Annotated in this window: 49 protein-coding genes and 2 pseudogenes (1 of these 51 cut by a window edge); 23 read left to right on the forward strand and 28 right to left on the reverse strand. The window is 58.5% G+C overall.

The genetic code is table 11. The features are described from left to right. The 3 genes from BMS17_RS10105 to pmbA all read right to left on the reverse strand — a co-directional run. A protein-coding gene (locus BMS17_RS10105) for an aspartate ammonia-lyase (RefSeq protein WP_046026828.1) crosses the window boundary here: on the reverse strand, positions 1-96 show its 5' end (the start). The gene continues 1281 nt to the left of window position 1, outside the view; 96 of the gene's 1377 nt are visible here — the first part of the coding sequence; the start codon lies at positions 94-96; the stop codon falls past the left edge of the window. After that, positions 77-484, reverse strand: coding sequence for a hypothetical protein (locus BMS17_RS10110; RefSeq protein ID WP_046026829.1), 408 nt, complete (start codon positions 482-484; stop codon positions 77-79). Before BMS17_RS10110 ends, BMS17_RS10105 begins: the two co-directional genes overlap by 20 nt. 135 nt (positions 485-619) lie before the next feature. Further along, on the reverse strand, positions 620-1966 hold the full coding sequence (gene pmbA, locus BMS17_RS10115; RefSeq protein ID WP_046026830.1) for a metalloprotease PmbA: 1347 nt from the start codon (positions 1964-1966) through the stop codon (positions 620-622). A gap of 107 nt (positions 1967-2073) precedes the next feature. On the opposite strand from pmbA, the gene yjgA reads away from it, so the two are divergent. Further along, a complete protein-coding gene (gene yjgA, locus BMS17_RS10120) occupies positions 2074-2598 on the forward strand; it encodes a ribosome biogenesis factor YjgA (RefSeq protein ID WP_008026892.1) in 525 nt (174 codons plus the stop codon). Positions 2599-2659: 61 nt separating this feature from the next. On the opposite strand, the gene tldD is transcribed toward yjgA, so the two are convergent. From tldD to mreB, 8 genes are all read right to left on the reverse strand, one after another. Then, positions 2660-4102 (reverse strand): metalloprotease TldD, encoded by a 1443-nt coding sequence (gene tldD, locus BMS17_RS10125; RefSeq protein ID WP_046026831.1) that lies wholly within the window; start codon positions 4100-4102, stop codon positions 2660-2662. A gap of 18 nt (positions 4103-4120) precedes the next feature. Beyond that, positions 4121-4969 (reverse strand): carbon-nitrogen hydrolase family protein, encoded by an 849-nt coding sequence (locus BMS17_RS10130; RefSeq protein WP_046026832.1) that lies wholly within the window; start codon positions 4967-4969, stop codon positions 4121-4123. A gap of 242 nt (positions 4970-5211) precedes the next feature. Further along, positions 5212-9015 carry a YhdP family protein gene (locus BMS17_RS10135; RefSeq protein WP_046026833.1) on the reverse strand — a complete coding sequence of 1268 codons (3804 nt, stop codon included), beginning with the start codon at positions 9013-9015 and terminating at the stop codon, positions 5212-5214. Positions 9016-9090: 75 nt separating this feature from the next. Next, a complete protein-coding gene (gene rng / locus BMS17_RS10140) occupies positions 9091-10548 on the reverse strand; it encodes a ribonuclease G (protein WP_046026834.1) in 1458 nt (485 codons plus the stop codon). Between the two features lie 57 nt (positions 10549-10605). Then, positions 10606-11202, reverse strand: a complete 597-nt coding sequence (locus tag BMS17_RS10145) for a nucleoside triphosphate pyrophosphatase (protein ID WP_046026835.1) — start codon at positions 11200-11202, stop codon at positions 10606-10608. 202 nt (positions 11203-11404) lie between these two features. Beyond that, positions 11405-11896: a rod shape-determining protein MreD gene (gene mreD, locus BMS17_RS10150; RefSeq protein ID WP_046026836.1), complete on the reverse strand. Its 492-nt coding sequence runs from the start codon at positions 11894-11896 to the stop codon at positions 11405-11407. Continuing rightward, complete coding sequence (mreC, locus tag BMS17_RS10155; RefSeq protein WP_077430876.1) at positions 11896-13029, reverse strand: rod shape-determining protein MreC; 1134 nt, start codon at positions 13027-13029, stop codon at positions 11896-11898. Before mreC ends, mreD begins: the two co-directional genes overlap by 1 nt. Before the next feature lie 142 nt (positions 13030-13171). Then, complete coding sequence (mreB, locus tag BMS17_RS10160; RefSeq protein WP_002555108.1) at positions 13172-14209, reverse strand: rod shape-determining protein MreB; 1038 nt, start codon at positions 14207-14209, stop codon at positions 13172-13174. Between the two features lie 211 nt (positions 14210-14420). Here mreB and gatC point away from each other — a divergent pair, with 211 nt between their 5' ends. From gatC to BMS17_RS10190, 6 genes are all read left to right on the forward strand, one after another. Then, positions 14421-14708 (forward strand): Asp-tRNA(Asn)/Glu-tRNA(Gln) amidotransferase subunit GatC, encoded by a 288-nt coding sequence (gatC, locus tag BMS17_RS10165; RefSeq protein ID WP_046026838.1) that lies wholly within the window; start codon positions 14421-14423, stop codon positions 14706-14708. A gap of 16 nt (positions 14709-14724) precedes the next feature. Further along, the gene (gene gatA / locus BMS17_RS10170; RefSeq protein WP_046026839.1) at positions 14725-16176 is read left to right on the forward strand and encodes an Asp-tRNA(Asn)/Glu-tRNA(Gln) amidotransferase subunit GatA; all 1452 of its coding nucleotides are present in this window, start codon (positions 14725-14727) and stop codon (positions 16174-16176) included. Positions 16177-16186: 10 nt separating this feature from the next. Next, positions 16187-17632: an Asp-tRNA(Asn)/Glu-tRNA(Gln) amidotransferase subunit GatB gene (gene gatB, locus BMS17_RS10175; RefSeq protein ID WP_046026840.1), complete on the forward strand. Its 1446-nt coding sequence runs from the start codon at positions 16187-16189 to the stop codon at positions 17630-17632. 163 nt (positions 17633-17795) lie between these two features. Beyond that, positions 17796-18170 carry a septal ring lytic transglycosylase RlpA family protein gene (locus tag BMS17_RS10180; RefSeq protein WP_046026841.1) on the forward strand — a complete coding sequence of 125 codons (375 nt, stop codon included), beginning with the start codon at positions 17796-17798 and terminating at the stop codon, positions 18168-18170. Between the two features lie 50 nt (positions 18171-18220). After that, a complete protein-coding gene (locus tag BMS17_RS10185) occupies positions 18221-19282 on the forward strand; it encodes a calcium/sodium antiporter (protein WP_077430877.1) in 1062 nt (353 codons plus the stop codon). After that, positions 19279-19659: a carboxymuconolactone decarboxylase family protein gene (locus tag BMS17_RS10190; RefSeq protein ID WP_046026843.1), complete on the forward strand. Its 381-nt coding sequence runs from the start codon at positions 19279-19281 to the stop codon at positions 19657-19659. Before BMS17_RS10185 ends, BMS17_RS10190 begins: the two co-directional genes overlap by 4 nt. A 130-nt stretch (positions 19660-19789) precedes the next feature. Here the strand turns inward: BMS17_RS10190 and BMS17_RS10195 are convergent, their stop codons facing one another. The 5 genes from BMS17_RS10195 to kdgD all read right to left on the reverse strand — a co-directional run bounded on the left by BMS17_RS10195 (position 19790) and on the right by kdgD (position 26448). Then, positions 19790-20731 carry an AEC family transporter gene (locus tag BMS17_RS10195; RefSeq protein ID WP_046026844.1) on the reverse strand — a complete coding sequence of 314 codons (942 nt, stop codon included), beginning with the start codon at positions 20729-20731 and terminating at the stop codon, positions 19790-19792. 181 nt (positions 20732-20912) lie between these two features. Beyond that, positions 20913-22466, reverse strand: a complete 1554-nt coding sequence (gene garD / locus BMS17_RS10200; protein ID WP_046026845.1) for a galactarate dehydratase — start codon at positions 22464-22466, stop codon at positions 20913-20915. A gap of 11 nt (positions 22467-22477) precedes the next feature. Continuing rightward, positions 22478-23857, reverse strand: coding sequence for an MFS transporter (locus tag BMS17_RS10205; RefSeq protein ID WP_046026846.1), 1380 nt, complete (start codon positions 23855-23857; stop codon positions 22478-22480). A 172-nt stretch (positions 23858-24029) separates the two neighbouring features. After that, positions 24030-25475: an aldehyde dehydrogenase family protein gene (locus tag BMS17_RS10210; protein WP_046026847.1), complete on the reverse strand. Its 1446-nt coding sequence runs from the start codon at positions 25473-25475 to the stop codon at positions 24030-24032. Between the two features lie 61 nt (positions 25476-25536). Then, a complete protein-coding gene (gene kdgD, locus BMS17_RS10215) occupies positions 25537-26448 on the reverse strand; it encodes a 5-dehydro-4-deoxyglucarate dehydratase (RefSeq protein WP_046026848.1) in 912 nt (303 codons plus the stop codon). A gap of 241 nt (positions 26449-26689) precedes the next feature. Here kdgD and BMS17_RS10220 point away from each other — a divergent pair, with 241 nt between their 5' ends. Together BMS17_RS10220 and BMS17_RS10225 are read left to right on the forward strand one after the other, a co-directional pair. Further along, positions 26690-27991, forward strand: a complete 1302-nt coding sequence (locus BMS17_RS10220) for a hypothetical protein (protein WP_046026849.1) — start codon at positions 26690-26692, stop codon at positions 27989-27991. A 14-nt stretch (positions 27992-28005) separates the two neighbouring features. Beyond that, on the forward strand, positions 28006-28197 hold the full coding sequence (locus BMS17_RS10225; protein WP_046026850.1) for a hypothetical protein: 192 nt from the start codon (positions 28006-28008) through the stop codon (positions 28195-28197). A gap of 156 nt (positions 28198-28353) precedes the next feature. On the opposite strand, the gene BMS17_RS10230 is transcribed toward BMS17_RS10225, so the two are convergent. The 4 genes from BMS17_RS10230 to BMS17_RS10245 form a co-directional block, all read right to left on the reverse strand. Beyond that, a complete protein-coding gene (locus BMS17_RS10230; RefSeq protein ID WP_175648959.1) occupies positions 28354-29103 on the reverse strand; it encodes a FadR/GntR family transcriptional regulator in 750 nt (249 codons plus the stop codon). 188 nt (positions 29104-29291) lie between these two features. After that, the gene (locus BMS17_RS10235; RefSeq protein WP_046026851.1) at positions 29292-31019 is read right to left on the reverse strand and encodes an ABC transporter ATP-binding protein/permease; all 1728 of its coding nucleotides are present in this window, start codon (positions 31017-31019) and stop codon (positions 29292-29294) included. A 98-nt stretch (positions 31020-31117) separates the two neighbouring features. After that, positions 31118-31678 carry a response regulator transcription factor gene (locus tag BMS17_RS10240; RefSeq protein WP_046026852.1) on the reverse strand — a complete coding sequence of 187 codons (561 nt, stop codon included), beginning with the start codon at positions 31676-31678 and terminating at the stop codon, positions 31118-31120. Then, a complete protein-coding gene (locus BMS17_RS10245; protein ID WP_046026853.1) occupies positions 31671-32933 on the reverse strand; it encodes an ATP-binding protein in 1263 nt (420 codons plus the stop codon). Before BMS17_RS10245 ends, BMS17_RS10240 begins: the two co-directional genes overlap by 8 nt. Before the next feature lie 242 nt (positions 32934-33175). On the opposite strand from BMS17_RS10245, the gene BMS17_RS10250 reads away from it, so the two are divergent. Then, complete coding sequence (locus BMS17_RS10250; RefSeq protein ID WP_077430878.1) at positions 33176-33892, forward strand: SIMPL domain-containing protein; 717 nt, start codon at positions 33176-33178, stop codon at positions 33890-33892. A 107-nt stretch (positions 33893-33999) separates the two neighbouring features. On the opposite strand, the gene BMS17_RS10255 is transcribed toward BMS17_RS10250, so the two are convergent. From BMS17_RS10255 to BMS17_RS30905, 3 genes and pseudogenes are all read right to left on the reverse strand, one after another. After that, positions 34000-34368 carry a DUF6124 family protein gene (locus tag BMS17_RS10255; RefSeq protein ID WP_077430879.1) on the reverse strand — a complete coding sequence of 123 codons (369 nt, stop codon included), beginning with the start codon at positions 34366-34368 and terminating at the stop codon, positions 34000-34002. 483 nt (positions 34369-34851) lie between these two features. After that, positions 34852-35043, reverse strand: a pseudogene (locus BMS17_RS10260) (integrase core domain-containing protein); the annotation flags it as partial. Continuing rightward, a complete protein-coding gene (locus tag BMS17_RS30905; RefSeq protein WP_077430881.1) occupies positions 34965-35216 on the reverse strand; it encodes a transposase in 252 nt (83 codons plus the stop codon). The pseudogene BMS17_RS10260 and the gene BMS17_RS30905, both read right to left, overlap by 79 nt. Positions 35217-36200: 984 nt before the next feature. Here BMS17_RS30905 and BMS17_RS10270 point away from each other — a divergent pair. The 8 genes and pseudogenes from BMS17_RS10270 to BMS17_RS10305 all read left to right on the forward strand — a co-directional run bounded on the left by BMS17_RS10270 (position 36201) and on the right by BMS17_RS10305 (position 46352). After that, a complete protein-coding gene (locus BMS17_RS10270) occupies positions 36201-37826 on the forward strand; it encodes an ABC transporter substrate-binding protein (RefSeq protein WP_046026856.1) in 1626 nt (541 codons plus the stop codon). 306 nt (positions 37827-38132) lie between these two features. Further along, positions 38133-39734 carry an ABC transporter substrate-binding protein gene (locus BMS17_RS10275; protein WP_077430882.1) on the forward strand — a complete coding sequence of 534 codons (1602 nt, stop codon included), beginning with the start codon at positions 38133-38135 and terminating at the stop codon, positions 39732-39734. Positions 39735-39906: 172 nt separating this feature from the next. Continuing rightward, entirely contained in the window at positions 39907-41319 is a 1413-nt protein-coding gene (locus BMS17_RS10280; RefSeq protein ID WP_046026858.1) for an OprD family porin, read from the forward strand. Positions 41320-41397: 78 nt separating this feature from the next. Next, the gene (locus tag BMS17_RS10285) at positions 41398-42993 is read left to right on the forward strand and encodes an ABC transporter substrate-binding protein (protein WP_077430883.1); all 1596 of its coding nucleotides are present in this window, start codon (positions 41398-41400) and stop codon (positions 42991-42993) included. 74 nt (positions 42994-43067) lie between these two features. Then, positions 43068-43319, forward strand: a pseudogene (locus tag BMS17_RS30645) (peptide ABC transporter permease); the annotation flags it as partial. A 144-nt stretch (positions 43320-43463) separates the two neighbouring features. Continuing rightward, positions 43464-44393, forward strand: coding sequence for an ABC transporter permease subunit (locus BMS17_RS10295; protein ID WP_371916696.1), 930 nt, complete (start codon positions 43464-43466; stop codon positions 44391-44393). Between the two features lie 10 nt (positions 44394-44403). Further along, on the forward strand, positions 44404-45372 hold the full coding sequence (locus BMS17_RS10300) for an ABC transporter ATP-binding protein (RefSeq protein ID WP_027924492.1): 969 nt from the start codon (positions 44404-44406) through the stop codon (positions 45370-45372). Next, complete coding sequence (locus BMS17_RS10305; RefSeq protein WP_077430884.1) at positions 45372-46352, forward strand: peptide ABC transporter ATP-binding protein; 981 nt, start codon at positions 45372-45374, stop codon at positions 46350-46352. The genes BMS17_RS10300 and BMS17_RS10305 overlap by 1 nt, the downstream gene beginning before the upstream one ends. A 131-nt stretch (positions 46353-46483) precedes the next feature. Here the strand turns inward: BMS17_RS10305 and BMS17_RS10310 are convergent, their stop codons facing one another. From BMS17_RS10310 to BMS17_RS10330, 5 genes are all read right to left on the reverse strand, one after another. After that, positions 46484-46738 carry a hypothetical protein gene (locus BMS17_RS10310; RefSeq protein ID WP_077430885.1) on the reverse strand — a complete coding sequence of 85 codons (255 nt, stop codon included), beginning with the start codon at positions 46736-46738 and terminating at the stop codon, positions 46484-46486. Positions 46739-46888: 150 nt separating this feature from the next. After that, positions 46889-48121, reverse strand: a complete 1233-nt coding sequence (locus BMS17_RS10315; RefSeq protein ID WP_046031955.1) for an MFS transporter — start codon at positions 48119-48121, stop codon at positions 46889-46891. Further along, positions 48114-48935 (reverse strand): hypothetical protein, encoded by an 822-nt coding sequence (locus tag BMS17_RS10320; protein ID WP_256577164.1) that lies wholly within the window; start codon positions 48933-48935, stop codon positions 48114-48116. The genes BMS17_RS10315 and BMS17_RS10320 overlap by 8 nt, the downstream gene beginning before the upstream one ends. 220 nt (positions 48936-49155) lie before the next feature. Beyond that, positions 49156-50547, reverse strand: a complete 1392-nt coding sequence (locus BMS17_RS10325) for a DUF6002 family protein (protein WP_046031954.1) — start codon at positions 50545-50547, stop codon at positions 49156-49158. A 407-nt stretch (positions 50548-50954) separates the two neighbouring features. Further along, entirely contained in the window at positions 50955-52538 is a 1584-nt protein-coding gene (locus BMS17_RS10330) for a peptide chain release factor 3 (protein WP_046031953.1), read from the reverse strand. A gap of 490 nt (positions 52539-53028) precedes the next feature. Between BMS17_RS10330 and BMS17_RS10335 the strand changes: the two genes are divergently transcribed. From BMS17_RS10335 to BMS17_RS10355, 5 genes are all read left to right on the forward strand, one after another. Next, positions 53029-53745, forward strand: coding sequence for an ABC transporter permease (locus BMS17_RS10335; RefSeq protein ID WP_046031952.1), 717 nt, complete (start codon positions 53029-53031; stop codon positions 53743-53745). 20 nt (positions 53746-53765) lie between these two features. Next, positions 53766-54659, forward strand: a complete 894-nt coding sequence (locus tag BMS17_RS10340) for a glycine betaine ABC transporter substrate-binding protein (RefSeq protein WP_046031951.1) — start codon at positions 53766-53768, stop codon at positions 54657-54659. 12 nt (positions 54660-54671) lie between these two features. Continuing rightward, positions 54672-55325, forward strand: coding sequence for an ABC transporter permease (locus tag BMS17_RS10345; protein WP_046031950.1), 654 nt, complete (start codon positions 54672-54674; stop codon positions 55323-55325). After that, positions 55322-56479 (forward strand): betaine/proline/choline family ABC transporter ATP-binding protein, encoded by a 1158-nt coding sequence (locus BMS17_RS10350; protein WP_046031949.1) that lies wholly within the window; start codon positions 55322-55324, stop codon positions 56477-56479. The genes BMS17_RS10345 and BMS17_RS10350 overlap by 4 nt, the downstream gene beginning before the upstream one ends. 156 nt (positions 56480-56635) lie before the next feature. Further along, positions 56636-57391, forward strand: a complete 756-nt coding sequence (locus BMS17_RS10355) for a hypothetical protein (protein ID WP_046031948.1) — start codon at positions 56636-56638, stop codon at positions 57389-57391. The last annotated feature ends 280 nt before the right edge of the window (positions 57392-57671 follow it).

A 57671-nucleotide genomic window follows, 5' to 3' on the forward strand; every position in this document is an offset into this window, starting at 1 on the left:
GTTATCCACCGCCCGTTGGGTCTGCGCGCCATAGAGCGCATCCACCGGGACCTGAAGCTCGCCCATGCTGTCGCGTTCAATGCGTGTCTTGGTCATCAGAAAATCCTTGCACCAGTTCTATGAGAGGAATCGAGGGCTGCAACTCGCAGGTCGCCAGTTGCCAGGTGTAGCGTTGCCAGCGCGTGAGGCGGCACTTGCACAGAGAGAGGCGTTCGAGTTCACGCAGCGGGCGCCAGGCCTGGTCGAGGCAGTAAGTGCGCCAGTGCCAGGGCAGCGCGACATCGGCGGCAGTGTCGAGTAACAAACGGAAGGAAGTTTCGGCGATGGTCCAGGGAGACGTTGCCGTGCAACAGGCCAAATACCGGCCTTCAGCCAGGTAATGGGCGATCAGGCGTGGTTCGTCAGGGTCCATGGCGCAACGGATCTGGCGACTCATCCAGCGCCAGCTTTCGAGGTAAGGCTGCTCGTGCAAGGCAGAACTCATGATCCGGGCTCATTCGGTAATGAGATTAATTATTATATGATAATGAGAACCAAAACAACCCCGATAAAATCGAGGCACAAAAAAGGCGCGTTTCCCGCACCCGGGTAACGCGCCTTTTTGCGTAACGGTTAAGCGTTAGCTACCCGCGACCGTCATGCGTTCGATCAGCACCGAACCTGTGCGAATGTTGCTGCGCAATTCCAGATCATTACCGACCGCAACGATCTGCTTGAACATGTCACGCATGTTGCCGGCGATGGTCACTTCCTGCACGGCAAACTGGATTTCGCCGTTCTCGACCCAGTAACCCGCTGCGCCACGGGAGTAATCGCCGGTGACCATGTTCAGGCCCTGCCCCATCAGCTCTGTGACCAGCAGGCCACGGCCCATGCGACGCAGCAACGCGGCCTGATCTTCATCGCCATGGGTGACAAACAAGTTGTGCACACCGCCGGCGTTGGCAGTACTCGGCATCCCGAGCTTGCGCCCGGAGTACGTGCCGAGGATGTAGGACACCAACTCACCTTTTTCGACGAACGGCTTGGCGTAAGTCGCCAGGCCATCGCCATCGAACGCGGAACTGCCCATGGCGCGCATCAAATGCGGACGCTCATCGATGGTCAACCACTCAGGAAACAACTTCTGCCCCAGTGTGCCTTCAAGGAACGACGACTTGCGGTACAGACTGCCGCCGGAAATGGCCGAGAGAAAGCTGCCGAACAAACCACCGGCCAGTTCAGCGGAAAACAACACCGGCACTTCGCAGGTCGGTACGGGACGCGCGCCCAGACGGCTCGCCGCCCGCTGCGCGGCACGCTGACCGATGATCGCCGGATCGGTCAGCAAGTTGCCCTGGCGGTTTACGTCGTACCAGTAATCGCGCTGCATCTGGCCATCGGCCTCGGCAATCATCACGCAACTCAAGCTGTGTCGGGTCGACGCGTAGCCGCCGATAAACCCATGACTGTTGCCGTACACGCGGCAGCCCTGATGGGTGCTGAGCGTGGTGCCGTCGGCATTCTTGATCCGGCTATCGGTGGCAAACGCCGCGGCTTCGCAAGCCAGCGCTTGCTCGATGGCTTGTTCCGGAGTGATGTCCCATTGGTGGAACAGGTCGAAATCCTGCAGGTCGCGGGCCATCAACGCAGCATCGGCCAGGCCCGAGGCTTCGTCTTCGGACGTGTGCTTGGCGATGGCGAGCGCCGCCGCGACGGTTTCCCGAATGGCGTCAGGGCCGCTGGCCGAGGTGCTGGCCGAGCCCTTGCGCTGACCGACATACAAGGTGATGCCAAAGCCCTGATCGCGGTTGAACTCGACAGTTTCGACCTCGCGCTGGCGCACCGACGTCGACAGGCCCTGTTCCAGGGACACGGCGACTTCGCAGGCACTGGCGCCCTGACGCTTGGCTTCAGCAATGATCTGCTCGACTTGTTCTTGCAGTGCCGGCAACGCTTGTGGGCCGACGCTTTCAACTGCACTCATGCTGTTCTCCACTCAAATTCTGCTTTCGGTATGGCCTTCGAGCGACCGGGCCGGACAAGCGGCCCCCGACTGGTTATCATGGCGGCGTTTCTTTGCGGACGGCCACCATGGTTGATTCTTACGACGACTCCCTCGATACGGGAGAAAAAAGCAAATCCCAGGTTAAACGTGAGCTTCATGCTCTGGTTGACCTTGGCGAGCGCCTTACAACACTCAAGCCTGACTTGCTGGCAAAACTGCCGTTGACCGACGCTTTGCGCCGGGCTCTGGGCGATGCGCCCAAGCACACCGCGAATATCGCGCGTAAACGGCACCTCATGTTCATCGGTAAACTGATGCGCGATCAGGACACTGACGCCATTCTGACCTTGCTCGATCAACTCGATGCCTCCACTCGGCAGTACAACGAACGTTTCCATGGCCTGGAACGCTGGCGCGATCGCTTGATCGCGGGCGACGATGCAGTCCTGGAGAAGTTCGTGCTCGACTACCCGGAAGCTGATCGTCAGCAATTGCGCTCCCTGATCCGTCAGGCCCAGCACGAACTGGCGACCAACAAGCCACCGGCATCGAGCCGTAAAATCTTCAAGTACATCCGTGAGCTGGACGAGACTCAACGCGGCCTGCGTTAAGTCCCTTCTCGGGTGAGTCGCCAAGCGGCTCACCCGAAGCTTCTCTTTTCTCAAAAGCCACTTATGCGCCTGTGCCACCCACAGTGATCGCATCGATTTTCAGCGTTGGCTGGCCGACACCCACCGGCACCGACTGCCCATCCTTGCCACACGTGCCCACGCCGCTGTCCAGCGCCAGATCGTTACCGACCATCGACACCTTGCTCATGGCTTCCGGCCCGTTGCCGATCAACGTCGCGCCTTTGACCGGGGCAGTAATCTTGCCGTCTTCGATCAGGTACGCCTCGCTGGTCGAGAACACGAATTTGCCGCTGGTGATGTCCACCTGTCCGCCGCCGAGATTGGCGCAGTAGATGCCGCGCTTCACCGAGGCGATGATTTCTGCCGGATCACTTTCGCCCGCCAGCATGTAGGTGTTAGTCATGCGCGGCATCGGCAGGTGCGCATAAGATTCGCGACGACCGTTGCCGGTACGAGCCACGCCCATCAGGCGCGCATTGAGCTTGTCCTGCATATAGCCTTTGAGTACGCCGTTTTCGATCAGCGTGGTGCACTCGGTCGGGGTGCCTTCGTCGTCGACGTTCAGGGAACCTCGACGGCCCGCCAACGTACCGTCATCAACGATGGTGCACAGTTTGGACGCAACCATTTCGCCCATGCGCCCGCTGTAGGCAGAGCTGCCCTTGCGGTTGAAGTCACCTTCCAGACCATGGCCGACCGCTTCGTGCAGCAGCACGCCAGACCAGCCGGAACCCAGCACCACCGGCAACGTACCGGCCGGCGCCGGAATGGCTTCAAGGTTGACCAGTGCCTGACGCAATGCTTCACGGGCGTAACCCATGGCGCGGTCATCGCTGAGGAAATAACGGTAATCGGTACGACCACCGCCACCATGACCGCCACGCTCGCGGCGACCGTTCTGTTCGACGATCACACTGACATTGAAGCGCACCAATGGCCGTACATCCGCTGCCAGGCCGCCGTCAGTAGAGGCCACCAGAATCCGCTCCCAGACACCGGCCATGCTCACAGTGACTTGCTGGATACGCGGATCGAGAGCACGAGTAGCCGCATCGATGCGTTTAAGGAGTTCGACTTTTTCGGCGCGGCTGATCACTTCCAGCGGGTTGTCCGGCCCATACAACTGGGCGACGTCCTGGGTCGTGAAAGCCTGCACCGTGCCGTTCTGCCCGGCGCGGGAGATTGAGCGCGCAGCACGGGCCGCGGCACCGAGGGCTTCCAGGGTGATGGCATTGCTGTAGGCAAAACCGGTCTTTTCACCCGATTGCGCGCGTACGCCGACGCCCTGGTCGAGGTTGAAGCTGCCTTCCTTGACGATCCCGTCTTCCAGCGCCCAGGACTCGGAAATCTGCCCCTGGAAATACAGGTCGGCAGCATCGATACCCGGGCCAGCCAGGTCGCCGAGCACGCCTTGCAGGCTCTCGATCGTTACGCCACCGGGCGCCAGGAGGTGTTCACTGACTGAGGACAACAACTCGCTCATATGCTTTACGCCTTCAATTCATCGTTCTGAGGCAGGTCGCTGAGCGCCCTGCGAGAAAAAGCGCCGGTGACTGGACACCGGCATCCGCGCCCGGATGGACGCCTGTTCGCTGCTATCTCGTTCGGCCAGCAGCACGGCCTCGCCTTGATCCTGTTGCGCCAGTATCCGGCCCCAAGGGTCGACGATGGCGGCATGCCCCCAGGTTTCTCGCGGCCCCGGATGAGTCCCACCCTGCGCGGCCGCCAGCACATAACATTGAGTCTCGATGGCCCGGGCGCGAATCAGCACATCCCAATGCGCCGCGCCGGTCACCGCCGTAAACGCCGACGGCGCGGTAATCAATTCCGCCCCGGCAGCCCGTAATTCGCTGTACAACTCCGGGAAGCGCAGGTCGTAACACACCGTCAGGCCGACTCGACCGACCGGCGTATCCGCCACGACCACCCCACTGCCATAAGCATAGTCATCGGACTCGCGATAACGTCCGCGATTGTCCGCCACGTCCACATCGAACAAATGCAGCTTGTCGTAGCGCGCCACTGTCTCGCCATGGTCATTCACCAACAGCGAACAGGCATGCACCTTCGCCGTCGGTTGATCCACCGGCGGCAACGGCAATGTGCCGGCGACTATCCATAACTTGAGGTCGAGGGCGGTCTGTTTCAACCATGGCAGGATCGGCCCGTCGCCCAACGCCTCGGCGCGGCCGATATCGGCGATGTCGCGACGGCCCATCGCGGCGAAGTTTTCCGGCAGCACGGCCAGTTGCGCGCCACCGGCCGCCGCTTGCTCAAGCAGGCGGCGAGCCTGGGCCAGATTGGCCAGCACATCGCTCTGGCTGACCATTTGAATCACCGCTACAGACATGGCCTTTCCTTACTTGAGAAGTGTCCGCCAACCTGTAGCGGCTGGCGAAGCCTGCGTCCGGCTGCGCAGCAGTCGTAACACCGGATTGCACGGTTTACCTGCAAGACCATGTTGACCGGGTTCACGACTGCTGCGCAGCCGGACGCAGGCTTCGCCAGCTGCTACAGGATCTGCGTCGCTGATTGAAATGTGTTCGGCCATGCTACTCCATCGCCTTGGCGAGTGCCTTTTCGAAAAGCGACTCAAAAAGGTTTGTCGAAGGTGATTTTCGGCTCTTTCCACGGGCCTTTGACGGTGTATTTCACACTGGCAAACCGCGCCATGCGATCACCAATCAGTTTGTCGATCAGGAACAGCGCGCCGCCAACGGCCGGCGCGCCAACGATCAACGCGGCAATCGGCAAATTGTTGGTAACCGGTAACGTCACCAGCAATTTGGCGTCGATCTGATCACCCACCAGATTGAGCGTGCCATCGAGTTCAACATTGCTGGACGGACCGGTCATCCGGATCGGTTCACGGGTGACGTAGACGCCATTGGTACCGACCAGCAAACCTTTGACCCGGTCATAACTCAACCCTTTGCCGAACAGGTCGGAAAAGTCCAGGCGCAAACGGCGACCGATGGAATTGAAGTTAAGCAAGCCGAAGACTCTCAGCGCCTGGGCACTGCCGTCGACTTCAACAAACTGGCCCTTGGTAAGGGAAGCATCAAGGGTGCCGGAGAACCGTTTGCTGGCCAGCCACGCCGGCGAACCGGGCCAGCGACCGTCAACATCCATATGGAACTCTTCGCTGGTGACACTCGGTGCAAACCCCCAGCCCTTGAGCACATCGGCTAGATTCTTGCCGCTGATTCGCCCCTTGTACCAACTGCTGGAGCTCCCTGGCGCACCTTCCCAACCGCCACTGCCCTGCAACAGAATGCCTTTGAGCCCCATGTCCAGGTTATTGAATGCAATGCCCCGCGGCGTCGGACGGACTTTCAGCGACCAGCCACCCACCAGATCCTGACCCAGGAACAGCTGATTGATGGTGATGTCCAGTGCCGGAATTTTTGTCGGGTCAACCGTGGCCAGAGGGTCGGGCGCATTATCGTCGGTCAGTGCCTTGGGATCCGGCGCGGGTAGCCGCACGTATTGCAGATTGACCGTGATCGGCGCGCCTTTCGCGTCAGGCACACCGACCGTGCCTTTGACCTGCTGGCTGTCGAGTTGCAAAGCCCAGGCGGCGGGCTTTCGGTTTATCTGCACCGATGCCTTGTCGAGGGTACTGCCCAGTGCACTGAGCTTGCCAATCTGGAAGTCTGCACCGCTGAAGAACTGCTTGGCATTACCACCCGGATCCTGGCCAGCGTACTTGTCCACCAAATCCTTCCAGGGGCCGACATCCAGTTCCGACAGTACGCCACGCACGCGCAGGCCTTTGGTACCGGGCAACACGGCATTGCCACCACCGAGGAACAGCTCACCACGACCTTCGGCAAAATTGCCGTTCGGGGCTGCAAACGTGAAGTTTGCCAACTCACCATAATTGACCCAATAACGACGCTCCGCACCTTGCAAGGTCATGCGAAATGTCGTGTCGCGCCCCGCATCGGCCGCCATGCCGAACGGAGCCGGCAGATCAACCGTCACGCCTCTGAGGTTTGAATTGACCATCAACTGGCTGTCGGCGCCATCCAGGGTCAGTTGCAATTGATACGGGATCACCCCGGACACCGGCAACGGCTGAGTCACGTTCAACCACTGAGTGAGTTTTTTGACTTCGACATGACCGGAAGCCGTAACGCGAGTCTTGAGATTGCTGGCGTTGCCATCAGCGAAAATCTGCGCGGTGACCGGTTTATCAAAGGCGCGGGCGCTGATGTTCTGCCCGCTCAGCCCCTTGGTGCTGTCGAAGCGGAAATCGCCCTTGAGCTGAGTCAGCTCCAGCGGTGGCTCGGGAAGTTTCAGGCGCGCCCTGGCCGTCTTGAAGTCGACCAGTATTTTCGGCTTCTCGCCTTGGGCCAGCGGGATATCCAGTTTCAGTTTGCCTTGCAGCTCACCCTCACCTTCCCATTTGGCGAAGGTTTCAGCCGTGCCGATGGGCGCCTCCTGGAGAATCTTCAACCCATCGCCCAAACCACCGGCAAACTCGCCGTCAAGAAACAGGTGGACACTTTTTCCATCCGGCACATGGGGAATATTGACGTAGATGTCCTTGACCTGAGTGTCGAGCAACTGGCCCTTGCTGGCCAGAATCCGCACACCACTGTCTTCGACAAACACATCACCCGTGACTTTGCTGACATGCGGCCAGCCTGGCTGGAACGCCAGCTCGGCATCGTGCACCTTGAAGAACAGGCTGATGCTGCGGGCGGTATCAGCGACGCCATGGTTCAGCGACCCCTGATACTGGAAGAAACCTTCATCCACCGCGCCTTTGAGAATGGCCGTACGCAACCATTCGTCGAGTGCGGGGCTGAGGACGGTCGGCAGGTACTTGGCGGTGTAGCGCCCATCGCCTTCCACCATACCCACCCGCAGGTCCATGTAATCTTCCTTGGCGGGATCAAAATACAGGCGAATCAGAAAATCGCCGGCAATCTTGCCCTCTTCGCCAAGCACCTTGAGGTAGGGCGCGATCAGGGTGAAGCCTTCTTTATCGAGTTTCCAGGTCAACGTGGCGTTGGCCTGGATGTACTGCCATGGCTTGGCGAAAATGGGGTCCAGGTGCAGGACAAAGTCCTTGCTGTCCATGCGCAGCTCACCCTTGCCGAGGTCACCGCTGATGCTGCCGCTTACATTTCGCGCCGCCGGGGCGCCGGCATAGGCATCAAAACCTACCTGGTCAAGGTTCGCGGCGAAGCTGAACTTGCTGTCGTCAGTGGCATTGGGCCGCATGTCGATCAGCACATTACGCAGCCCACCGGTCACTTTGAGTTTCTCGACTGCCGTGGCGACACCTTTGGGCAGTGGGCCCAAGGCGTTCAGCAGCGGCGTGAGCGGGGTGAGGTCGAGTCGATCGGCTTGCAGGTGCCAGAGTTCTTCGACCTTGTCAGTGGCCGACGTCTGTTTGAGTTGCAGATGCGACTCCCAGCGCGTCTCGCCGAAGCTCATGGCCAGCGAATCGAGGGTCACCACGACGCCTTCAGCACTGCGCTGGAAATAACCATTGAGTGCCAGGTTATTGATCTGGATCGGCTTGCGCTCGGCATACGCCCCTTTGAGTTGCGGCGCGTTGAGGCGAATCGCCGCGCTTTGCAATGTGCGCTGGCCCCAATTGATCCAGAGCTCGCCGCCGGCCTTGATCTCGGAAAAATTCCATTGCTGGGTCAGGCGCTCGGGCAGCCATTTTGACCAATCGCTTTGCGGCAGGCTCAGGTAGGCCTCGGCCTCCCCATCCTGCCACTGGCTGGCGCGGATACGGGTACGCAGGCTCATGGCCACTGGCTGACCATCAGGCAAGGTCATTCGGGCATCGAGACGCTGCCGCGAAGCTCCGGTTTTCAGCGTGAAGCCGACGTAGGTCAAGGTCAGCGCCGGTTGATCCAGTGGTTGCAAGGTCACCTGACTGTCGATCACCGACAACTGCTGGACGATCTGCAGGCGATTAAGCAGTTGCTCGGGATCCAGCGGCTGATCCTTCTGCACCGGCAACCCTTCCAGCGCCCACTGCCCGTCGGTGCCTTCCTTGAGGCTGATCTTCAGGCCATTGAGCTCCAGGTGAGCGATGCGCAACTGACGAGCCAACAGGCTGCCCCAAAGGTCAGGCACCGCACGCACCTGATCCAGACGCAAGGCATTGGCACCTTCGCCGACCGTTACGTCATGGGCGAACAGGATCGGCGCAAAACCACTCCAGCTGCCTTCAAGCGCGCCGATTTGCAATGGCACGCCGAAGGCCTCACGGGCTTTGGTTTCGACCTCGGCCCGGTATTCAGCCACCAGTGGCGTCAGCTCCCGGCCGAGGCTGACGTACAACGCCATCAACACCAATGCCAACGCGCACAGGCCCAGCCCCCAGCGGGTGAGTGCGACCAAAATGCGTGTCAGACGCTCCATGTCAGTTGGCTCCCATGGCAAAAATGCTGCAAAAAGCTGAGGCCAGCCGTTCTAGTAAGGTTGGAACACCGCGATTCAGAGCAACACCACGTCGTATTGTTCCTGGGAATACATGGTTTCCACCTGGAATCGAATGGTGCGTCCGATAAATCCTTCCAGCTCGGCAACGTTACCTGACTCTTCGTCGAGCAAGCGGTCGACAACTTTCTGGTTCGCCAATACACGATAGCCCTCCGCCTGATAGGCGCGAGCCTCGCGAAGAATTTCTCGAAAAATTTCGTAGCAGACCGTTTCCGGGGTCTTCAGCTTGCCACGCCCCTGACAGCTGCTGCACGGCTCGCACAGTACCTGTTCGAGACTCTCGCGGGTGCGCTTGCGGGTCATCTGCACCAGGCCCAACTCAGTGATGCCGATGATGTTGGTTTTGGCGTGATCGCGTTCCAGTTGTTTCTCAAGCGTGCGCAATACCTGGCGCTGGTGTTCTTCGTCTTCCATGTCGATGAAGTCGATGATGATGATCCCGCCCAGATTGCGCAGGCGCAGCTGACGGGCAATCGCGGTGGCGGCTTCGAGGTTGGTCTTGAAGATGGTTTCTTCAAGGTTGCGATGGCCGACGAAGGCCCCGGTGTTGACGTCGATGGTGCTCATGGCTTCCGCCGGATCGACCACCAGGTAACCGCCGGACTTGAGCGGGACTTTGCGCTCCAGGGCTTTCTGGATTTCGTCTTCCACGCCGTACAAGTCGAAAATGGGCCGCTCGCCTGGGTAGTGTTCAAGACGATCAGCGATTTCCGGCATCAGTTCGGCGACGAACTGCGTGGTTTTCTGAAAGGTTTCCCGGGAGTCGATGCGAATCTTCTCGATCTTCGGGCTCACCAGGTCACGCAAGGTCCGCAACGCCAGGCCGAGGTCTTCGTAGATCACACTCGGCGCACTGATGGTTTTGATCTGCTCGTTGATCTGATCCCAGAGCCTGCGCAAGTAGCGGATGTCCATGAGGATCTCATCGGCGCCCGCCCCTTCGGCGGCGGTGCGCAAAATGAAACCGCCAGCCTCCTTGATGCCTTCTTTGGCCACGCAATCGGTGACCACTTGCTTGAGGCGCTCGCGCTCGGCCTCGTCTTCGATCTTCAGCGAAATACCGACGTGGGCGGTACGCGGCATGTACACCAGATAGCGTGATGGAATCGACAACTGAGTCGTCAGGCGTGCGCCTTTGGAGCCGATCGGGTCCTTGGTGACCTGGACCACCAGGCTCTGGCCTTCATGGACCAGAGCGCTGATGCTCTCGACCACCGGGCCTTCACGCAGGGAGATTTCCGAGGCATGGATGAACGCGGCACGGTCCAGGCCGATGTCGACGAACGCTGCCTGCATGCCGGGTAGAACCCGCACAACCTTGCCTTTATAGATGTTGCCGACGATCCCGCGCTTTTGCGTACGCTCGACGTGGACCTCTTGCAGAACACCGTTTTCGACCACCGCCACGCGCGATTCCATCGGCGTGATGTTGATCAGAATCTCTTCACTCATGGCAGGGTCTCGTTCGGGCATGTTCACGATAGTGGCTGCATCTTGTCAGTACGACGCTTAGCGCGCGTTAAGTGTTTGCCAACAGGGTATGCCGAAATGGCCGAGCAGTTCCGCGGTTTCGCACAGCGGCAACCCGACCACCGCCGAGTAACTGCCATCGAGCCCGGCAACAAATACCGCACCCAGCCCCTGAATTCCGTAGCCACCCGCCTTGTCACGAGGCTCACCGCTGGCCCAGTAGGCTGCCGCTTCTTCGCGACTGAAGTTGCGAAACCGCACCAGACTGCGCACCACCAGCGACTCGCAGCGCTCGGCGTCGAGTACGGCGATGGCGGTCAGCACCTCATGCTCACGACCGGCCAACAGCATAAGCATGGCGCACGCATCGGCTTCGTCCACCGGTTTGCCCAGAATTTTGCCGTCCAGCACCACGGCGGTGTCAGCACCCAGCACGCAAAAATCGACGTCGGAAACGACAGTTCCGCACCCGACTTCGGCCTTGCCGCGCGCCAGGCGCTCGACATAGGCCGACGGGGATTCTTGAGGCAAAGGGGTTTCATCGATGTCCGCGCTGATGGCGGAGAATGGCACGCCGATCTGCGTGAGCAGTTCACGCCGACGCGGCGAGCCTGAGGCGAGGTATAGCTTTTTCATCAAGACGTCTCCCTGTCCAGTGCCCTGTCTCACAAATACTGTTCCTTTTTGGCGGCGTCTGTTGTTGCCATACTGCGTTGCCGCTTCTCGCCATAGCGAGCTATGACTTGGCGCGGCGCCTTGTCTGGCAACAACAGCCACTCGCCAAAAAAGGAACGTATTTGCGAGACAGGGCACCGGCGCGGGCAAATGCCTGACCGAATTAATTGATTTTGTAGCGTCGACGCAGACCACGCAAACCGTAGCTGACCCAAGGCCAGAGCAACGCACTGACCAGTGCCGGCAGCACCAGCGCCAGGGTTGGCTGGCGATTGCCGGTCAAGGCGCTCAGCCACAGCTGAACCAGCTGCGCGAGGCCGAAGATCACCAGGATCACCAGGCTCTGTTGCCACATCGGGAACATGCGCAAGCGCTGTTGTAGTGACAACACCAGAAAAGTGATCAACGTCAGGATCAGCGCATTCTGGCCAAGCAACGTGCCGTAAAGCACGTCTTCAGCCAAGCCCAGGCACCATGCGGTGACCATGCCGACCTTTTGCGGCAGGGTCAGCGCCCAGAACGCGAGCAGCAACGCCAGCCACAGCGGGCGAAGGATTTCCATGAATTGCGGCAGGGGCGAGATACTGAGCAACAGGCCGATAGCGAACGTCAGCCAGACAATCCAGCTATTTCGGGAAGCTTTGACGCCGACCATTATTCTTCTCTCCCAGTAGAAGCCGGCGCGGGGACAGGCGGTTTGGCGGCAGGCTTCACGGCCGGTTTAGCGGCGGCAGGTTGCGGCGCGTGCGGTTTGGCGGCAGCGGGTTTGGCCGGGGTTGCCGCCGGTGCCGGTGCGGCCGGTGCAGCTGGCGGCGCGACAGGCGTGGCAGGCGCTGCGTTGGCGGCGGGCACCACCGTGGTCGCCGGCACTGGTTTGGGTACGGTGGCCGGAATGATCGGCCCGCCACCATGCTGGTCCAGTGCTTCCTGAGCCTGGGCCGCTTCGTTGGCACGCTCTTCGGCAGTACGGCCGTCGCTGAACACCAACAGCAAGTAGCGACTGCGGTTCAAGGCAGCGGTCGGCACGGCGCGAACAATGGCAAACGGCTGGCCGGAGTCGTGAATCACTTCCTTGACGGTCGCCACCGGGTAACCAGCCGGGAACCGCTGACCGAGGCCGGAGCTGACCAGCAGGTCGCCTTCCTTGATGTCTGCAGTATCGGCAACGTGACGCAGTTCCAGGCGCTCCGGGTTGCCGGTGCCGCTGGCAATCGCCCGAAGACCGTTGCGGTTCACCTGCACCGGAATGCTGTGGGTGGTGTCGGTCAGCAGTAATACACGGGAGGTGTAGGGCATCAATTCGACCACCTGCCCCATCAGGCCGCGGGCATCGAGCACCGGCTGACCGAGGATCACCCCGTCGCGCTCACCTTTATTGATGATGATGCGATGGGTGAAGGGGTTCGGGTCCATGCCGATCAACTCGGCCACTTCGACCTTTTCGTTGACCAGCGCGGAAGAATTGAGCAACTCGCGCAGCCGAACGTTCTGCTCGGTCAGGGAGGCAAGCTTTTGCATGCGCCCCTGCAACAGCAGGTTTTCGCTTTTGAGTTTTTCGTTTTCGGCGACGAGCTCGGTACGGCTGCCAAATTGGCTGGCCACACCCTGCCATAGCCGCTGCGGCAGGTCGGTGATCCAGTAAGACTGCATCAGCACCAGCGACATTTGGCTACGCACTGGCTTGAGCAGTGTGAAGCGGGCATCGACCACCATCAGCGCGACCGATAGCACGACCAGCACCAATAAGCGCACGCCCAGTGAAGGCCCTTTGGTGAAAAGCGGTTTAATAAGCCGCTCCTCCCAGGCAAATGTTCTCTTTATTCATACGGCATCAAACCGGCCTGGATGCAGACTGACAGAAGATAAACGCCAACAGGCAGCACTGCAAAGTGCTGCCTGCGCGCCAACAGCATAGATGCAACCGGCGAGATCACTCGCTGGATAGCAGGTCCATGGTGTGTTTATCCATCATTTCCAATGCACGGCCACCGCCGCGAGCAACGCAGGTCAGCGGGTCTTCGGCGACGATCACCGGCAGACCTGTTTCCTGGGCCAGCAACTTGTCGAGGTCGCGCAGCAAGGCGCCACCACCGGTCAGAACCAGGCCACGCTCGGCGATATCGGACGCCAGCTCCGGAGGCGATTGCTCCAGTGCGCTTTTCACAGCCTGAACGATGGTGGCCAGGGACTCTTGCAGAGCTTCCAGCACTTCATTGGAGTTCAGGGTGAATGCGCGTGGAACGCCTTCGGCCAGGTTACGGCCACGAACGTCGACTTCGCGAACTTCGCCGCCCGGGTAGGCTGTACCGATTTCCTGTTTGATGCGCTCGGCGGTGGATTCGCCGATCAGGCTGCCGTAGTTGCGACGCACGTAGGTAATGATCGCTTCGTCGAAGCGGTCGCCGCCAACCCGTACGGACTCGGCGTAAACCACACCGTTCAGGGAGATCAGGGCGATTTCGGTAGTACCACCACCGATATCGACCACCATCGAACCGCGTGCTTCTTCAACCGGCAGGCCGGCACCAATCGCAGCAGCCATTGGCTCTTCGATCAGGAACACTTCACGAGCACCGGCACCAAGGGCCGATTCACGGATGGCACGACGCTCAACTTGAGTCGATTTGCACGGAACGCAGATCAGCACACGAGGGCTAGGCTGCAGGAAGCTGTTTTCGTGAACCTTGTTGATAAAGTATTGCAGCATCTTTTCGCAGACGCTGAAGTCGGCAATCACGCCGTCCTTCATCGGACGAATGGCAGCAATGTTGCCCGGCGTTCGGCCGAGCATGCGCTTCGCCTCGGTGCCGACAGCAACGACACTTTTCTGGTTACCGTGTGTCCGAATAGCCACAACCGATGGCTCATTCAGGACGATACCGCGCTCGCGCACGTAAATAAGGGTGTTGGCAGTGCCCAGGTCAATGGAGAGATCGCTGGAAAACATGCCACGCAGTTTCTTGAACATGGGAAAGGGACCCTAGGCAACGCGTGGGTAAAAAAGTGCGGCAAACTCTAACAACGACAGGGATTTTGGGCAAGGCGCCAATATGTTAAATTGACCGCTTTTCTGTGCACCAACCCCCACAATCGCGGCCTTATGACCGTAGAAATGCGGTAGTGTTCCGACAATCTAACACACGGACGCCGTCCGTTCTGTTTTCCACTGGAGAATCGCAATGGCGCTTGAACGCTCCGACGTGGAAAAAATCGCTCATTTGGCCTGCCTGGGCCTCAATGATGCCGATCTTCCACAAATCACCTCGGCCCTGAATAGCATTCTGGGTCTGGTCGACGAAATGCAGGCGGTCAATACCGACGGTATCGAGCCGCTGGCCCACCCACTGGAAGCCAGCCAGCGCCTGCGCGCAGACGTCGTGACCGAGACCAATCATCGCGAGGCCTATCAGTCCATCGCACCAGCGGTCGAAAACGGCCTGTACCTGGTTCCGAAAGTCATCGACTAAAGGGAAAGAGCCTGCAATGCATCAATTGACTCTGGCCGAGATCGCCCGCGGACTCGCCGATAAAAAGTTTTCTTCCGAAGAGCTGACCAAAACCCTGCTGGCGCGTATCGCCCTGCTCGATCCTCAGCTCAACAGTTTCATCAGCCTCACCGAAGACCTGGCGCTCCAGCAGGCGAAAGCCGCTGACGCACGCCGGGCCAATGGTGAGAGCGGCGCCCTGCTCGGCGCGCCGATTGCGCACAAAGACCTGTTCTGCACCCAGGGCATCCGCACCAGCTGCGGCTCTAAAATGCTCGACAACTTTAAAGCACCGTACGATGCCACCGTAGTCGCCAAACTGGCCGCTGCCGGGACCGTGACCCTGGGCAAGACCAACATGGACGAATTCGCCATGGGTTCGGCCAACGAGTCGAGCTACTACGGCGCGGTGAAAAACCCGTGGAACCTGGAACACGTTCCGGGTGGTTCATCCGGCGGTTCAGCGGCTGCAGTTGCCGCGCGCCTGCTGCCTGCGGCCACGGGCACCGATACCGGCGGCTCGATCCGTCAGCCAGCGGCCCTGACCAACCTCACCGGCCTGAAACCGACGTACGGTCGTGTTTCGCGCTGGGGCATGATTGCCTACGCGTCCAGCCTCGATCAGGGCGGCCCGATGGCACGCACCGCCGAAGACTGCGCGATTTTGTTGCAAGGTATGGCCGGCTTCGATCCGAACGACTCCACCAGCATCGATGAACCCGTGCCGGACTACAGCGCCAACCTCAACGGTTCGCTGCAAGGCCTGCGCATCGGCGTGCCGAAAGAGTATTTCAGCGCCGGTCTCGACCCGCGCATCGCCGAGCTGATCCACAACAGTGTCAAGGAGCTGGAAAAGCTCGGCGCCGTGATCAAGGAAATCAGCCTGCCGAACATGCAGCACGCGATTCCTGCGTATTACGTGATCGCGCCGGCAGAAGCCTCTTCCAACCTGTCGCGTTTCGACGGCGTGCGTTTCGGCCATCGCTGCGAGCACCCGAAAGACCTGATCGACCTGTACAAGCGTTCCCGTGGCGAAGGTTTTGGCCCGGAAGTGCAGCGCCGGATCATGGTCGGTGCCTACGCGCTGTCGGCCGGTTACTACGACGCCTACTACCTGAAGGCCCAGAAGATTCGCCGCTTGATCAAGAACGACTTCATGGCAGCCTTTAATGAGGTCGACATCATCCTCGGCCCAACCACGCCGAACCCGGCCTGGAAGCTTGGCGCCAAGAACAGCGACCCGGTCGCTGCTTACCTGGAAGACGTCTACACCATCACCGCCAACCTCGCTGGCCTGCCGGGCTTGTCCATGCCTGCCGGTTTCGTCGATGGCCTGCCGGTGGGCGTGCAACTGCTCGCGCCGTATTTCCAGGAAGGTCGCCTGTTGAACGTTGCCCACCAGTATCAGCTCAACACTGACTGGCACACCCGCACCCCAACCGGCTTCTGAGGAGACACACATGCAATGGGAAGTCGTGATCGGGCTGGAGATTCATACCCAGCTCACCACCCGGTCGAAAATCTTTTCCGGTAGTTCCACCACCTTCGGTTCCGAGCCGAACACCCAGGCCAGCCTTGTAGACCTGGGCATGCCCGGCGTGCTGCCGGTGTTGAACCAGGAAGCGGTGCGCATGGCGGTGATGTTCGGTCTGGCGATTGACGCCGAGATCGGTCAGCACAACGTGTTCGCCCGTAAAAACTATTTCTACCCGGACTTGCCGAAGGGCTACCAGATCAGCCAGATGGAATTGCCGATCGTCGGCAAAGGCCACCTGGACATCGCCATGGAAGACGGCACGATCAAACGTGTCGGCGTGACACGTGCCCACCTGGAAGAAGACGCCGGTAAAAGCCTGCACGAAGAGTTCAACGGCGCCACCGGCATCGACCTGAACCGTGCCGGCACGCCGCTGCTGGAAATCGTTTCCGAGCCGGACATGCGCAGCGCCAAGGAGGCCGTGGCATACGTCAAGACCATCCACGCGCTGGTACGTTACCTGGGCATCTGCGACGGCAACATGGCCGAAGGCTCGCTGCGCTGCGACTGCAACGTGTCGATCCGTCCGAAAGGTCAGGTTGAGTTCGGTACTCGCTGCGAGATCAAAAACGTCAACTCGTTCCGTTTCATCGAGAAGGCGATCAACAGCGAAGTGCAGCGCCAGATCGAGCTGATCGAAGACGGCGGCAAGGTGATCCAGCAAACGCGCCTGTACGACCCGAACAAGGACGAAACGCGTCCGATGCGCAGCAAAGAGGAAGCCAACGACTACCGTTACTTCCCCGATCCGGACCTGCTGCCAGTGGTCATCGAAGACTCGTTCCTCGACGACGTGCGGGCCACCCTGCCGGAACTGCCACCGCAAAAACGCGAGCGTTTCCAGGAGCAATTCGGTCTGTCGGTCTACGACGCCAGCGTGCTGGCCACCAGCCGCGAACAAGCCGATTACTTCGAGAAAGTCGCGAGCATCGGCGGCGACGCCAAGCTGGCGGCGAACTGGGTGATGGTCGAGTTGGGCAGCCTGCTCAACAAGCAAGGCCTGGATATCGAAGACTCGCCGGTGTCCGCAGAGCTTCTGGGCGGCATGCTGCTGCGCATCAAGGACAACACCATCTCCGGCAAGATTGCCAAGGTGGTGTTTGAAGCCATGGCGAACGGCGAAGGCAGCGCGGACGAGATCATCGACAAGCGCGGCCTCAAGCAAGTGACCGACACTGGCGCGATCTCGGCGGTGCTGGACGAAATGCTCGCCGCCAATGCCGAACAGGTTGAACAGTACCGCGCGGCAGACGAAGCCAAACGCGGCAAGATGTTCGGCTTCTTCGTCGGCCAGGCCATGAAAGCCTCCAAAGGCAAGGCCAACCCGCAACAGGTCAACGAATTGCTCAAAAGCAAGCTCGAAGGCTGATGACAATGGAGCCAGTTTCAAAGCCTGGCTCAAATCCCTGTGGGAGCGGGCTTGCTCCGGGCGGCGTTCCGACGATAGCGGTCCGGCACTCAACACCATGTTGACTGTCAGAATGCCAATCGCGAGCAAGCTCGCTCCCACATTTGTTTCGGGAAACCTTTAAATGAAGCGTCTACTCGGCGCCTGCGCCCTGCTCTCTCTGCTGGCCGGTTGCGCCAGCAACGATATCGTCGATCCACACGGCTACGACAAGACCGGCACGGCGTCCTTTTACGGCGCCAAACACCAAGGTAAACGCACCGCCAGTGGCGAGCGTTTCGACAAGAATTCCATGACCGCCGCCCATCGCCAGCTACCCTTTGGCACGCGGGTGAAAGTCACCAATCTGAACAACGACAAGTCCTGCGTGGTCCGCATTAACGACCGCGGGCCACATACCCGTGGACGTCTGATCGACCTGTCCCATGCAGCCGCGGAGCGCTTGGGCATGGTCAAGAGCGGCACCGCCAAGGTTCGCGTGCAAGCCCTCGACGACTGACAGACGGAGCACCCACCATTTTCGGACTTGCCGATATACCCCTGATCAGTGTGATTGAACTGCTCAGTGGCCTGCTTTTACTGATCGCAGGCGCCGAACTGATGGTGCGTGCCGCCGTGCGCCTGGCGGCGCGGTTGCACGTGCGGCCGCTGATTATCGGCCTGACCATCGTCGCCCTTGGCAGCAGTGCGCCGCAGATGGCGATCAGCCTGCAAGCCACCCTGGCGGACAATGCCGACATCGCCGTCGGCAGCGTGATCGGCAGCAGCATCTTCAACATCCTCGTCACCCTCGGGCTTTCGGCACTGATCATTCCGCTGCGTGTCTCGCGGCAACTGGTGCGCCTGGATATTCCGTTGATGATCGGCGCCAGCCTGCTGGTGTTTGTCCTGGCGTGGAATGAAGAACTGACCCGAACCGATGGCGTGATACTGCTGGCAGCATTGGCCCTGTATCTGGGCCTGTTGCTACGCCAGTCCCGGCACTCGGCCCGTCCACCATCGAGCGACCCGCACAGTCACACCGCGCCCTGGATCAGCAGCCTGTTGATGATCGTCGCCGGGCTGGCGATGTTGATCTACGCCGGGCACTTGCTGCTGGGGGCGGCGGTTGTCGTGGCGACCGACCTTGGCCTGTCGGAACGAATCATCGGCCTGACCATCGTCGCCATCAGCACATCCCTGCCGGAGTTGGCCACCTCATTGATCGCCGCCCTGCGCGGTCAGCGGGACATTGCCGTGGGCAACGTGATCGGCAGCAACTTGTTCAACCTTCTGGGTGTGCTAGGCGTGACAGCGCTGTTCGCGCCGTCGCCGTTGTCGGTGTCACCCAATGCCCTGGATTTCGACTTGCCGGTGATGCTCGGCGTTGCGGTGTTCTGTCTGCCGTTGTTCTACACCGGCTATCGGGTAACCCGGGCCGAAGGTTTGTTGTGCCTGGCTTTGTACCTGGCTTACGGGCTGCACGTGGTGTCATTCACCACCGGCATGCCACTGGCCGGCAAGCTTGAACACCTGATGCTGTTTTTCGTTCTGCCGGCGCTCGTGGCGTTTCTGCTGTTCTCGTCGCTGCGCGCCTGGCATCGCCAACACCACAAGAGGGATGTGTCATGACCGATAATAAAAAATCTGGCGTTGAAGTCCGCCGCCAAGTGATGGGCGACGCCTTCGTCGACCGCGCACTGGGCAATGCCACCGAGTTCACCCAGCCGCTGCAGGATTTCGTCAATGAACACGCCTGGGGCGGTGTGTGGAATCGCGAAGGCCTGCCGCTGAAAACCCGCAGCCTGATCACCCTTGCCGCCCTGACTGCACTGAAGTGCCCGCAAGAATTGAAAGGCCACGTACGCGGCGCCCTGAACAACGGCTGCACCGTGGAAGAGATTCGTGAAACGTTGCTGCATTGCGCGGTGTACGCCGGCGCGCCCGCGGCGATTGATGCGTTTCGGGCGGCGCAGGAAGTGATTGAGAGCTATCAGAAGCCGGAGTAAATCTTCGGTATTTGCGGCGGCAGGACTACCGCCATCGCGGGCAAGCCCGCTCCCACAGTTTGGAATGCATTCCCCTGTGGGAGCGGGCTTGCCCGCGATGAGGCCCTATAAAACACTACAAATCCCTGGGCTAAATCCACCCGCCCCACTGCAATAAAAAGATCCCGATATTGGTCGTGATTGCCGCCATCAACGTGGTAATCACAATAATCGCCGCCGCCAGTTCATGATTGCCCTCGGCCTGGCGAGCCATGACAAAACTGGCGGCCGCGGTCGGGCTGCCGAAGTACAAAAACAGAATCCCCAACTCCGCCCCACGAAAGCCCCAGAGCCAGGCCCCAAGGGTCGCCAGCACCGGCAGGCCGATCATCTTCACCAGGCTGGAGCTGAGCGCAATGTTGCCGCTCTTGCGCAACGCAGCCAGCGACAACGTGCCGCCAATACAGATCAACGCCAGTGGCAACGTGGTCTGCGCCAGGTACTGCCCGGATGTCTCGAGCCAACCTGGCAAGGCGATCTTGAAATAGGCAAACGGCGCCGCCGCAAACACACTCATGATAAGCGGATTGACCATGACGCTTTTGCAGATGCTCCACGGATCGGACTTGATCACCGGGCTGTAGACTGCCAGCACAATGGTCGAGAGCGTGTTGTAAAACAGGATCACCAGCGCCGCGAGAATCGCCCCGAGGGAAATCCCGTAAGCGCCGTACATGCTCGCCGCCAGTGCCAGGCCGATTACCCCGTTGTTGCCGCGAAAGGCGCCCTGGGTGTAAATCCCCCGGTCTTCACGCGGGCACTTCCAGATCGCCCAGCCCCAGGCAATGGCGAAACTTGCCAGGGTCGCAATCGAAAAGTAGATCAGCAGCGCCGGTTGCAACGCGGCGTTCAGGTCGGCATGCAGGATGCCCAGAAACAACAACGCCGGCATGGTGACGTTGAACACCAGGGCCGACGCGGTGTGGATGAAGTTGTCGTTGATCCAGTTGATGCGCTTGAGCAACACCCCCAAAAACAGCATGGCAAACACCGGCGCGGTGATGTTCAGGGTTTCGAGGAAGATTGCCAGCATGCCGGGGATAACCTTGGGTGAGCGTCGTTAGGGGGCTAATGATAAGCCACCCAGAGCATCGGCGTCTGGTAGACCGCTATCGCGGGCAAGCCGTGCTCCTACAGGTCGGCGTCGTACGCAATGGCGTGAACGACATAAAACCGTAGGAGCAAGGCTTGCCCGCGATGCAGGCGACTCGGTCTCAGGTGATTGGCGCCGGGTTAAACAACGTGATGTCGTTATGCAGCTTGTGCTGCTCGGCCCACGTCTGTTTTTTGCCGCTGGCCACGTCCAGGTAGTAGTGGAACAACTCCCAGCCAAGCTCTTCGATCGATGCCCGCCCGGTGGCAATCCGCCCGGCATCGATGTCGATCAGGTCCGGCCAGCGTTGCGCCAGTTCCGTGCGGGTCGAGACCTTCACCACCGGTGCCATCGCCAAGCCATACGGCGTGCCACGCCCAGTGGTGAACACATGCAAGTTCATCCCCGCTGCCAACTGCAACGTCCCGCAGACAAAGTCACTGGCCGGGGTCGCGCAGAAGATCAGCCCTTTGCGTTTGAAGCGCTCGCCAGGGCCAAGCACCCCGTTGATCGCACTGCTGCCGGACTTGACGATCGAGCCCAGGGACTTCTCGACAATGTTCGACAACCCACCTTTTTTGTTACCCGGTGTGGTGTTGGCGCTGCGATCCGCTTCGCCCTTGGCCAGGTAGCGGTCGTACCAATCCATTTCCCGCACCAGTTCCTGGGCAACTTCCTCGGTTTCGGCACGGGAGGTCAGCAAGTAAATCGCATCGCGCACTTCAGTGACTTCGGAAAACATCACCGTCGCACCGGCACGCAGCAACAGGTCCGAGGCATACCCCAAGGCCGGGTTGGCGGTGATGCCGGAAAACGCATCGCTGCCACCGCACTGCATGCCCAGAATCAGCTCGGACGCCGGCACGGTTTCCCGGCGACGCTGATCGAGCTTTTTCAAACGGGTTTCGGCCAGCGCCATGATCTGCTCGATCATCTCGGTAAAACCGTGACTCGAGTCCTGCAAGCGATACAACCACGGCTCACTCAAATCCACGGAACTGTCGTTGTCGTGCATGACCTGTCCGGCCTGCAATTTCTCGCAGCCCAGGCTGATCACCAAGGCTTCGCCACCCAGGTTCGGGTTGCGCGCCAGGTTGCGCACGGTGCGGATCGGGATGTACGCGTCCGCCGCCGTAATCGCCACACCACAGCCATAACTGTGGGTCAGCGCCACCACGTCATCGACGTTCGGGTACTTGGGCAGCAACTCGTCCTTGATGCGCTTGACCGCATGGTCCAGCACGCCCGTGACGCACTGAACAGTCGTGGTGATACCAAGAATGTTGCGCGTGCCGACGGTGCCGTCGGCGTTGCGATAACCCTCGAACGTGAAGCCTTCCAGCGGTGCCTGCGCAGCGGGCACTTCGGTGGACAGCGGCAAGCTGTCCAGCGGTGGCGCGGTGGGCATGCGCAGTTGATCTTCCTTGACCCAGCTGCCGCGCGGAATCGGCTGCAACGCGTAGCCAATGGTCTGGCCGTAACGAATCACCTGCCCGCCTTCTGGAATATCTTCCAGCGTGACTTTGTGGCTCTGTGGCACGAAGTCCACGGTCACCAGGCCATCGGAAAACTCGGTGCCGGCTGGCACGCCCTGGTCATTGACCACGATCACTACGTTGTCCCGCTCGTGCAGGCGGATGTAGCGCGGCGAGTCGGAATGTTCAATCAACTGCATGACGCCGCTCCTCAGGAATGCGCTTGTGACAATTTGTTATTTGTTTCAGGACCGCTGACTGGCGGCTCTTTGAGCACCACACGCTTGATCGGACCCACGATCACCAGGTAGCTGAACACCGCAACCAGTGCGTTGCAACCGACAAACACCAACGCCCATTTGAACGAGCCGGTGGAGCTGATGATGTAGCCGATCACGATTGGGGTGGTGATCGACGCGATGTTGCCGAACATGTTGAACAGGCCGCCACTCAAACCGGCGATCTGTTTTGGCGAAGTGTCGGACACCACCGCCCAGCCCAGTGCGCCCACGCCTTTGCCGAAGAATGCCAGCGCCATGAAGCCCACGACCATCCATTCGATGTCGACATAGTTGCAAGCCACGATGCTGCTAGACACCAGCAGACCTGCGATGATCGGCGCCTTGCGGGCGAAGGTCAGTGAGTGGCCTTTGCGCAGCAGGTAGTCGGAAATCACACCGCCCAACACACCACCGATAAAACCGCAAATGGCCGGCAACGAGGCAATGAAACCAGCCTTGAGGATGGTCATGCCGCGTTCCTGCACCAGGTACACCGGAAACCAGGTCAGGAAGAAGTAGGTGATGGCGTTGATGCAGTACTGGCTCAAATACACGCCGAGCATCATGCGGTTGGTCAGCAACTGACGCACGTAATCCCATTTCGGGCCTTCAACACGCTTGCCGGCTTCCTGGCCTTTGGTTTTGTCCTGGTCCATGTCGACCATGCCGCCATTGTCAGCAATGTGCTTGAACTCGGCGTCATTGATCATCGGGTGCTGGCGCGGGCTGTGGATGACTTTCAGCCAGATCAGCGAGAACACGATGCCGATGCTGCCCATCACCACAAACACGTGCTGCCAGCCAAACGTGAAGACGATCCAGCCCATCAGCGGAGCAAACAACACGGTGGCAAAGTATTGCGCCGAGTTGAAGATCGCCGAAGCCGTGCCACGTTCAGCGGTCGGGAACCAGGCCGCGACAATGCGTGCGTTACCCGGGAAGGATGGCGCTTCGGCCAGGCCCACCAGGAAGCGCAGCATGAACAGCGCAACCACCGCCGTGGACATGCCGAACTCACCGACATAGCCCTGCAACACGGTGAACAGCGACCAGGTGAAGATGCTGAGCGCGTAGATTTTTTTCGAGCCGAAACGGTCCAGCAACCAGCCACCGGGAATTTGCCCGGCCACGTAGGCCCAACCGAATGCAGAGAAGATATAACCGAGGGTGACCGCGTCAATGCCGAGGTCTTTTTGCAGGCTGGAGCCCGCGATGGCGATAGTGGCCCGGTCGGCATAGTTGATCGTGGTCACCAGGAAAAGCATGAGCAAAATCAAATAGCGGACGTGAGTCGGCTTGGTCGCTTGCATGTAGATGTACTCCCACTGATTATTTTTATGCGCGGGTGAAACTGTTTATCCCTGTAGGAGCTGTCGAGCGAAACGAGGCTGCGATCTTTTGATCTTTAAAAGCAAAGATCGCAGCCTCGTTTCACTCGACAGCTCCTACAGGGAGTGCGGTATCCGGGGATACCGCGATGTGTCAGGAGCCGATGTAGCTAGTCTTCACGACCGTGTAGAACTCTTGCGCGTAGCGACCTTGCTCGCGAGATCCATAGGATGAACCTTTACGCCCACCGAATGGAACGTGGTAATCCACGCCAGCGGTCGGCAGGTTGACCATCACCATCCCGGCCTGGGAGTGGCGCTTGAAGTGGTTGGCGTACTTCAACGACGTGGTGGCGATGCCCGCCGACAGACCGAACTCGGTGTCGTTGGCCATGGCCAGTGCCGCTTCGTAATCCGCGACGCGAACCACGTTGGCCACCGGGCCGAAGATCTCTTCGCGGCTGATGCGCATCGCGGCTTCGCTGTCGGCAAACAGGGTTGGCGCGAGGAAGTAGCCTTCGGTGTCGCAGGTCACCAGACCACCGCCGCTGACCAGACGCGCACCTTCGGACTGGCCGATGTCGATGTACTTCATGTCCTGTTCAAGCTGCGCTTGCGAAACGACCGGGCCAATGTCGGTGCCGGCTTTCAACGCGTGGCCGACCTTGATCGACTTCATGCGCTCGGCCACGGCTTCGACGAACTTGTCGTGGATGCCGGCGGTGACGATGAAACGGCTCGAAGCAGTGCAACGCTGGCCGGTGGAGTAGAACGCGCTCTGCACCGACAGCTCGACCGCTTGCTTGAGGTCGGCGTCGTCGAGAATGATCTGCGGGTTCTTGCCACCCATTTCCAGCTGAACCTTGGCCTGACGCGACACACAGCTGATCGCGATCTGACGACCGACACCGACGGAACCGGTGAAGCTGATGCCGTCGACTTTCGGGCTCTGCACCATCGCATCGCCAACCACACGACCACTGCCCATCACCAGGTTGAACACACCGGCCGGGAAGCCTGCGCGGGAGATGATTTCGGCCAGGGCCCAGGCGCAACCCGGCACCAGATCGGCCGGCTTGAGCACCACGCAGTTGCCGTAGGCCAGGGCCGGGGCGATTTTCCATGCCGGGATAGCGATCGGGAAGTTCCACGGCGTGATCAGGCCAACCACGCCGAGCGCTTCGCGGGTCACTTCAACGTTCACACCCGGGCGTACCGACGGCAGGTAGTCGCCGGACAGACGCAGGCATTCACCGGCGAAAAACTTGAAAATATTACCGGCGCGGGTCACTTCACCAATGGCTTCAGGCAGGGTCTTGCCCTCCTCCCGAGCCAGCAAGTTGCCGAGTTCTTCACGACGGGCGAGGATTTCAGTACCTACTTTATCCAGCGAATCGTGACGTGCCTGGATGCCCGAAACGGACCAGGCCGGGAACGCAGCGCGAGCGGCGTCGATCGCGGCGTGAACCTGAGCCAGATCGGCCTTGGCGTAATTGCCAATGGTGTCGGTCAGTTCAGACGGGTTGATATTGGCGCAGTACTCACTGCCCGCTACCCACTCACCATTGATGTAGTTATCAAAACGCTTTGCATCTGCCACGAGATGTTCTCCTCACGCAAAAGGCCGCTGACGAGTCAGCGGCCTTGCTTAATCGAAAGTGTTACTGCGCGCCCTGCTTGTCGATCAGTGCGGCGAGCATTTCGTACTCTTCGCGGGTCAGATCGGTCAGCGGTGCACGCACAGGACCTGCGTCATAGCCGGCAATTTTTGCCCCGGCCTTGACGATGCTCACGGCATAACCGGCCTTGCGGTTACGGATGTCCAGGTACGGCAGGAAGAAGTCGTCGATGATCTTGCCGACGGTGGCGTGATCTTCACGAGCGATCGCGTGGTAGAAGTCCATCGCGGTTTTCGGGATGAAGTTGAACACCGCCGAGGAGTAAACCGGCACGCCCAACGCCTTGTAGGCAGCGGCGTAGACTTCAGCGGTCGGCAAGCCGCCCAGGTAGCTGAAACGGTCACCGAGACGGCGACGGATCGACACCATCAGCTCGATATCGCCCAGGCCATCCTTGTAGCCGATCAGGTTCGGGCAGCGCTCGGCCAGACGTTCCAGCAGCGGCGCGGTCAGGCGGCAGACGTTACGGTTGTAAACCACCACGCCGATTTTTACCGATTTGCACACGGCCTCAACGTGGGCGGCAACGCCGTCCTGGCTGGCTTCGGTCAGGTAGTGCGGCAGCAGCAACAAGCCTTTGGCGCCCAGACGCTCGGCTTCCTGTGCGTATTCGATGGCTTGACGGGTCGAACCGCCCACACCGGCCAGGATCGGCACGCTGGTTTCGCAGGTGTCGACGGCCGTCTTGATGATTTCCGAATATTCGCTGGCCGCCAGAGAGAAGAACTCACCGGTACCGCCTGCGGCGAACAACGCCGTGGCGCCGTATGGGGCCAGCCATTCGAGACGCTTGATGTAGCCCGCGCGATGGAAATCGCCCTGAGCATTGAAATCGGTAACCGGGAAAGACAGCAGACCGGAAGAGAGGATGGACTTCAGTTCTTGTGGATTCATTATTCGAACACCCTGGGTAGCAACGTATATGTGTGTGTGAGAAAACCGTTCAGCCTGCGCCGAAGTTGTAGGTCATCGTACAACTTAAATAACAACCGTCAACTGCATTTCATCGCCGGCTGCATTTTTATGTAGGAGAGGCTCCTTCCTTGACGTAGGAAATTTCTCGGCTAAGATCGATTTAACTGTATATGCATACAGTTATTTTGAAATCTGCCTACGACATATCAAGGAGATAGAAATGTCAGGTCTACACACAACACCTCAGGAAACACCGAAACAGGTCATTGCCAATCTGGATGATCTTTTTACTGAACGCGGCATTACCGTCAGCGCCAACGAACACGTAGTGCTGCACCTTGCCGAGCAACACATCGCGGCTCCTCAACCGCCTGCCTCAACCTCCGCGAGTGCTCTGAAAGGCAAGCCACAGCTACGTTTCGAGGGGGGTGAACACACCGCCATCGGCGACACCACGCTGCTGCGTTTCGCCAAGGATGCCCCGGCCATTCCAGCGGCCCAAGTTGAATTGCACCTGCCCAATGGCCTGGCGCTGACCTATGGCCAGGTGGTTGCGTTGGGGGGTGATTTCTATGGCATTCCCGATCAGCCCGTCAGCGAAGGCGCCACGCCTGCGAAGCGTATCCAGCGCTTTGCCAATGCCTTCAATTCACTCGCTGTGCTGCCGACCGCCAATGCCGAGGCCAAGCAGATCCTCGCCGTGATGCAGAAGGAAATCGCCGCCGTTAATCAGGCGATCCGGGAAGGCAAACAACCTCACGAGGTTTATGACGCCTTGGGAGATACGTTGTCGGAAGAGTGGAACAAGATCACCGGCGGCGGCAGTTTTGTCTCGGCCCTGTTCCCGTTGGGGCGCTATCTGAAATTGGCCGCCAACAACACCGACCATTTTGTCGAAGGGGCGCTGGCGGCCTACATCGCCGGGCATACGGCGGCGGTGCAGCAAGCGGTTCTGGCGAGAAGCAGTGGCGACGAAAAACAGCTGGAAATCGCCTACGCGATGAATGCCTTTGCTGATCATTACCTGACCGACCTGTTTTCCGCCGGCCACTTGCGCGTACCGCGCAAGCAATTGGCAGCGGTGGTCACACCCAGCGACCTGGGCTCGTTGATCACCCGTTTCATGCACGATGAAGACAGCAAATTCGGCCTCAATGTGCGCAACGGCAATGGCGACCAATGGCGGGCCTATGGCGACAAACGCTACTTTGACGCGATCGACAGCGCCAACCGCGTGCAGGTCAATCAAGCGGTTCAACTGTCTGCGGATGAGATCTTCGCGACGTACCTCAGCGGAGTCGCTCCATCGCCGAGCAACTTCAGCGCCTTGAAAAAGCTGCCGGACCTGCAAGCCGTGCTGAACCCAGCGGGTAATTTCTCGCCGCTGTTCAGGGTCGAGGGCAGCAAAGTGCTGCGACGCAAGGACGTCAACAACCTGAACGACACCGCCACTGTCGACGACTGGTGGGGGTGGAGCACGTATTTGCTACTCAAGGACTACAACCCTAAAGGCAACGTCTGATAAGGAGATCGAAGATGACTATCAAATTGGAACTGGAACTGGCTTCTGGCCAATCGCTGAAGGGTGCGCCGCTGGAGTTGTTGTCCAAGGGGTGGGTGATTGCGCGGGCGGTGGTGGATGAGCGTGGGGTTGTGGCGTTCGATGCCAAGGCTGGGGCTTTGGAGTTGGCGGTGAGGGTGGATCGGTCAATCCTGCGTACTGGCTGATTTTTTCATCAGGACTACTGGCCCAATCGCGAGCAAGCTCGGCTCCCACAGGTTTTGTGTCGCTCACAACCGTGTGAACGCACACAAGACACTGTGGGAGCCGAGCTTGCTCGCGATGGCATTCCAGCAGACAGCAGAAAACTCCGAACCAGAAAATTAACCCCGCTGCGCCTCAGCCTCTTCATGCGCATGACGCAGCCGCTCACGGCTATTGGTCAAGTGCAAACGCATCGCCGCTCGCGCCGCATCGGAATCCTGGCGAGCGATGGCGTCGTAAATCTCTTCGTGCTCACGACTCAGGCGATTCATGTAGTGCTGCTGGTCGTCATGGGCCAGGCGCGCCGAGTTCAGCCGCGTGCGCGGAATGATGCTGGTGCCCAGGTGGGTCATGATGTCGGTGAAGTAGCGGTTTCCGGTTGCCAGGGCAATTTGCAGGTGGAACTGGAAATCCGAGGCGACCGCATCGCTGGCGTGGGAAGCGCTTTCGTTCAGGGCGTCCAGTGCGGCTCTCATCAGACCCAACTGCTCAGGGCTGCGGCGTTGCGCGGCGAGGCCGGCGGATTCGACTTCGAGGCTGATGCGCAATTCCAGAATCGCCAACACGTCACGCAGGGTCACCACCGTCGCCGGGTCGATACGGAAGCCGCTCGGGCTCGGCGTATCGAGCACGAAGGTGCCGATGCCATGGCGGGTTTCCACCTGCCCGGCCGCCTGCAAGCGGGAAATCGCTTCGCGCACCACGGTGCGGCTGACGCCATGGGCGTCCATGATCGCCGACTCAGTGGGCAATTTGTCGCCGCGCTTGAGAAGACCGTCGCGGATCTGCTCGGACAGCACCGTCACCAATTCCTGTGCGAGGCTGCGGCGCTTGCGAGGGAGGCGGGGTGCGTCAATCGGGTTTTCCATGGTGAACATCTGTCTCGAAAATTCGGCTGAAACCGCATCATAGCTCAACGCGGTTGTACGATCACCGTCAGCATCCACTATCCATGTGGGAGCGAGCTTGCTCGCGATAGCGGAGTGTCAGACACCTTTGATGTTGGATGTCAGGCCGTCATCGCGAGCAAGCTCGCTCCCACAGGGATTTGTGGTGCTTATGCGGTTACTGTCTGGTCCACCAAATGGCCGTTCTCGATGCGAACATGCCGTGGATGGAAACGCTTCAGGCTGCTGCGATGCCCGACGCTGATAATGCTCAGCCCCGGCAACTCATCGATCAGCGCTTGATACAACGAAGCCTCATCCTCTTCGTCCATCGCCGACGTCGCTTCGTCCATGTACAGCCATTGCGGTGCGTACAGCAGCGCGCGGGCAAATGCCAAACGTTGTTGCTCACCCGGCGAGAGCATGCGCTGCCAGTGGTTGGCTTCATCCAGACGTCCAACAAGATGCGGCAATCGGCAGGTTTCCAGCACGTGAACGTAGCGTTCTTGCGTATAGGTATCGCCAGGCTGTGGATAACTCAGCACTTCGCGCAGGCTGCCAATCGGCAGATAAGGCTTTTGCGGCAGGAACAGGTAGCGCGCCGATGGCAGGCGAATGCTGCCGTGGCCGCGCGGCCACAAGTGCCCCATGGCTCGCAACAAGGTCGACTTGCCGCTACCGGAACGCCCGCTGAGCATGACACGCTCGCCCTCTTCCACCGCCATATCGGCGTTGGTCAGCAAGTGACGACCGTCCGCCAGATCGAGGCCCAGGTTGTGGATCTTCAGTTCCGTGCCCTGATTCTGCACGTCGATGGCCTGTTGGCGCTCTTCATTGTCGGTCATGGCCTGACGGAAGCTGAGCAGACGGTCACAGGTGGCACGCCATGAGGCGAGGTTCTGATACGCACTGATAAACCAGCTGAAGCTTTCCTGCACATTGCCGAATGCCGAGCTGATTTGCATCAGTTCACCGAGTTCGATCTTGCCGGAGAGGTAACGCGGCGAGGCAACAATGAACGGGAAAATGATGGCCGCCTGGCTGTAACCGGCGGTAAAGAATGTCAGGCGTTTGGACACTTTCATGATGTCCCAGAAGTTATGCCAGACCATTCCGAAGCGGCCGCTCAACCGACGATTTTCGTTCGGCTCTCCGTTATATAACGCAATGCTTTCGGCATTCTCGCGAATCCGTACCATGGAGAAACGCAGGTCGGCTTCGAAGCGTTGTTGTTGGTTGTTCAGACCGATCAAGCGGCGACCGATCAAATGCGTCAACCAGCTGCCTACCACTGCGTAAACCAGTACGCACCAGAACATGTAGCCGGGAATAGTGATACCGAAGACTTCAATACTGCCCGACACGCCCCACAGAATGATCGAGAACGACACCAGGCTGACGATATTGCGCAGCAGCCCGATACCCAGCTCAAGGGTGTTGGAGGTGAAGTTGTTAAGGTCTTCGGAAATCCGCTGGTCCGGGTTATCGGTGTAACCGCCCTGCTCCAGCTGGTAGTAGTTTTTGTTGCCGAGCCAACGGGCAAAGTGCTTCTCCGTCAGCCAGGCTCGCCAGCGGATGGTCAGCATCTGTGTCAGATAAAGCCGGTACACCGCACCGACAATCGCCACGGCGGCAATCACGCAGAAATACAGAATCAGCTGCCAGAACGCGGCTTCATCTTTCTTTTGCAAGGCGTTGTAGAAGTCCTTGTACCAGGTGTTGAACCACACCGAGATTCCCACGCTGATCAGCGACAGCGCAATCACTGCAATCAACAGCGTCCAGGCCTTGGTCTTCTCTTCACTTTGCCAATAGGGCGTGATAATCGCCCAGACTTTGCGGAAAAACTGCCCGCGCACGGCATCGTTGACCGCGGAATATTCAGCGTTCTGATTCATGAATAAGGCTCGATAGAGAAAAGAACACGCACGAACCGATCATAGTAGATCGGCTCGGGTTATCGCGAGGACTCTGACGATGATCGTTCAGCGTCCGTTCAGCGACGCACGGGGCGCTTCTGTAGTTTGCGCTGCAAGGTGCGGCGGTGCATGCCCAGGGCGCGAGCGGTGGCAGAGATATTGCCTTCGTGCTCGGTCAGTACGCGCTGGATGTGTTCCCACTGCAAACGGTCCACCGACATCGGGTTTTCCGGCACCAGGGAATCGAGGTCAGCGTGCTCGGACAGCAGCGCAGCCAGCACGTCGTCGGCGTCGGCCGGTTTGCACAGGTAATTGCAGGCGCCGCGCTTGATCGCCTCGACGGCGGTGGCAATGCTCGAATAACCGGTGAGGATCACCACGCGCATTTCCGGGTCCAGCTCAAGCAGTTTGGGCAGCAAGACCAAACCCGAGTCGCCGTCCATTTTCAAGTCCAGCGCGGCGTAATCCGGCAAATCGGCCTGAGCGATGGTCAGGCCTTCTTCGGCAGAGCCTGCAGTGCTGACGCGAAAACCGCGGCGGGCCATGGCGCGTGCCATCACGCGGGTGAAGGTGGCATCGTCGTCGACCAACAGCAAATGCGGCAGTTCTTCGCCTTCAACTTGGATATCGTCACTCATGTTCGTCTCCTCGGGCGACACGGGGCAGGCGCAGCTCGGTGAGCGTGCCGCCTTCCTCATGACTGTAGAGTTTCACTGAGCCGCCGGCGCGTGTCACGCTGGCCTTGCTCAAAAACAGGCCCAGGCCGAAACCTTTGCCCTTGGTGGTAAAAAACGGTTTGCCGATCTGCTCGGCGATGGCCAGCGGCACACCGGCGCCGTGGTCACGAATGCTGATGGTCAGGTTTTCAAAATCCCAGTCCAGCGTCACTTGCAGCCCTTCGGGGCAAGCATCGGCGGCGTTGTTCAGCAAATTCAGCAACGCCTGGGTCAGGTCCGGTGGCGGCGCCATGCGCGGCACGGTGCCCTGCCCCAGGCGCTGGAACCGGTAACTGGCTTCCGGGCGCATCAGGTGCCAGCGGTTCAGCGCTTCATCGAGCCAGTCGGTGACGTCCTGCATCTCCACCGCCAAGCGGCGATTGGCTTCGGCGGCACGCACCAGTTGCTGCAAGGTTTCTTTGCAGGCCTTGACCTGATCCTGCAGCACCTTCAGATCATCCTGCAACATCGGGTCTGGATGATCCTGTTGCATCTCTTTGAGCAACACGCTCATGGTCGCCAGCGGCGTGCCCAATTCGTGAGCCGCACCGGCCGCTTGCGTCGCTACGGCCAGCAGCTGCTGGTCACGCAGGCCTTCTTCGCGACGAATGGCACGCAGCTCTTCCTGACGGCGCAACTCTTCGGCCATGCGCGCAGCGAAAAAGGTAATCACCGCCGCAGCCAGCGCGAAGCTCAGCCACATGCCGTAGACCTGCAGGTTTTCCCGGGCAATCGGGAAGGTTTGCAACGGATAGAAACGCGCGAGCAGCAAGGTGTACATCGTCAATGCGATACCGGACAGGATCACCGAATAACGCCATGGCAAGGTCACAGCGGCAATGGTCAGCGGCACCAGGTAATAAGAGACGAACGGGTTGGTCGAGCCACCGGAGAAATACAACAGGGCGCTGTGGATAAACAGGTCGCAGGCCAGCTGCAGCGCGTATTCCAGCTCCGTCACCGGCCACGACGTGCGCAGGCGAACCGCCGTGAATACGCACAGCAGCGTCGAGCAGGCGAGGGTCATTGCCAGTTGCACCCACGGCAGCGGCAGCAGGTCCAGCCAGTAGGCCAACCCCACGGAACCGGCCTGAGCGGCGAGCACCAATGTGCGGATGAACGTCAGCCGCCAGAGGTTCTGGCGAGTAGCAGAAGTGATTTGAACGGGGGCGAGCATGAGCTCTCCTGATGAGCGCTCCAGGCGGATCGCACGGAGTATAACCAAGCGCGGGGGCTGGCAGGCAAAAGTGCGGCAAACCGCCACATGGCAATGGCCAACACAAACCCTTGTAGCAGCTACAGGCGATCGCGTTGATCTGTATAGAAGTTGTAACTGGGCGAACCGGATCATTAAAGCTAGAGTCTGATGGTTTCACGCAGGCTTGGACCTGACACCTGCGCACCGCCCAAGGAGTTTTCATGTACACATTTCGCCGCAGCGCCGCCCTTCTCGCCCTGAGCATTGGCACCCTCGCCAGCCTCCCGACCCTGGCCGCCGACGAGCTGCACTACAACCAGATCTCCCTGCGCGCTGAAGTCAGCCAGGAAGTGGCTCGCGACCTGATGATCGTGACCCTCTACACCGAAGAACAAAACACCGACCCGGCCAAACTCGCCGCCGACGTCAGCACCACCATGAACAAAGCGCTGGCCCAGGCCAAACAAGTCAAAGACATCACCTTGCGCCAGGGCAGCCGCAACAGCTACCCGATCTACGACACCAAGGGCCAGAAAATCACCGGCTGGCGCGAACGCGCCGAACTGCGCCTGGAAAGCTCCGACTTTGCCGCCCTGTCGAAATTGACCGGCGAACTGCTGACCGACCTGAAAATGGGCGGCATGGACTTCGCCATCGCCACGCCAACCCGCAAGGCCAGTGAAGACGCGCTGCTCAAAGATGCCGTGACGGCCTTCAAGGCCCGCGCGCAACTGGCGACCGATGCACTGGGCGGCAAGAGCTACAAAATCGTTAACCTGAACCTGAACAGCAACGGTTATCCACAACCCTACATGCGCGGGCCGATGATGATGAAAGCTGCCGCAATGGATTCGGCGCCGGTGACCCCGGATGTGGAAGCCGGCACCAGCCAGGTCAGCATGACGGCGGATGGGTCGATTGAAGTGTTGATGCCTTGATTTAATAGCTCGTACATATAAACGGCGATCACCCAGTGATCGCCGTTTTTTATTGCCCGTCGCGAACCAGTCAGATGTTGTGCCGACTGATCCACGGCTCTCGCGTTTTATGCCGGATCAACGTTATCCAACGCCCGATTCACCGCCAACTCCGCCAGCATGATGATCTGCTGAATCGCCATTGCCGTATTACGCTGCGGGCCGATCAGGTTCGTAGCGAAATCACTGGTCATGACGCTGGCAGAAGCCAATGACTCACAGGCTTGTGCCAGCAGGCTTTCGGTGTCCATGTTCGGGGCGATCATGTACATCGTGCTGGGGCGGCGGGGTTTTTCGGTGTATTGGGATGGAGGGTCGAGGTAGTAGTCGAGAGCGCGTTTTATGGCTTCGCGGTCTTTGATTAGCGACTCGGTGCGCAAAGTCTCGGCATCGGGTGCGGTGGTATCGAGGGGTGGATCGGGTACTAACTTATCCATGGGAAAACTCCTACTTACTGATGGGAGCCATCCATTGCCATTTCCACACGACAAATAGGTGGCCGCTGTACGCAGGGTGGAAATACCGGTTAGTAGGACCCGGCCAGACCGAAGTCTGCCCACGCACAGCCGCCATAACGCAGTTTGCAGACGAAAGAAGTCATCGGCAACGATTACGATGGTCCAGCTATGCGGCTACTAAGAGATCCAGGTTTCCACGCCCGGTCGCTGAAATCGCAGCGACAGCCAAAGATTAGAAGGCCCTCTTCCTACCCGGCAACCTGAAAAATGCGTGGGAAAGCACTGCGTTTTTTACACATCATTCAACACAAAGATGGAACGCGGAGCGTCCCCGGCGGCATTCCCACGCGGAGCGTGGGAACGATCAATTGATGCACACCTGTTAGAGATCGGTCGGCTGTCAGGCCGCCATCGCTGGCAAGCCTGAACTGGTCAAGTAATCTCGGACACCGATTACGGTGTTTATGCCGCTTTTTGCTCCATGGCTATTGGCGACAGGTAGTCGTTATAGCTATGGAGTCTGGTGCGGTTGTAGTACATGAAGAAGCGCACGATATCGGTTTTGGCTTCCTCGATCAGGCTGTAACCGCCACGAGGCACCCACTCTGACTTGAGCGTGCCGAAAAAGCGTTCTGTCGGCGCATTATCCCAGCACTGCCCGCTGGCTGCCCTTCACGTTCCTTACGAACCTGATCGACCCAGCGCCGTAAAGCGGTGGGCCCGATATCCAGCGATGCACAAACATCTGAAACCGGGCAGTTATCATCAAGCACCATGCTGGCAGCATGAAGCTTGAACTCGCGCGTATAGACCTTTCTTTCGTTCATGGAGCCTCCAAGTTGGCGAAATCATATCGCCCTTAAGAGGTGTCCGAAATTATTAGGCCAGTTCAGCCATGCTCCTACAGGGAATGAGTACACCGGCCGCTTCTCACCACTCATCAGGCCGAGCGTTAGCTCGCCTTCAGCTCTTGATCTTGATCCACCCGCCCCTTCGGGAGGCTGAGTGGAGGTGTTCATCCGGGGAGTGGCGCGCAGCGCCGTTCGACGCAGTCGAACACGCTGCATGTAGGTCGAAGCGAAGCCGACCGGAGGGCAGTGTCCCCGGAGGGATACCGGAGCGAAGGAACGCCGAGCCTTAGCGAGGGGCCGGACGCTCGGGGCGAGACCTTTGCTTCCTTTGGGGCGTTTGCCAAAGGGAGTCGACCGTCAGGGCGAAACCATAAGTGGCCGTTACCGCAGCAACGGATATACACACAACCCACAAAAACATGGTCGGCCCAAAGGCCGCCACGACCAAGCGGCGCCACCAAAAGAACCAACGGTTGCACCCAGTACCACCGCCAAGCAAATAGCCCACGACCCAAGAACTGTCCACCCAAAAACAGCGACCGGTCAAACTGCCCCCACACCCCCAACAAACCCGTTAAACAACAAATACCTAACACCTCACCAAGCACTCAACACCATCCCGCCCCCGACGTAAGAAAACCCCCACCCCGAAAATCAGCCATCTAGGGAATTCTGCCCCCACCGTGTGGGTATAAATAAGTAACACCACGCCCCAACGGGGTGCGCAAATCACCTGGATCGCCCCGCCCCGGTGCGCCGGTTGCACCGAAAAAATCACCCGCAAACGGTCAAATGCACCTGAATTTATACAAATGCGACATTAAGGTACGTACGTGCCACTGTTTAACGCCTATGCTCGATCAGGATCTTGCATTGGGTATGGCCCCTGCATAAGTATCCGCAGGGTCGACTCACGAGGTCGTCCTATAATTCCAAAAAAGCCACAATCATGAGGCCACCATGCTTAAACACGCGGTCATTCCGTTTTTAGTCGGCGCCAGCATGCTAGCTGCCGCACCCTTCGCCCAAGCCGCGACTAACCTGGTGTTCTGCTCCGAAGGGAGCCCGGCCGGTTTCGACCCAGGTCAATACACCACCGGGACCGACTTCGACGCCTCTGCAGAAACCATGTTCAACCGCCTCACCCAGTTCGAACGTGGCGGCACCGCTGTCATTCCTGGTCTGGCGACCAGCTGGGATATTTCCCCGGACGGCCTGACGTACACCTTCCACCTGCGCGACGGCGTCAAGTTCCACACCACCCCGTACTTCAAGCCGACTCGTGATTTCAACGCCGACGACGTGCTGTTCACCTTTAATCGCATGATTAACAAGGATGATCCGTTCCGTAAGGCGTACCCGACCGAATTCCCGTACTTCACCGACATGGGGATGGACACCAACATCACCAAGATCGATAAAGTCGACGACAAAACCGTCAAGTTCACCCTCAAGGAAGTTGATGCCGCGTTCATCCAGAACATGGCCATGAGCTTCGCCTCGCTCCAGTCCGCCGAGTACGCAGCCCAGCTGCTGAAAGAAGGCAAAGCCGCCGACATCAACCAGAAGCCGGTCGGCACTGGTCCGTTCGTGTTCAAGAGCTACCAGAAAGACTCCAACATCCGCTACACCGGGAACAAGGACTACTGGAAGCCGGACGACGTGAAGATCGATAACCTGATCTTCGCCATCACCACTGACCCGTCGGTGCGTATCCAGAAGCTGAAGAAGGGCGAGTGCCAGATCACTCTGTTCCCACGTCCGGCCGACCTGAAGGCGCTGAAAGAAGACAAGTCCCTGAAAGTGCCTGATCAGGCCGGTTTCAACCTGGGCTACATCGCCTACAACGTGATGCCTAAGGTCAAGGGTCAAACCGACGCCAACCCGCTGGCTGAACTGAAAGTGCGCCAGGCACTGGACATGGCAGTCAACAAGCAACAGATCATCGACTCCGTTTACCAGGGCGCCGGCCAACTGGCCGTCAACGCCATGCCACCGACCCAGTGGTCCTACGACACCACCATCAAAGATGCCAAGTACGATCCTGAGAAAGCCAAAGAGCTGCTCAAGGAAGCCGGCGTGAAGGAAGGCACCGAAATCGTCCTGTGGGCGATGCCGGTACAGCGTCCATACAACCCGAACGCCAAGCTGATGGCAGAAATGCTGCAGTCCGACTGGTCCAAGATCGGCCTCAAGGTCAAGATCCAGAGCTACGAGTGGGGCGAGTACATCAAGCGCTCCAAAGGTGGCGAGAACCAGGCAATGCTGATTGGCTGGAGCGGTGACAATGGTGATCCGGACAACTGGCTGAACGTGCTGTTCGGCTGCGATTCGCTGGAAGGCAACAACTTCTCCAAATGGTGCGACAAGAAGTTCGACGGCATCGTAAAAGAAGCCAAGCGCACGACCGATCAGGCCAAGCGCACCGAACTGTACAAACAAGCGCAACACGTCCTCAAAGACGCCGTTCCAATGACACCTATCGCTCACTCGACGGTGTTCCAACCTATGCGCAACGAAGTGCAGGATTTCAAGATCAGCCCGTTTGGCTTGAACTCCTTCTACGGCGTCAGCGTCAGCAAATAAGGTGTTGCAACGGCGACGTTTCTGACGTCGCCGTTGTTTTATCTGCCGAGAAAGTAGGAAAACTCTTACATCCAATTCCGCCGCGTACTACTGCGGTGGTGTCGGACGCGTTGCCATTTCCTACGAGTCTTTAGGACTCTACGCATTTACTGCCAGACCCACGGCCCCTACCGTCGGGTTCTGACCAGCTTATGTGTGGGTTCTCGGTTATTGCCGCCCGCAGGGTTTGAAATCAGTGATCCTCCACGTCCCAGGACGGGACGGCGGCTCATTGTCAAAACACTCGTCAATACAAGAGGGAGCGTCATGCGCCATACCTTGGTTTTATCCGCATTACTGGGCACCGGCCTGTTGGCCGCCACTTCCATGAGCCAGGCCGCCAATAACAGCCTGGTGTTCTGCTCCGAAGGCAGCCCCGCCGGTTTCGACACGGCGCAGTACACCACTGCGACCGATAACGACGCCGCCGAGCCGCTGTACAACCGACTGGCAGAGTTTGAAAAAGGCGCGACCAACGTCGTACCGGGCCTGGCCACGAGCTGGGATATTTCCGAGGACGGCCTTAAGTACACGTTTCACCTGCGCGAAGGGGTGAAGTTTCATGGCACCCAATACTTCACGCCGACCCGTGATTTCAACGCCGATGACGTGCTGTTCACGTTTAATCGCATGCTCGACCCACAACAACCATTCCGTAAGGCTTATCCGACCGAGTTCCCGTATTTCAACGGGATGAGCCTGAACAAGAACATCGCCAAGGTCGAAAAGACCGGGCCCTTGACCGTGGTCATGACGCTCAACAGCGTCGACGCCGCGTTCATCCAGAACATCGCCATGAGTTTCGCCGCCATCCTGTCCGCCGAGTACGCCGACAAACTGCTGGCCGAAGGCAAGCCGAGCGATATCAACCAGAAGCCGATTGGCACTGGCCCGTTCGTATTCAAGAGCTATCAGAAAGACTCCAACATCCGTTACACCGGCAACAAGCAGTACTGGGACCCCAGCCGGGTCAAGCTCGACAACCTGATTTTCGCCATCAATACCGACGCCTCGGTACGCGTGCAGAAACTCAAGGCCAACGAGTGCCAGATCACCCTGCACCCGCGCCCTGCCGATGTGGAGGCACTGAAGAGCGACACAAAACTCAAGCTGATCGAGAAGCCTGGCTTCAACCTCGGCTACATCGCCTACAACGTTCGGCACAAGCCTTTCGACCAGCTCGAAGTGCGCCAGGCGCTCGACATGGCGGTGAACAAACAAAGCATTCTCAAGGCCGTCTATCAGGGTGCCGGTCAACTGGCCGTCAACGCCATGCCACCAACGCAATGGTCCTACGACGAGACGATCAAGGACGCCGCCTATAACCCGGAAAAAGCCAAGGAACTGCTCAAGGCTGCCGGTGTGAAAGAAGGCACCGAAATCACTCTGTGGGCGATGCCCGTTCAGCGCCCTTACAACCCGAACGCCAAGTTGATGGCCGAAATGCTCCAGGCTGACTGGGCGAAAATCGGTCTCAACGTGAAGATTGTCAGCTATGAATGGGGCGAGTACATCAAGCGCACCAAGAATGGCGAGCACGACATCAGCCTCATCGGCTGGACCGGGGACAATGGAGACCCGGACAACTGGCTCGGCACGCTTTACAGCTGCGACGCCATTGGTGGCAACAACTACTCCATGTGGTGTGATCCGGCTTACGACAAGCTGATCAAGCAGGCCAAGGTCGTCACCGACCGTGACCAGCGCACCGTGCTCTACAAACAGGCGCAGCAGTACCTCAAACAGCAGGTGCCGATCACGCCAGTCGCCCACTCGACGGTTAACCAGCCGTTAAGCGCCAAAGTCGAAGGGTTCAAAGTCAGCCCCTTCGGCCGCAACGTGTTCTCGGGCGTCAGTATCGACCAATAACCGATTAGCCAGAACGCTGGGGGCGCAGTGCGCCCTCATGCAAACGTATTGCCGTAATTCGCCGATTCGGCCTACAGCAAACGTTTGCGATGCCTTATATGAGTTCTAAACCAAATAGCCGGATCACAAAAAAAAAGACCGGTATAAAAAAAGAAAGTAAGGAGCTTCACCCATGAAACTGAGCAGCACCGCGTTATTGGCCTTGGCCATCAGCAGCGTAACCGCCACGGCTTACGCAGAAACCCAGAGCCAGGAATTCACCCCGGTGACGGTCAACACCAAAAGCGCACAAGCCGACGCAACCGGCTTTGTCGAAGGCCAATCCATCAGCGGCACCACGCGCAACTGGTACGCCAACGAACAACTGCACCGCGGCGGCAAGTTCACCTACCGCAAAGACGGTGTAGCCACCCCGACAGATCGTCGTATCAACTGGGTTCAAGGCACCATCATCAAGTACAACTCCGGCTTCACTGAAGGGACCGTGGGTTTCAGCACTGAAGTGGCGGCCTACAACGCTGTCGCGCTTGAACGCGACCGTGAGAACCTGGCCTCCAACAACGGTGGCGCACCGACTTCTCGTCCAGGCGCTGGCAACAACCGTACCCTGACCAAGGAAGGCGGCGACGCTCAAGGCCAGTGGAGCAAACTGGGCCTGGCCAACGTCAAGGCGCGCGTCTCCAACACCACGCTGACTGCCGGCCGCATGAACTTCAGCAGCCCGCAGGTTGATGTGATCGGTAACCGTGCGCTGCCTTCGAGCTTCCAGGGCGTCGCAGTCCACAGCGAAGAGCTGAACAACCTGGCTTTCGACCTGGGCACCTTCGACCGCAACTCACCGCGTACCGAAGAGAGCCTGCGCAAGTTCCGTTCCGAATACGGTACCAGCAGCGCCGAAGCCGACCACGTGAACACCGGCGGTATCACCTACCAGCCATTCGCCAGCCTGACCACCAGCTTCTGGGGCACCCAGGCTGAAGACTTGTGGAACCAGTACTACTTCGGCGCCAGCCACGTATTGGGTGACAGCTCGGTACTGAGCCTGACCACCGGCCTGAACTACTACAAGACCGTCGATGAAGGTAAAAAGCTGCTGGGCGAAATCGACAACCAGGCCGGCTCCCTGTCGTTCGGCCTGACTCACCAGGCTCACACCCTGACCTTCTCGTACCAGGAAATTAACGGTAACGAGTACTTCGACTACCTGCACGAAACCAACGGCATCTACCTGGCCAACTCTCTGTTGTCGGACTTCAACGGCCCGAACGAGAAATCCTTCCAGGTTGCCTACGGTCTGAACATGGCCGAATACGGCGTGCCAGGCCTGAAGTTCAACATCTACCAAGCTCGCGGCTGGGGCATCGACGGTACTCACTACACCGGTACTGCCTACGACGTGAAGAACATGGACGGCGAAACCCACTACGAATACGGCATCGGTTCTACCTACGCCATTCAAAGCGGCCCGCTCAAGGCCACCACTGTTCGCGCGACCTACACCGCTCACCGCGCCAGTGAAAACCAGGGTGATGGCAGCATCAACGAGTTCCGTCTCGTGACCACTATTCCGTTCAATATTCTGTAATGCACCTGCCCACCGGCTGATTCAGTGACGAATCGGCCGTTGGGGTTTTGTCCTTTAACCGATTGCAGAGGGTTCTTGATGAAAATGCTTCCCCTACGTGCGGCCATCGCTGCCGCGTTGCTGAGTGTCGCTGTTGGTGTCTCGGCCAAACCCCTGGTGGTCTGCACCGAAGCCAGTCCGGAAGGCTTCGATATGGTCCAGTACACAACTGCAGTCACCGCCGATGCAGTGGCCGAAACCATCTTCAATCGCCTGGCGGACTTCAAGCCCGGCACCACCGAGGTGATTCCGGCGCTGGCCGACTCCTGGGACATCAGTGAAGACGGTCTGAGCTACACGTTCCACCTGCGCAAAGGCGTCAAGTTTCACACCACCGATTACTTCAAGCCGACCCGCGACATGAACGCCGACGACGTAGTCTGGAGCTTCCAGCGTCAACTGGACCCAAACCACCCATGGCACAAACTGTCGAGCGTGGGCTTCCCGTACTTTGAAAGCATGGGCTTTAAAGAACTGCTCAAAAGCGTAGAAAAAGTCGACGACAACACGGTCAAGTTCACCCTGACCCGTCGCGAAGCGCCATTCCTGGCTGACATTGCCATGGCCTTCTCCTCGATCTACTCCGCCGAGTACGCTGACCAGTTGCTCAAGGCCAACAAGGCCGGCGACCTGAACAACAAACCGGTCGGCACCGGCCCGTTCGTGTTCCAGCGCTATAACAAGGACGCGCAAGTTCGCTTCAAGGCTAACCCGGAGTACTTCCGTGGCAAGCCACCGGCAGACGCGTTGATTCTGGCGATTGCGACCGACAACAACGTGCGCCTGCAAAAACTCAAGGCCAACGAGTGCCAGATCGCGCTGTATCCGAAACCGGATGACATCCCGAGCATCAAGAAAGACACCAACCTCAAGGTTGATGAGCTGAACGCGATGACCGTTTCCTACATCGCGATGAACACCTCGCACAAGTACATGAGTGATGTGCGCGTGCGTAAAGCCATCGACATCGCGTTCGACAAGGCGGCCTATGTCAACGCGCTGTTCGGCAAAGGCAACGCGACTGTGGCGGTCAACCCGTACCCGGACACCCTGCTGGGCTACAACCACAAGCTGACCAACCCGCCGCGTGACTTGGACAAGGCCCGCGCCTTGCTCAAGGAAGCAGGCGTACCGGAAGGCACAACGTTTACACTGTTCACCCGTAACGGCGGCGGGCCGACCAACCCGAACCCGATGCTGGGCGCGCAGATGATGCAGGCTGACCTGGCCAAGGTCGGCATCAAGATCGACATTCGCGTCATGGAATGGGGCGAAATGCTCAAACGTGCGAAAAACGGCGAGCACGACATGGTTTCCGCCGGATGGGCGGGCGATAACGGCGACCCGGATAACTTCCTGACGCCTATGCTGAGTTGCGAAGCAGCCAAGAACGGCGAAAACTACGCGCGCTGGTGCAACGAGAAATTCCAGACGCTGATCGACGAAGCCCGAGCTAAAGTGAACCCGACGGAACGTGCAGCGCTCTACGAGCAAGCCCAGGAGGTTTTCAATCAGGACCAGCCATGGATCAGCATGGCGCACACCCGTATGTTTACTGCAATGCGCAACAACGTAGAGGGCTATCACATTAGCCCGCTTACCACGAATAACTTCGCCACCACCCAGGTGAAGTAAATAAGAAAACTCCCGGTGTCCCTGACTCCAGGGACACCAGGCACGCCTAACCGGCTGATGAGGTACACCACAAGATGTTTAGTTTTATTGCCCGCCGATTGGGGTTATTGATCCCTACGTTTTTCGGCATCACCTTGCTGACTTTCGCGCTGATTCGCATGATTCCAGGCGACCCGGTGGAAGTCATGATGGGCGAACGTCGCGTCGACCCCGAAATGCACGCACAGGCAATGGAACGCCTTGGTCTGAACAAGCCGCTGTATGCCCAGTACCTGGACTACATCGGCAAACTGGCCCACGGCGACCTCGGCGAATCGCTGCGTACCTGATCGAAGCCATTGGCGCCCGGGACTATCCCGTTGTGCAAAACGGCATCCTGCTAATCGCCTGCCTGGTGATTGTGGTCAACTTCGTAGTGGACATCCTCTACGGCTTTGCCAACCCACGCATCCGTCACCAGCGCTGAGATCATGACCATGACCACTCCAGCTTCAACTCAAAATCAAGCGGYAGCAGTCGATCAAAGCCTGCTTTACCCGTCCCCGTACAAAGAATTCTGGCAAGCGTTCTCCAAAAACAAAGGCGCCGTTGCCGGCCTGATGTTCATGTTGCTGGTGATTTTCTGCGCGATCTTCGCGCCATGGGTTGCCCCGCATAACCCGAGCGAGCAATACCGCGATTTCCTGCTGACCCCGCCAGCCTGGCTGGAAGGTGGGCAGATCCAGTTCCTGCTCGGCACCGATGAACTGGGTCGYGACCTGCTGTCGCGCCTGATCACGGGCTCGCGSCTGTCGCTGATGATCGGCTTGTCGTCGGTGGTGATGTCGTTGATTCCGGGGATCCTGCTGGGTCTGTTCGCCGGTTTCTTCCCGCGCCTTCTGGGCCCGACCATCATGCGTCTGATGGACATCATGCTGGCGCTGCCGTCGCTGCTGCTGGCCGTGGCGATTGTCGCCATCCTCGGCCCTGGCCTGATCAACACCGTGATCGCCATCGCCGTGGTGTCCCTGCCGTCCTATGTTCGACTGACCCGCGCGGCGGTGATGGGCGAACTGAACCGCGATTACGTGACCGCCGCCCGCCTGGCCGGTGCCACGTTGCCGCGCCTGATGTTCATCACCGTGCTGCCGAACTGCATGGCACCGCTGATCGTTCAGGCGACCTTGAGCTTCTCTTCGGCGATTCTCGATGCCGCGGCACTGGGCTTCCTCGGCCTTGGCGTACAACCGCCAACCCCTGAGTGGGGCACCATGCTGGCTTCGGCTCGCGACTACATCGAACGCGCCTGGTGGGTGGTCAGCCTGCCGGGTTTGACCATTTTGCTCAGCGTGCTGGCAATCAACTTGATGGGCGACGGCCTGCGCGATGCGCTGGACCCGAAACTCAAGAACGCCGCCTGAGGAGATTCAAATGTCACTGTTAGAAATCAAGAATCTCAACGTTCGCTTTGGCGACAAAAACGCCGTTCCGGTGGTCGACGGGCTCGACATTACCGTGGAGAAGGGCGAAGTCCTGGCCATCGTTGGCGAGTCGGGTTCGGGTAARTCCGTGACCATGATGGCGCTGATGGGCCTGATCGAACACCCGGGGATCGTCACTGCCGACGCCCTGAACTTCGACGGCAAGAACATGCTCAAGCTCAGCAACCGTCAGCGTCGRCAAATCGTCGGCAAAGACCTGGCCATGGTCTTCCAGGACCCGATGACCGCGCTGAACCCGAGCTACACCGTCGGTTTCCAGATYGARGAAGTGCTGCGCCTGCACCTGAAAATGTCCGGCAAGCAAGCSCGCAAGCGTGCCATCGAGYTGCTGGAAAAAGTGGAAATCCCCGGCGCCGCCAGCCGTATGGACGCCTACCCGCACCAACTGTCCGGCGGTATGAGCCAGCGTGTGGCRATCGCCATGGCGATTGCCGGCGARCCGAAAYTGCTGATCGCCGACGAACCGACCACCGCRCTGGACGTRACGATTCARGCGCAGATCATGGACCTGCTGCTGGCGTTGCAGAAAGAGCAGAACATGGGCCTGGTGCTGATCACCCACGACCTCGCGGTCGTGGCCGAAACCGCCCAGCGCGTGTGCGTGATGTACGCCGGYCAAGCGGTTGAAGTCGGTCAGGTGCCCCAGCTGTTCGACATTCCGGCGCACCCTTACAGCGAAGCGCTGCTCAAGGCGATTCCGGAACACAGCCTCGGTGCCACACGCCTGTCGACCCTGCCGGGCATCGTTCCCGGTCGCTACGACCGTCCGCAAGGCTGCCTGCTGTCGCCGCGTTGCCCGTATGTGCAAGACAGCTGCCGCGCCACGCGCCCGGCCCTGGACCCGAAAAGCCACAGCCTCGCCCGCTGCTTCTACCCGCTGAACCAGGAGGTGGCGTAATGGCCGTCGTACTTACCGCCCGCGACCTGACCCGTCACTACGAAGTGTCCCGCGGCCTGTTCAAGGGCCATGCGACCGTGCGCGCCCTCAACGGCGTGTCGTTTGAACTGCATGCCGGCAAAACCCTTGCYGTCGTYGGTGAATCRGGSTGCGGCAAATCCACCCTGGCCCGGGCGTTGACCCTGATCGAAGAGCCGTCCTCCGGCTCCTTGAAAATCGCCGGCCAGGAAGTCACCGGYGCCGACAAGGCCCAGCGCAAGCAACTGCGCAAAGACGTGCAGATGGTGTTCCAGAGCCCGTACGCGTCGCTCAACCCTCGGCAAAAAGTCGGTGATCAGCTCGGTGAACCGCTGCTGATCAACACCAACCTGAGTGCGTCCGAACGTCGCGAGAAAGTCCAGGCGATGATGAAGCAGGTGGGCTTGCGTCCCGAGCACTACCAGCGTTATCCGCACATGTTCTCCGGCGGTCAGCGCCAGCGGATTGCCCTGGCCCGCGCGATGATGTTGCAGCCTAAAGTGCTGGTGGCGGATGAGCCGACCTCGGCATTGGACGTGTCGATCCAGGCGCAGGTGCTGAACCTGTTCATGGATTTGCAGCAAGAGTTCAACACCGCCTACGTGTTCATCTCGCACAACCTGGCGGTGGTGCAACACGTGGCCGATGACGTGATGGTGATGTACCTCGGTCGCCCGGTGGAAATGGGTCCGAAGAACGACATCTACGAGCGTCCGCTGCACCCGTATACCCAGGCGCTGCTGTCGGCCACACCGACCATTCACCCGGACCCGAACAAGCCGAAAATCAAGATCGTCGGCGAGTTGCCCAACCCGTTGAACCCGCCGTCGGGTTGCGCTTTCCACAAGCGCTGCCCGTATGCCACCGAGCGCTGCAGCACCGAAGAGCCAGCCCTGCGCCCTCTCGATAATCGCCAGGTGGCTTGCCACTATGCCGAGCAGTTCCTCGACGGCGCGGCATAAAAATGTGGGAGTGAGCCAGCTCACTCCCACAGCGATTGAATCGCACACGTCATCAAGAAGCGTTAACCAGAAACCCCTTCTCCCACCACTGCGCATCAGCACGGGAGCAGGGGTTTTCTTTTTTCCGGGTGTTACGACTGACTGTCGCCTTCGTCATCATCGGAATCCGGCTCGTCAGTCGTCGAGTCATCGTCGTTATCCGCACCACCCTGCCCCTGATCGCCTGGCTCGGATTCGGATTTGGCGAGCATCAAGCCACTGTATCCTCCCTGCCCGCTCGAAGCCTGCTCATCATGTTGCGTGCACTCGGCCCACGCCATCGAAGTGCCGAGTGACAGCATCACCATCACTTTCAACAGCAATAAAACACGTAGCAATCTGTTCATAGTCGATTCCATCCTTTCGTAGAGTGCCTATCTGGCGCTGAGTGAAATCTAGTTCCGATCCGCGTGGTTCTCCAGATAAGACGTTAGCGAAGGGGTGGAATTGCCGTGGATCGACAGAATGGTTTTGAATAATGGTTATTTCCAAACTCCTTAAGCGGCCGTCTCGCTCTTTAGCGAGGATTTGATCACTGGATGCATACAGGGACGTGTCGCTTGGTATATGAGCGGCATAGAACACATCGCCAACACCGCACTTGCGATCCAGACACTATGCCCGCCAAAGTGACCATATAGCTGGCCGCCAAGGGTCGGCGAAAGAAGCGCACTCATCCCCCAACACATAGAGAAAAGGCCAAAATAAAGCCCACTTCTACCGACTTGCGCACGTTGCATGACCAGGACGTTCAAGGTCGGCATAAACAGAATTTCGCCCATAGTCCAGACAACGGTCGATAGGCAGACAAATAGCATCCCGCTCCCCAACGGCAGAACTCCAAGCCCGAAAGCGAGCAAAAAGGCGCCTGCCAACAGTTGCCGCCGCGCCCCCCATGACTCACTCCAATGGGATAACGGAATTTGCAGCAAAACCACGAGCAATGCATTGAGCGCAAATTGCCATCCGACACCCTCAGCTCGCAGTCGATAGTAATCGAGCAAATAGTTGCCCAACATGCTGTAGACCGGTTCGAAGGCAAGGCCGAGCAAACCTGAAGCCGCTAGTAACCATAGGAACGGTTTGTTCTGGAATGGGGACCTGGCGTCCAATGCCGCGGCATAGAACTCATCCGACATCAGAACATCTCGACGAATAGTCGACCGGACAAACCAGACCAAGGCCAGTAACGTCATAGCCGCGCTGACAAAAAACACCCACCGAAAATCAGCCTGTGCCAGAACGCCACCCACCACCCCAGCTATAGCCATACCCAGATTGATGGCAACTCGACTCAATGATTGCGCACGAACATGCCGCTCAACATGGCAATACTCCAGGATCAAACGCTGATGAAGCGTACGAATTGCACCATCGAGAACACCGCTGAACAGCAGCAATCCAGCCAGCCAGGGCACGTCGGTGACCAGCCCCAATAGCACCAAAATCCACACCGAGGCGAACATCAACAATGCAGTAAGCCGCGCCGTGGAGAAATGATCACTCAGCACTCCACCGCCCATTGACCCAATCAGTAATCCTGCACCGTAACCGGACAACAGCCATCCAACTGTTTCAAACGGCAACCCCAGTGCCTGACGCAGGTACAACGCCATGAACAACTTGGCCATGGCGCTCAACCGACTGATGAAAATCAACGCAGCAAGCACCCAGGCCATAGAGCAGAAGTAGCCATCCAACCGAATAAGGTGAGCAAGTCGGCTAACCATGCCACTGGTCCAGATTGCGGTTCACTTGGCTGTAAATACCTTTTGAGGCGTAAGGAATGTCTGAGCGAATCTCGTGATCCGAATCGAAAAAATACTGCGCCTGTAGCCGGCCATCAGCATCCAGACCTATTAGAGGGTTGTTAATCAGAAATTTTCGCACCGCAGCACAAAGCGTCGGCATTCGAATCAAGATCCTCCACTGTCCGAAGCCGTTTTCCGGAACAACAGCTTGAGCCCCAAAGCGCTTTTTGTATTGGAATGTTCCTTTGCTTAAAAATGGCTCACAACCTTGAAAATCGACCCAGTCGATGGATGATTGATTGGAGGCCCATTCAAGGATCGAGTGATAAACAAAATTCTGCGCACCGTTTGCACGATAAACTGCACTCCCACCCTTCATCCCGATCAAACGTGCATTCAAGGTACGCGTAGACCACTCAATCTGAGAAACACTTCCCGCAACCCACTCAGCATGCATCTGGACTCGAAACAAAACGCCTCGTTTGAACAAATTCAAAAAAGCGTCCTGCTCTTCCACACTTCGCGCAAAATCACCGTAACGCGCGTTCATCGTCGGAACATGCATGGTGCGGTAAAAGGAGAAAAAATCCTCATCTTCAATTGACACATCGTACTGAAAGCCACGTTTTATCGATTGAGTCCGGCGTTTGCTTTCACGATTAGATAGTTGCCCCAGCACGTGCTCCCAACCAGCAGAAACATCAACTTTTTGATGAATTCTACTGAGCCCGACAACATCACTTGGTTTTTGGTATTGCTGGATAACATCCGATGAGGTCATCAGCAAACTCATGTCGGCTTTATTTCGTTTTATAAAGTCATCCAGTTGCTCCCACTCCAAAGTCCCTTCTTGGTCTATACACGAACTCTCGAAAAAGCATTGAGCTACAAAAGGAGCGATGTACCGCAGTCCCTCATTCACCCCGAGATACGTAAGACGAGCCAGAGTTCCGGCTCGGGAGGCCCCACTGTAAATACGAAAGTGACAGACTGTTTTCTGACTCATCCGAAAATCAGCGTTCATCATTATTTCGGTTACGAAGGGTCTCAATCATCTCATCAGCAGTTGCAATGAATGAAAGCCCATCAAACGGCACAACCTCATAGTCCCCAAGACTATAGGTGCCTGACCCATGAATGGTGCAACCGTCCACCTCCTCCAATAGCTGTCTATCAATCGCATTCAAGCAACCGGTCATCGCCATCACCAATGACCACTCCTTCAGATCGCGAGGGTCGCTGGGCAACCTCACTGAGGTATTGGCGAGCATCTGAACGCATTCACTGTAGCGTTGCATACATTCATACAGCGAAACGACAATTCCAGAGCCTCCATTGGCCCGAACATGCCCAGTCATTTCCACAGCGGTAGGCGGCAAGTGCGTGTAAAAAGTGGATTCGAGAGTCTCGTCGGGACTCCAAGTCGTAGCAGGAAAATGTGCAGACGCCGATTGCACCCACAGACCGTCGTCTGCCTGTGTATAGAGTGGAGTAGAAGTGCCCTCGAAATTTCCATCGAGCAAATGCAGAACCATGTCACTGGTAGCCAAGTGTTGAACCAAAAGAAACGAAGGTGTAGAAACCTGTTTTCCTAGGCGTTTCAACGCCTCTACGCCAGAGCAATATCCCAGAAGCCCATAGGCGCTCGATACCGCGTGCACATGCACTGTTTTTCGATCGGTATCCCAAGCATCACCATACTCGAAATCAAAAAAAGCTCGGGCTTGGTCAGAGAATCGATAATTCTCCAGTCGCAGGGAATGCCACAACTTCGAATCACCAAATGGTTCACGACTGAACAGTTCTTTGAACCGCTGACCAATAACCTTCACAGCCTCCGGCGAGTCGCCATCAAGGACAAATATCGGGTTCAGGGCACGCAACCGAGGGTCATCGTAGAGTTCGGTTCTACGCAATTTATCGGTAGTTTGCGCAGGTGTCAGCGTGACAATACGTAATTGCTCGGGATGAATAAGTTTGGCTTTCAACGCACGTAGAACCGCATCACGCAATGCAATAGCCTTGTTACCGGAAGAAGGGGAAAACAACAAAATGCTTTCGCCAGTTTCCTGAATATGCCGGATAGCACGTGCAACGATCAGCGTGGAGGCAAAGGTCTTCGTTGTTTGCGTGTTTGCGTTTTGCCGCAGGTCGAAAAGGCGTAGCGGTACACCTCGATAGTGACCTAACTCAAAAAACTGTGCAGTGGCAACAGAAAGAAAATCCTGCATACGGGAGTCCAGTGCAGGCAACCTCATTGAAGGCTCGAAAGAACCGTCGCTGCTGCTGACTTCGAAATCGGAAGCACCTTTGACGATAAGCTCGTAATAACGCTCGAGAACAGAAACCGGGGGCTTAGGTCCTTGTGTCGCCGTTGCACTTGAGTCGGTTTTCATCAGGTCCATTTGTCTTGCGCTCCTGCACGTGGAAAATCGCTACTTGCGAAATACCCAACGAACGCTAGACCTCAACGAGTGCCGTGTCCCGTGAAAAAAGCCAAGAGAACTTGAAACCGGAGCCGAGCTACAAAAATCGGAAAAAAACCCTACAGAAGCATCTTTCATCCTGATCGACTCGACCTATCAGTCATGTCTCTGTTTAACCGCTATCACAACATAATCATCGGTTTGTGCTCACCCTCCAACAGCCTGCGAAGTTCGATTTTGTGCAAGCAAGACGAACAATGGCGGATCGTTTTCCATCAAGGAACATTAGTTCACCCGAGATGAATTTCCCCCTTTTACAGGCAAACGTCAGTCATAAAAAAACCCCGGTGCTTGCGCCACGGGGCTTGGGTCTTACTGTTCAGCGCTTAGTGATGCTCACGCGTCGCACGGAATTTCACGTCCGGCCAGCGCTCTTCCATCAGTGCCAGGTTGACTCGGGTCGGGGCCAGGTAGGTCAAGTGACCGCCGCCATCGACCGCGAGGTTTTCCACGGCCTTGTTGGAGAATTCCTCAAGCTTCTTCTTGTCGCTGCAATCGATCCAGCGCGCGGAATAAACGGTGATCGGCTCGTAGGAGCACTCAACCTTGTATTCCTCTTTCAAGCGGCTGGCGACCACATCGAACTGCAGCACACCGACGGCGCCGAGGATGATGTCGTTGCTGCGCTCGGGGAAGAACACCTGGGTCGCGCCTTCTTCGGCCAGTTGCTGCAAACCCTGACGCAGTTGCTTGGATTTCAGCGGATCACGCAGACGCACGCGACGGAACAGTTCCGGAGCGAAGTGCGGGATACCGGTGAAGCCCAGGACTTCGCCTTCGGTGAAGGTGTCGCCGATCTGGATCGTGCCGTGGTTGTGCAAACCGATGATGTCGCCGGCGAAGGCTTCTTCCAGTTGCTCACGCTCGGAGGAGAAGAAGGTCAGCGCATCGCCGATCCGCACGTCCTTGCCGGTGCGCACGTGGCGCATCTTCATGCCTTTTTCGTACTTGCCGGAGCAGATACGCATAAAGGCAATACGGTCGCGGTGTTTCGGGTCCATGTTCGCCTGGATCTTGAAGATGAAGCCCGAGAACTTCTCTTCCACCGGTTCGACGGTGCGCTCGTTGGCCACACGGGCCAATGGCTTCGGCGCCCAGTCCACAACGGCGTCGAGCACATGGTCGACACCGAAGTTACCCAGTGCAGTACCGAAGAACACCGGCGTCAGTTGGCCGTCGAGGAACTCCTGCTGGTTGAACTCGTGGCAGGCGCCCTGCACCAGCTCAAGCTGCTCGACAAAGCGGTCGTACTCGTCACCCAAATGGGCGCGGGCTTCGTCGGAGTCGAGTTTCTCGATGATCTTGGTTTCGGTGCGCTCGTGGCCGTGGCCAGCGGTGTACACAATGATGTAGTCATCGGCGAGGTGGTACACGCCTTTGAAATCACGGTAGCAACCGATCGGCCAGGTGATCGGCGCGGCCTTGATCTTGAGGACCGCTTCGATTTCGTCGAGCAGTTCGATCGGGTCGCGGATGTCACGGTCGAGTTTGTTGATGAAGCTGACAATCGGCGTGTCACGCAGACGGCAAACGTCCATCAGCGCGATGGTCCGTGGTTCTACACCCTTACCGCCGTCGAGGACCATCAAGGCCGAGTCCACCGCGGTCAGGGTGCGGTAGGTGTCTTCGGAGAAGTCTTCGTGGCCCGGGGTGTCGAGCAGGTTGACCATATGGTCGCGATACGGGAACTGCATGACCGACGTGGTAATCGAGATACCACGCTGCTTTTCCATTTCCATCCAGTCGGAGGTGGCATGGCGGTCGGATTTTCGAGATTTCACCGTGCCCGCAATCGCAATCGCCTTGCCCATCAGCAAGAGCTTCTCGGTGATGGTGGTTTTACCGGCATCGGGGTGGGAAATAATGGCGAAAGTGCGGCGTTTCGCGACTTCGGCGGCCTGTTTGGTCATGGGAAATCGCCTGGCAGGTGATTCAAAAAAGGGCGGCGAGTATAGCTCAAAACATGACCTACGAACCACCGTTCGCCTGTAGCAGCTGCCGAGCCTGCGAGGCTGCGTCCGGCGGCGAAGCCGTCGTAAAACCAGGCGCCGCGGTGCCTCGGGCAGATAGCGATGGATGCCTTGACGACGACTTCGTCGCCGAACGCAGCCTCGCCGGCTCGGCAGCTGCTACAGGGGCAAAACGAGATGCGGGGTGGCTAAATGCTGTTAATTATGGAACCTTTTAAAAGGTGCAGACGTCCACTCCCCTGTTACGGCACTCGTACCAGGGGCTGAAAATTCAGCCAGTTAGCCTGACGAGGCTGCGCTTATGGCTCGATCTCATGCGGTTTCATCAGCATGAAGAGCTGCTTCTCGCGAACGTTGATAATCCCGGCAGCCAGGAATGGGATTGCCACTCGGGACTGCGTTCGCCGACAAAGAAAAAAGGAGTCCGCCTGTGGCTATCCACTATGGCAAAGGGCTGATAGGAGGCGCGCTGGTATTCGCCCTTCTGGCCCTGCTGATCCACTGGATCGGCATCAACACGATCGAACATTACCGCGACGATTTGTTGTTTTACCTGCAAGCTCATCTGGTTCTCGTCCTCGCCTCCATGCTGGCCGCCCTCGTTGTGGGCATCCCCGCCGGCATCTTCCTCAGCCGCCCGACCATGGTTGGCCGTGCTGAACGCTTCATGCAGCTCTTCAATATCGGCAACACCGTGCCGCCTCTCGCCGTACTGGCCATCGCCCTGGGGATCCTTGGCATCGGCAGCGGCCCCGCGATCTTCGCCCTGTTCCTCGCCTCGCTGTTGCCCATCGTGCGCAATACCTATGAAGGCCTGAAAAACGTCCAGGGCTCCCTCAAGGAAGCGGCCGTCGGCATCGGCATGACCCCGACCCAAGTGTTATGGCGGGTCGAATTGCCGAACGCCGTGCCAATCATCATCGGTGGTGTGCGCGTGGCGCTGGCGATCAACGTCGGGACGGCACCGCTGGCGTTCCTGATTGGTGCCAACAGCCTGGGCAGCCTGATTTTTCCCGGCATCGCCCTGAACAATCAGCCGCAATTGCTGCTCGGCGCGGCTTGTACCGCCCTGCTGGCCTTGCTGCTCGACGGCCTGGTGACACTCGCCAGCCGCCTCTGGCTCGAACGCGGCTTGCGCCCGTCTTAAGCCTCGGCAAAGGAATCAACATGAAAACCTCAAGCTTTTTACTAGGCTGCATCCTGCTGTTCGCAGGATTTGCCCACGCCGCTGAAAAACCGGTCATCCGCATTGGCGCCCGGGTCTTCACCGAACAAACCCTGCTCGCGGAAATCACCTCCCAATACCTGCGCAGCAAGGGTTACGACACTCAAGTCACCGGCGGTTTGGGCAGCAATCTGGCCCGCAGCGCCCATGAAAGTGGCCAACTGGACATGCTCTGGGAGTACACCGGTGTGTCGCTGGTGGCCTACAACCATGTGACGGAAAAACTCGATAGCGAACAGTCCTACGCCCGGGTGAAAGAACTCGACGCGAAAAAAGGCCTGGTCTGGCTGACGCCGTCGAAGTTCAGCAATACCTACGCCTTGGCGCTGCCAAAAAACGTCGCGGATGAATACCCGCAGATCAATACCATCAGTGAGCTGAACACGGCACTACGGGACGAGGCCAAAGCCAACCACCTGGTGGCGCTGGACACCGAGTTCGCCAACCGTTCCGACGGTCTGGGCGGCATGGTGCAGTTGTACGACATGAACCTGACCCGCAAAAACATCCGCCAGATGGACGCAGGGCTGGTCTACACCGCCCTGCGCAATGGCCAGGTGTTTGCCGGTCTGGTCTACACCACCGACGGTCGATTGAACGCCTTCAAGCTGAAACTGCTCGAAGACGACAAGCATTACTTCCCGGACTACACCGCCGCGCCGGTGGTGCGCCAAGCCTTCCTCGATGAGCACCCGCAACTGGCTGAACAGCTCAAGCCACTGGCCCGACTGTTCGACGACGAAACCATGCGCCAACTCAACGCGCGGGTCGATGTCGATCACCAAAGCCCTTCATCCGTTGCCGCAGATTTCCTGCGCCAGCACCCACTCAACTGAGGAGGAAAAGCCATGGAATTTCTGAACGCCTTTTCCCATCTCGACTGGCCGCTGGTCCTGCACCTGACCTGGCAACACATCACGCTGGTCGGCATCGCCGTGACGCTGGCGATTCTGGCAGGCGTGCCGCTGGGCATCCTGATGACCCGCTTCCCGTCGCTGGCCGGCCCGTTGCAAGCCAGCGCCACGGTGCTGCTGACCGTGCCGTCCATTGCGCTGTTTGGGCTATTGCTGCCGTTTTACTCCAAGTTCGGCCAGGGCTTGGGCCCAATGCCTGCAATCACGGCGGTATTTCTGTACTCGCTGCTGCCGATCATGCGCAACACCTACCTCGCGCTGACCAGCGTCGAGCCGGGCATCCGCGAAGCCGCGCGCGGCATCGGCATGACCTTCGGCCAGCGCCTGCGCATGGTTGAACTGCCCATCGCAGTGCCGGTGATCCTCGCCGGCGTGCGCACCGCCGTGGTCATGAACATTGGCGTCATGACCATCGCCGCGACCATCGGCGCCGGTGGCCTCGGCGTCCTCATTCTCGCTTCCATCAGCCGCAGCGACATGTCGATGCTGATCGTCGGCGCCGTGCTGGTCAGCCTGCTGGCCATCTTCGCCGACCTGCTTCTGCAATGGCTGCAACGCTCGCTGACTCCAAAAGGACTCCTGAAATGATCGAACTTCAAAACCTCAGCAAGACCTTCCAAAGCAACGGCAAAGATGTGAAAGCCGTGGACTCGGTAAGCCTGACCGTCAATGAAGGCGAAATCTGCGTGTTCCTCGGGCCATCGGGTTGCGGCAAAAGCACCACGCTGAAAATGATCAACCGCCTGATCAAGCCGACCTCGGGCAAGATCCTGATCAACGGCGAAGACACCACCGACCTCGACGCGGTGACCCTGCGCCGCAACATCGGCTATGTGATCCAGCAGATCGGCCTGTTCCCCAACATGACCATCGAAGAGAACATCGTGGTGGTGCCGAAACTGCTCGGCTGGGACAAGCAGAAATGCCACGACCGCGCCCGCGAATTGATGAGCATGATCAAGCTGGAACCCAAGCAATACCTGAATCGCTACCCGCGTGAGTTGTCCGGTGGGCAGCAGCAACGGATCGGCGTGATTCGTGCGCTGGCGGCAGATGCACCGCTGTTGCTGATGGATGAACCGTTCGGCGCCGTCGACCCGATCAACCGCGAAATGATCCAGAACGAGTTCTTCGAGATGCAGCGTGCGCTGAACAAGACCGTGATCATGGTCAGCCACGACATCGACGAGGCGATCAAGCTGGGTGACAAGATTGCGATCTTCCGCGCCGGCAAGCTGTTGCAGATCGATCACCCGGACACCTTGCTCGCCCATCCCGCAGACGACTTTGTCAGCAACTTCGTCGGCCAGGACAGCACCCTCAAGCGCTTGCTGCTGGTGAAAGCCGAAGACGCCGCAGACAACGCGCCGTCGGTCAGCCCGGACACCCCGGTGGCCGAGGCGCTGGAGCTGATGGATGAACTGGACCGCCGCTATGTCGTGGTGACCTGTGCTGACAACAAGGCATTGGGATACGTCAGACGCCGCGACCTGCACCGTCAGAATGGTACTTGCGGCCAGTACCAGCGCGAGTTCAACGCGACCGCAGCGTATGACGAGCATTTACGCATCCTGCTGTCGCGCATGTACGAGTTCAATCGCTCGTGGCTGCCGGTGATGGATGCCGAGCGAGTGTTTTTGGGTGAGGTGACGCAGGAGTCGATTGCGGCTTATTTGAGTTCGGGACGTTCTCGGGGGATGAAGACCAACATCGTGTCGCCTGCCGAGGCGGTGGTAGCCTGATGATCATAAGGGGCTGTCTGACAGCCCCGTTTCTAAACTGACACTGCAATTTTTGATCAATGGATGGCCTGATTGCCTGCAATAACGGCACCTAGATACCATCCCCCGATGGGCGGAGGCCAATACTCCGTAAGTTGAGATCAAAAGGATGCTGTAGTGATCGATCAAATTGTGGCGCTGAACGCATTGCGTAAAGAACTCCCAGATGCAATTGGCTGGACGACCTTAGGCCCTTATCTGTTTCATGCACCTGCAGAGATGGTTGATGGCGAAAATCGCTATGTTTGCACTCACATCGCTATTTACAACGAATCCAATACGACGCTGACAAATGTCAAAGTTCTGTATCGCGGAAACTTTGAGTTCACGCCCAGAGTTGCCTACTCTCGCCACGAAGCCGCGGTCAAATGGCAACACAATTCGGAGGACAAGGAACTCATACTCACGGATATCCCTCCCAACGAAACGGTTGAAATATCGATCTACAATCCGTTGGAGTTCGAGGTCGCGCAGGTTTTGGTACATGGTAAAAAAATCACCGATTTCATGACTCGCAGAGCTCTGGCCAAAGCCTATCCAATGCCGCTGCGATGGCGGATTGCTTTGCCGCTGATGATCACTTTCGCGCTTTGCCTGCTGTCATACGTCAGTTGGCAGACGTACAACATCGTCAAAAGCAACAGCGATTACGAACTTCTTTCCACCGTGCCAAAGGGTTTTCCCAGCTGCCATCCGTATGTATTTGATAACCCTCCAGACGGCTCAGGTGAAAAAAAGCTCGAACGCTTCTTGAAGCAGCAGAGCCCATGGCTGCATTTCATTTTGGCGATGAACAACGTCACTGACACAGATGAACTACGCCTCAAAGATCGGGTAGTGCTCTGCAAAGCGGTCGATAAACCACAAGACTAAGCCTCTTGCTGGAATTCTTGTGCAGGGAAGTGAAGCGATCTGTCAGCTAGGGGTCCCATTGCACCTTAATCCGGCCTCAACCTAGCAGATTGCCTTCTTTCAAGATGGCGGAAAAAAATATCAACAGTGGCACCGAAAAAATTTATCCGACAGCATCCTTTGAAACAGCAGAAACCCGCTTCATCCTACCTTTTCGCAGCCAACGTCGCCGAAGTTGACGCTATCGTAGTTACTAGCGACTTGGCGCACAAAAGCATCGAACGTGCAGGTATTTTTAACA

Origin of the sequence: Pseudomonas sp. C9, from assembly GCF_002000165.1 — a bacterium.
GTDB lineage: Bacteria > Pseudomonadota > Gammaproteobacteria > Pseudomonadales > Pseudomonadaceae > Aquipseudomonas.

Excerpts from the sequence above, each read along its gene's own strand:
- BMS17_RS10250 (WP_077430878.1), top strand. The coding sequence starts at position 33,176 with ATGTACACATTTCGCCGCAGCGCCGCCCTTCTCGCCCTGAGCATTGGC.
- BMS17_RS10230 (WP_175648959.1), bottom strand. The coding sequence starts at position 29,103 with ATGGAAAACCCGATTGACGCACCCCGCCTCCCTCGCAAGCGCCGCAGC.
- mreD (WP_046026836.1), bottom strand. The coding sequence starts at position 11,896 with ATGGTCGGCGTCAAAGCTTCCCGAAATAGCTGGATTGTCTGGCTGACG.
- pmbA (WP_046026830.1), bottom strand. The coding sequence starts at position 1,966 with ATGAGTGCAGTTGAAAGCGTCGGCCCACAAGCGTTGCCGGCACTGCAA.
- BMS17_RS10255 (WP_077430879.1), bottom strand. The coding sequence starts at position 34,368 with ATGGATAAGTTAGTACCCGATCCACCCCTCGATACCACCGCACCCGAT.
- BMS17_RS10240 (WP_046026852.1), bottom strand. The coding sequence starts at position 31,678 with ATGAGTGACGATATCCAAGTTGAAGGCGAAGAACTGCCGCATTTGCTG.
- BMS17_RS10220 (WP_046026849.1), top strand. The coding sequence starts at position 26,690 with ATGTCAGGTCTACACACAACACCTCAGGAAACACCGAAACAGGTCATT.
- BMS17_RS10275 (WP_077430882.1), top strand. The coding sequence starts at position 38,133 with ATGCGCCATACCTTGGTTTTATCCGCATTACTGGGCACCGGCCTGTTG.
- BMS17_RS10110 (WP_046026829.1), bottom strand. The coding sequence starts at position 484 with ATGAGTTCTGCCTTGCACGAGCAGCCTTACCTCGAAAGCTGGCGCTGG.
- gatC (WP_046026838.1), top strand. The coding sequence starts at position 14,421 with ATGGCGCTTGAACGCTCCGACGTGGAAAAAATCGCTCATTTGGCCTGC.
- BMS17_RS10285 (WP_077430883.1), top strand. The coding sequence starts at position 41,398 with ATGAAAATGCTTCCCCTACGTGCGGCCATCGCTGCCGCGTTGCTGAGT.
- BMS17_RS10145 (WP_046026835.1), bottom strand. The coding sequence starts at position 11,202 with ATGAAAAAGCTATACCTCGCCTCAGGCTCGCCGCGTCGGCGTGAACTG.
- BMS17_RS10270 (WP_046026856.1), top strand. The coding sequence starts at position 36,201 with ATGCTTAAACACGCGGTCATTCCGTTTTTAGTCGGCGCCAGCATGCTA.
- kdgD (WP_046026848.1), bottom strand. The coding sequence starts at position 26,448 with ATGAATCCACAAGAACTGAAGTCCATCCTCTCTTCCGGTCTGCTGTCT.
- gatA (WP_046026839.1), top strand. The coding sequence starts at position 14,725 with ATGCATCAATTGACTCTGGCCGAGATCGCCCGCGGACTCGCCGATAAA.
- BMS17_RS10225 (WP_046026850.1), top strand. The coding sequence starts at position 28,006 with ATGACTATCAAATTGGAACTGGAACTGGCTTCTGGCCAATCGCTGAAG.
- gatB (WP_046026840.1), top strand. The coding sequence starts at position 16,187 with ATGCAATGGGAAGTCGTGATCGGGCTGGAGATTCATACCCAGCTCACC.
- mreB (WP_002555108.1), bottom strand. The coding sequence starts at position 14,209 with ATGTTCAAGAAACTGCGTGGCATGTTTTCCAGCGATCTCTCCATTGAC.
- BMS17_RS10330 (WP_046031953.1), bottom strand. The coding sequence starts at position 52,538 with ATGACCAAACAGGCCGCCGAAGTCGCGAAACGCCGCACTTTCGCCATT.
- BMS17_RS10310 (WP_077430885.1), bottom strand. The coding sequence starts at position 46,738 with ATGAACAGATTGCTACGTGTTTTATTGCTGTTGAAAGTGATGGTGATG.
- BMS17_RS10280 (WP_046026858.1), top strand. The coding sequence starts at position 39,907 with ATGAAACTGAGCAGCACCGCGTTATTGGCCTTGGCCATCAGCAGCGTA.
- BMS17_RS10130 (WP_046026832.1), bottom strand. The coding sequence starts at position 4,969 with ATGTCTGTAGCGGTGATTCAAATGGTCAGCCAGAGCGATGTGCTGGCC.
- BMS17_RS10190 (WP_046026843.1), top strand. The coding sequence starts at position 19,279 with ATGACCGATAATAAAAAATCTGGCGTTGAAGTCCGCCGCCAAGTGATG.
- yjgA (WP_008026892.1), top strand. The coding sequence starts at position 2,074 with ATGGTTGATTCTTACGACGACTCCCTCGATACGGGAGAAAAAAGCAAA.
- BMS17_RS10235 (WP_046026851.1), bottom strand. The coding sequence starts at position 31,019 with ATGAATCAGAACGCTGAATATTCCGCGGTCAACGATGCCGTGCGCGGG.
- BMS17_RS10195 (WP_046026844.1), bottom strand. The coding sequence starts at position 20,731 with ATGCTGGCAATCTTCCTCGAAACCCTGAACATCACCGCGCCGGTGTTT.
- BMS17_RS10345 (WP_046031950.1), top strand. The coding sequence starts at position 54,672 with ATGGAATTTCTGAACGCCTTTTCCCATCTCGACTGGCCGCTGGTCCTG.
- rng (WP_046026834.1), bottom strand. The coding sequence starts at position 10,548 with ATGAGTGAAGAGATTCTGATCAACATCACGCCGATGGAATCGCGCGTG.
- BMS17_RS10315 (WP_046031955.1), bottom strand. The coding sequence starts at position 48,121 with ATGGTTAGCCGACTTGCTCACCTTATTCGGTTGGATGGCTACTTCTGC.
- BMS17_RS10325 (WP_046031954.1), bottom strand. The coding sequence starts at position 50,547 with ATGGACCTGATGAAAACCGACTCAAGTGCAACGGCGACACAAGGACCT.
- BMS17_RS10350 (WP_046031949.1), top strand. The coding sequence starts at position 55,322 with ATGATCGAACTTCAAAACCTCAGCAAGACCTTCCAAAGCAACGGCAAA.
- garD (WP_046026845.1), bottom strand. The coding sequence starts at position 22,466 with ATGCAGTTGATTGAACATTCCGACTCGCCGCGCTACATCCGCCTGCAC.
- BMS17_RS10320 (WP_256577164.1), bottom strand. The coding sequence starts at position 48,935 with ATGAGTTTGCTGATGACCTCATCGGATGTTATCCAGCAATACCAAAAA.
- tldD (WP_046026831.1), bottom strand. The coding sequence starts at position 4,102 with ATGAGCGAGTTGTTGTCCTCAGTCAGTGAACACCTCCTGGCGCCCGGT.
- BMS17_RS10180 (WP_046026841.1), top strand. The coding sequence starts at position 17,796 with ATGAAGCGTCTACTCGGCGCCTGCGCCCTGCTCTCTCTGCTGGCCGGT.
- BMS17_RS10135 (WP_046026833.1), bottom strand. The coding sequence starts at position 9,015 with ATGGAGCGTCTGACACGCATTTTGGTCGCACTCACCCGCTGGGGGCTG.
- BMS17_RS10245 (WP_046026853.1), bottom strand. The coding sequence starts at position 32,933 with ATGCTCGCCCCCGTTCAAATCACTTCTGCTACTCGCCAGAACCTCTGG.
- BMS17_RS10205 (WP_046026846.1), bottom strand. The coding sequence starts at position 23,857 with ATGCAAGCGACCAAGCCGACTCACGTCCGCTATTTGATTTTGCTCATG.
- BMS17_RS10340 (WP_046031951.1), top strand. The coding sequence starts at position 53,766 with ATGAAAACCTCAAGCTTTTTACTAGGCTGCATCCTGCTGTTCGCAGGA.
- BMS17_RS30905 (WP_077430881.1), bottom strand. The coding sequence starts at position 35,216 with ATGAACGAAAGAAAGGTCTATACGCGCGAGTTCAAGCTTCATGCTGCC.